Origin of the sequence: Microbacterium sp., assembly GCF_046295495.1 — a bacterium.
Classification (GTDB): domain Bacteria; phylum Actinomycetota; class Actinomycetes; order Actinomycetales; family Microbacteriaceae; genus Microbacterium.
In genome coordinates, this window is the sequence record NZ_JBKBNC010000003.1 from 52728 (window position 1) to 108161 (window position 55434).

Here is a 55434-nt window from a genome sequence, read left to right on the forward strand (position 1 = left end):
GATGCCGTCATGCGGCCGCATCCGGGGCCATCGGGGGAGTCGGCCCGCCGGTGCCCGCGTCGGCGACCGGGCAGCAGGTCTGCGTTCCCGTGCACGCGTCGCCGACGGCGCAGCGCATGCGCCGCAGGAACTCCGTCACGGCGACCGTCTCGCCCTCGCTCATCCCGCGCGTGGCCCGCATCATGCGGGCGTGCATCGACGTGAGGGTGTCGCGCATCTCGCCGTCTGCGTGCGTCGTCGCCGAGACGAGGACCTTCCGGCGATCCGAGGGGTGGGGGCGGCGAGACAGATGCCCTGACCGCTCCAAGCGGTCGAGGAGGGCGGTGACGGATGCCGTGGAGACACCCAGATGGCGGGCCAGGTCGATCGGGGTGACGTCGCGCTGCTCCGCCGCGGCACGCGTGAGGAAGCGCAGCACGAGGAGCTCGTTCTCGCCCATCGCCATGGACTCCTGGGTGCGTCGGCGCATCGCCATCTCCGCCGAGCGATAGGACCGCATCGCCTCCATGATGCGGGCGCCTCGTTCGTCGTCTTCGCTGTCGCTGTACCAGTAGGACGGAGGCGAGGAAATCTCGCGTGCCATCGGGCTCCTAATATCTCGCTTGCCTATTCGCTAGTCTAGCTAGTAAGTTCGATGACGAGCAACGAGCGAAGGAGAACATCATGGCGCAGCTTTTCTACGGCACGGCCACGGAGCCGATCCGCATCGACGACCGCATGCTGGCGCACGTGAAAGTGGTCGTCGCGACCAAGCTGCGTCGCGGCGAGAGCTTCACGCTGTCGTGGGTGCACGGACCCGACGAGCCGGTGGGCCGTTCCACGATCTGGCTCCAGCCGTCGATCCCGCTGCGCTTCGTCTTCGACTCCGAGCAGCCCGAGTCGCTCGACCAGAACCTGCTCAAGCGGATGGCGAACGACGCCAACTCCTCGCGTGGGCTGAGCCTCGACATCTTCGTCGATGAACCCGTTGCGGCGCCCGCGCGATCCACGTCGCAGCGAGCCGGAAGGGCGCGCTCCCTCGCTCGCGCGGCCTGATCCGCCTCTCTCCCGTTCCGCCGAGGTCCGTTCAGCCCCTTCGCCGGGGGCGGACGCGATCGGGTCGAACCTCACCACTCACGATCGAAAGTCGTCCATGGAACTCGTCGCCTCGTGGGATCTGCCCACCGAACCCCTGTCCATCATCACCGCAGACGAGCGGGCGGGCGTCGGGGCGGTCATTCGTCGCTGATGTCCTGGTCGCGCGTCGGCCGCCCGTCGATCGCCGCCGATTCCGCGCGCATCCTCACAACCGCCACGGAGAAGAGCACCGTTCCGAGCGCCAGGAGCATCAACTTCGGCTCCGTGGGCGAGTCGGCGGGGAAGACCATCGTCGGCGCGGCGGTGAGGAGGGCCGCGACGCCGCTGACGGCGGCACCGAGGGGGCGTCGCGAGGGGGACATGCGTCGCATCCTTCCGGTCGGAGGCTGACCACAGCCTAGACGAGGACGGCAACCCCATATCGTGCGCGCTCCCCGCCGTCCACCGCCCTCCCGCACCGGCCCGCGCTGATTAGCGTGGCGTCTCCGAGGAAGGATCACCGTGCCCCCCACGAGAACTCATCTGATCGCGTCGACGCTGCTCGCCGCAGTGCTCAGCGCTGCTCCGCTCAGCGCTGCTCCGCTCGCGGCGACCGCCGCGACCTCACCTCCTGCCTCCACGGTGGCCGGGGCCTCGATCTCGGCCGTCCCGACGACCGCGTCGGCGACAGAGGAGCCGACCACTGTCCCCGACTCCGAGGCCGAGGCGGGACGCCTCGTCTTCGTCCTCGTGCCCCTGATCGGCGCCGCGGTCGTGGTGGTGGGCGCGATCCTGGTCATCTCACGCGGTCGACGACGCCGTCGCGGGGATTGAACCCCGGGTACTGACCCCTCCGGAGGTCAGGGCACGATGTAGCCCGCGGCCCGCACGAGCGCATACCACTCGGCGCGCGAGAGCTCGAGGTCCGATCCGGCGGCGGCAGCGGTGACCCGCTCGGGCGTGGTCGTCCCCAGCACGACCTGCATGCCGGCGGGGTGACGTGTGATCCATGCCACGGCGATCGCCATCGGCGTGACGTGATGGCGCGTCGCCAGCTCGTCCAGGACGGCGTTGAGTTCGGCGTACTCCGGATTGTCGAGGAAGACACCGCTGCCTCCGCGCGTGCCCTGCAGCGGCGACCACGCCTGGACCGTGATGCCCTCGATGCGGCAGTACTCGATGAGGCCGCCACCGTCGAGGACGCTCGACTGCGGAGCGCTCTCCATGTTCGCCGCGAGCCCCTGGACGATCAGGGGAGCGTGCGCGATCGACAGCTGCACCTGGTTGGCGACGATCGGCTGGCGAACCGCCGAGCGCAACAGGTCGATCTGCCGGGGGGTGTGATTGGAGACGCCGAACGCGCGCACCTTGCCCGACGACTCGAGGTGGTCGAAGGCGCGCGCGACCTCGGACGGCTCGACGAGCGCGTCCGGCCGGTGGAGGAGGAGCACGTCGACGTAGTCGGTGCGGAGAGCGCGCAACGACTCCTCGACGGAGGAGACGAGGTGGTCGTAGGAGAAATCGAAGTACGGCCCTTCCCGCACGATCCCGGCCTTGGTCTGCAGACGGATCTCGGCCCGCTCCGCACTGCCGAGGTCGAGCGCTTCGGCGAACCGTTCCTCGGCGGAGTGCAGCGACCGGGCGTAGATGTCGGCGTGGTCGAAGAAGTCGATCCCGGCCTCCCGCGACGCGGAATACAGGGCCCGCACTTCGTCGTCGGTCTTGCCGTCGATCCGCATCATGCCGGCGACGACGTTGGGAACGGAGACACCGGTGGAGCCGAGGGGAACGTTGCGCATCCGTCCACGCTAGCGTTCGACGTCGAGATCGGGGCGGTGATCAGTCGGTCTGCTCGCGGGGCTGGTCGGCCCCGGCGCTGGCGGGGTGTTCGCCGTCGGGCGTCGGGTCTTCGTCGTCGGCTCCGGGGGTTGCCCCCTCGGTGCCGGAGTCGGTCGGCGTCCCCCGCGGTGCCGACCGCAACAGCTCGTTCATCTCCGCCATGAAGCTCCCGATCTGCTGCTGCTGCCACCGGAGATCGCGCGCGCGGTCCTCGGCATCGCGCAGCACGGAGGTCGCGTGCTGCGTGATGGTGCCGGCGATGCGCTGGGCCTTCTCGCGCGCGGAATCGAGGATCTCCCGCGCACGGAGCTGGGCGTCGGCCTCGAGCTGCTGGGCCTGCGCGCGCGCGAGGCGTTCGTAGTCGTCGGCACGCGTTCCGATGCGGCGTGCGTGTTCCAGCGCCGCGGCGACCTGCTCGCCGGCATCGGCGGTGATGCGCTCGGCGTGGGCGACCGCCTGGTCGTGGAGGACGAGGAACTCTTGCTGGGCCTCGTCTTGTCGTCGAGTGAGCGACTCCTCGAACTCGAGCACTCGAGCGGTCATCTCACGAACGTCGCGTTCCGCTTTGGCTCGGAGGCCGGCGGTCTCCCGAGAGACGAGGGAGCGGAGTGCGGCGGCCCCCTTCTCGGACTCGGTGCGGATCGCCACCGCCTCGCGCTCCGCCTGGGCCACGCGCTCGGCCGCGTGCGCCGCCTCACGCTCCAGCCGGGCCGTGTGGGCCGTCGCCTCCGTCTCGATGCGCAGCCGCACCTGATCGGCGTCGTGCTGGGCCTGCGCACGCAAGCGGTTCTGTTCGGCGATCGCGTCATCGCGGATCGCGGCCGCCTCGTCGTGCGCGCTCGCCAGCAACCGTTCCGCCTGGGTGACGGCGTTCTGCACCAGCACCGTCGCCTGCTCCTCGGCGACGCGCAGGATGGCGTCGAACTGCTGACGGCCGTGATCGGCATCTCCGTCGTCGCTGCGTCGTCCGGCGAACTCGTTCGACAGCGCCGACACCTGGGTCTCGGCCTCGGCCGCGCGGGCCGCCGCCTCCCGAAGCTGCTCGCGGAGACCGTTGGCCTCCTCGGCATGCCGTCGCGCTGCCTCCTCGAGCTGCCGGTCGTGGTCGGCGCGCTCGCGGGCGAGGGTGGCCTCGGCACGGAGGCCCGCGTCGTGCGCCTCACGGTCGACGCGGCGCAAGCGCTCGCTCATCTCTCGGATGGCCTCGTCGACCGCTTCGCGGTCGTACCCGCGGAAACCGACCGAGAAGATCGGACGGTCGTCTTCGTCGGTGACGGCGCGCAGCAGGTCGTCCAAGGGTGAGTCGGTCGCCGGAACGCCGATCGCACCCCCTGCCCGCCTGTCGTCGGGGGTCTCGGTGGCGCGATCGGTCACGGCTTTTCCTCGCCTTCGCGCCCCGCGGGGCGTCTTCCGCGTCGTCGCGTCGCAGATGGGCGCTCGCCCTCCGCGGGACGGTTCCTGAGGATGCGCGGCCCGCGGCCGGGTGCCGTGACCGGGGCCGCGCATCCGAGAGCGAGCGAACGCGCCGGAGAGTTGGGATTCTGGGGGAGAGCCACTCGGCGTCCGCTCGTCTTCGACTCTGACACGCGCCCGGACGGGACCGAGGTTGGTCGGGCGTTTTCTCACCCCGCGATTCGCCCCTGCTCCTCGGGCGCCGATCGGACGACGCCGCACGGGGGCGCCGCACGGAAGTGGCGACGGGAGGGCGCGGGCAGAGCGAGGGCGTCCAGCGGTGCGGCCCCCCGGCTCGCATCGCGATGCGATCGCTCTGCCCGCTGGGACAGCATCCGACGGCGGGGCGGCCTACCGGTGTCTCCACCGTCGAAGATCACCCGGCACGGCTGACACATCACCTCGGGCCCACGGGGCGCGCGACATCGAACCGGTAGTGTGGCGGAGCCTGATCGAGGAGGACCCGATGACCGAGACCGTCGACCGGCCCACCGGCATCCGTCCCCGTCCCGCCGGTGCCCACTCGTTCGCCGTCGGCGGCGCCGTGGCCGCCTTCGTCAGCGCCGGGCTCATCTGGATCTGCCGCCTGTGGGAACCCAGTGTCCACTACGTCAGTCAACTGGGCGCGACGGGGATGCCGACCGCGCCGGTGTTCAACCTGGCCTTGCTCCTCCTGGCGATCGCGGCCGTGCTGGTGGATCGCGCCATGCGGAGCGCCGGCGGAGATCTCCGCGTCGGGTGGTCGGTCGCGACGACGCTCCTCGTGTGCGGGTTGTGCTTCGGCGTCGCCTCGGCCGTCACCTGCTCACTCGGATGCCCCGTGCCCTTCACCCCCGGCGCCCTGCCCCAGGACCTCATCCACATCACCTTCGCCGTGCTCGGCTTCGTGCTCGCCATCGTGGCGATGGGGCAGGTCGCCGCCCTCCGGCGACGTCCGTGGATGCGCGCCGTGAGCGTGGTCACTCTGGTGGCCGTGGGAGCGACGTCGCTGACGGGCGCGATGATCGCGCTGTTCAAGGGCGACACGGGGCTCGGCGGCAACCTCGAGTTCACGGCGGCGACCCTCGCGATCGCCTGGTTCGGGGTCTTCGGTCTGCAGGTGGCGATCGACGCACACCGTGACCTTCCGGACGCGGGGCGCTGACTGGTGGGCGGCATGCGCGATCGTCGGTGGGGCCGCTTCCACCCGACCGGCCGACGGGTACGCCGGGCGGCGGGGTGGCTGCTCCCCGTGACCGCGGTGGTCGTGGTGATCGTGGTGCTGCGAAGCGCCGGCGTCCCGGTCACGGTGCCGGGGGTCGTCGTGACCGTCGTGGTGCTCTTCCTCGTGCGGGTGGTCATCGGGTGGTCGCGCCGGGGCCGGCGCGACCGCCCCATCACACCTCGCGATCGCTCTCGATGAGTCCCCACGCGTGGGCGGCGCGGATCGCACTGGCGCGATCGGAGACCTCGAGCTTGCGGTAGAGGCTCTGCAGCTGCGTCTTCACCGTGTTCGGTGAGACGACGAGCGCCCGTGCGATGTCGGCGATCGTCGATGTCGGCGTGAGATGCGCCAACACGATGTGCTCCCTCTTGGTGAGATGCGGAACGCTCACGGACGACGCGAAGAACGACTCCCGCTCGGCGATCTCGTCCCGCGCCGCGGGCGACAGCATCTTCAGCACGAGGGCCCGGTCCTCCGGGGCGACCGCGCTCCACGGACTCCACAAGCCATGCCGGATGCTGAGCGCTTCGGCTCGCTGCACCGCCGTGCGGTGAGCGGCGGCGCCGTTGAGGCGCACGTCCGCCACGACGCTCACGACGAGGCTTTCCAGAGCCGCGCGAGGAGACGGTTCGTGATGAAGGCCCCATTTCACACTCATCACGAACGCCTCGTGCGCGCGGCCGGCGTAGAGCTGCGAGAGGGCGATGGCCGGTGCCGTCGCCGGAGAGAGGGCGAACGGTCCCTCGAACAGCGCGAGCGCTTTCCTCGCCTGTCGGAGGGCGATGAGGACCTTCGCGCGCGCCGTCAGGATGTGCGTGGACTGGTAGTGCGACGGAGGCGTGCTCCGCGTCCGGGCCATCCAGGCGCGCAGGAGTCCGAGAGCATCGGATGCCGCGCCCGACAGCAGCAGCGACAGGGCGTGCACCGCGGCGGCGAAAGGCCAGAGTTCACGCGCCCCCGCGGTGGCGGGGAGATCGTCGAGGAGCGCACGAGCGCTCACCGCATCACCGGACTCCAGAACCGACCACGCCGCGGCGAGTCGCATCCCCTCGCCCCAGGGGGATGGCAGCCACGCGTCGTCTCGATCGGCCCGCACCATGGCTCGGGCCGCGTTCACGTCGCCCTCGAGCAGGGCGATCACGGCGAGTGCGCCGCGCACGCGGAGTCGGCGGGCGGGAGGCGCGGTGCGTTCCGACTGACCCAGCGCCAGGCTGGCGTCGCGCAGCTTGCCCATCGCGAAGGACGTCATCCCCACCTGATACCAGCCCTCGTGAACCGACCCGGGATCGCCCTCGTGGTGCCGGCGCAGCGCCTCGGTCAGCAGCGCGGCGGCCTCGGTGGCGAGCGCGAAGCGCCCCGCGGCGCGCAGCAGGCTGACGCGGAGGATCAGTGCCTCGAGGTTGCCTGCTGCGGCGGTCTTGGCATCCGGGAGTCGGCCGAGTGCCCCCACCACCTGACTCGGGGTCTCGGACGACACCGCCGTCTCGGTGTCGACCGCGAGGAGCGCGTCGATGACGCGCGGTTCTGCGGGCGCCTTCTCGCGCAGCGTCCGGACGAGGCGGGAGAAGCCGTCCTCGTCGCGCGCCCAGATCTCGGGGCCGGACGAGCGCAGCACCCCTGCCAGGGTGCTCCACTGGCCCGCGTCGGCGGCCGACTCGGCGGCGAGCACCGGCTCCCCACCCGCGACGAGGTGGTCGAGCAGCTTCAGCCGCGCGTCCGCCACCAGCTGGGGTTCGCGGCCGGTGATGTCGCGCAGCCAGTTCTCGCGGACAGGTTCGGCCAGCGTCAGCTTCGTGGTCCCGGGCCAGACGAGCCCCGCGTTCTGCAGATCGGAGAGGACGCCGCGCGTGGCTCCGGCGCTCGGATCGACGCCCATGGCCTCGGCGAGCGGCGCCGTGACGTACGGCGCGACGGCGAGCAGACGCATCTCGTCACCCACGGGGCTCGGCAGCCTCTGCTCCATGTCGGCGGTCAGGGCCGCTCCCGCGTACTCCGCCACGGCGATGGCGTCGTCACGGGTCCGCAGGCTCATCCCCTCGAGCCGCAGCCGTGCCGCGGCCAGTTGACCGAGCGCGGGCCAGCCGTGCGTGCGCTCGGCGAGGACGTCGACCGCGGCGTCTGTGCACTCCACGCCGTTCAGGGCGAGGATCGAGGCCAGCTCGTCGCGGGTCATCCGCAGCTGTTCGGCGGTGATCACCTGGACGTCGAACTCGAGCGCGACGAGCGGACTCTCCAGGCCCGTCGCCTGACGAGTCGCCACGACGATCCGCAGGTCGGAGTCGCTGCGCAGCAGGTGCAGAAGGTCTTCGGTCGAGAGCCCGACGCCCTCGGTCAGGTTGTCGACGAGCAGCACGTGGACGGCCGGTCCCTCGGCGAAGGCGTCGAGGACGCGAGGGAGGCTCTCGGCCGACAGGGCGCCGCCGTCGATGAATTGCACCCCCCTGTCGGGGTCGTCCTCGAGCGAGGCGGCGAACTGGCGCAGCAGCGACGTCTTGCCGACTCCGGCAGGACCCCGCACCAGCACCACATCGCTGCTGAGCGCCTCGTGCAGGCGCGAGAGCGGTCCGGTGCGTGGTGCCCAGAACCGGCTCGCACGGCGAGCGGCCCGTGCGCCGGTGGGCAGGGCGTCGACATCGATGAGCATCAGTACCTCCATGTGGCAAGCGGGTCGTCCGTTTCAGGAAGGGCGACCGTCCGCTCGGCGAGACACCGGCGGGATACAGATGATCCTGGGGGTGAGGAAGGGGCCGGGTCGGTCCCCGGAGGGCTCTTTCATCCTCTCCGTCATCCCCTTCTCACCCCTTCCGCATCACCCTTTTCCGGCCCGGCCGGGTCCTCTCGGAGGGGTCTCTCGCCCGTGGTGACAGTCGTCCGGAGCCGACGGGTGCGACGAATCGGTGTGCCTAAGCTTCGGGCGACCCGGCGGCGCCCTCCGTCGCGTCGTGCGAAAGGCGGACACGAGTGGACATGCAGCGAATGGTGCGCATCCTGCGCGCCTACTGGAAGGCGATCGTCGCGTTGACGGTCGCGGGGGGACTGGTCGGGCTGGCATGGAGCGCCACGCAACCCCGGGTGTACACAGCAGACGCGAGCGGATACGTCGCCGCCGTCGCCTCCGACGGATCAACCGGGGCCGCGCTCGCCGGGGATCAGCTCGCGCTGTCGAAGGTGAAGTCCTTCATCGACATGGGGTACTGGCGCAGCGTCGCGGAGACGGCGCGCGGGGACCTGGGCATCACGGACAGTCCGGAAGCCCTCGTGCAACGCGTGCGCGTCTCGAATCCGGTCGACACCGTCAATGTGCGGGTGGACGCCACCGGCCCCACCCCCGAGTCCGCGAGGGACCTCGCCGAGGCCTGGATCCGCGGTATGACCACCCAGGTGGACCAGCTCGAGACAGGCGGTTCCGGACAGGGGGCCGTGCGCCTGGTCGCGGGTGACTCCGCGCGCCTGCCGACAGCGCCGTCGTCGCCCAACGTCAAGCTCGACGTGGCCATCGGCGTCATCGTCGGAGCGGTGGCCGGCATCGTCTTCGCTCTGGTGCGCCGCGCCTTCGATCGGCGAGTGCGCACCGCGAGCGACATCACCGACACCGTCGACGCCTCCGTCGTCGGCATCCTGCCGGTCGACAAGGAGCTGGCGGCCGGGCGCGCCGTCTTCTCGTTCGACGACATCAAGGACGGCCGTGGATCGTTCGCCCACAAGGAGGCGATGCGCGAGCTGCGGACCAACCTGCAGTACGTCGACGTCGACAGACCCGCCCGTGTGATGGTCGTGACGAGTCCGCTCCCGGGAGACGGTAAATCGACGACCGCCGCCAACCTCGCGGTCAGCATCGCGGCCACCGGCCAGGCGGTCGTCCTCATCGACGGCGATCTGCGTCGCCCGGTGCTGGGTGGCATGTTCGGCTTCTCCAACGACGTGGGGCTCTCCGACGTGCTGGCCGGACGTGCCCAGATCGAGCAGGTCGCCCACCAGGTCGACGAGCATGGGCGCCTCTTCGTGGTGGCAGCCGGGCGCACCCCGCCGAACCCGAGCGAGATGGTCGGTTCGAAGCGGATGCAGGCCCTCTCCCGCAAGCTCGCCGAAGACCTGGTGGTCATCGTCGACTCCCCGCCGACGCTGGCGGTGGCGGACGCCGCCGTGATCGCGAGCTGGGCGGACGGCGCCGTGCTCGTGGTCACGGCCGGCCGGACGACGGATGACATGCTCGCCCGCGCCACCCAGAACATCGCCAAGACGCGGGGCCACGTGCTCGGGGTCGTCTTGAACCGCGTCCCGTTGCGCGGGGCGGACTCGAACTACTACGGCGGGCGGTACGGCGGGTACTACGGCTACGGCGCGCCGCGCACCAAGGCCGGATCCTGGTGGCGGCTCACGCGTCGGGGAGGGAAGGTCGACGAGGTGTCCGCCGAAGGCACGTCGAGCCCGCGTCGACGTTCCGCTGATCTCCCTCCGGAGAACGTCAGCGGCTTGCGGACCCTCTCGCATCGGAGGGTGGCGTCTCCCGCTGCGGGTGAGAGACCGAGTGAAAATGAGGCGGCGGGGGCCGCCACCGTCGGCACCGCCCCGGTCGGTGTCTCGCCTGTCGCTGCCGACGACGTCCGTTCACCGGCACCCCGTCGGCGGCAGCGGTCGTCATGATGTGACAGCGAACGGCGAGAGGCGCCGCCCCTTCGGGGTGGCGCCTCTGTGTTTCGGGCGTCAGTGGGCCGTATCGCCGGGGGCGACGACGGCCTTGAACGTTCGGGCGAGGATCACGATGTCACCCACCAGCGACCAGTTCTCCACGTAGAAGAGGTCGAGCCGGATGGCGTCGTCCCATGCCAAGGCGGACCGGCCGCTGACCTGCCAGAGGCCGCTCATGCCCGGCCGCACCATGAGACGCCGGTGGGCGTCGTCATCGTAGAACTCGACCTCGGCGTCTCGCTGCGGTCGTGGCCCCACCAGGCTCATCTGTCCGCCGAGCACGTTGAACAACTGGGGGAGCTCGTCGAGGGAGTATTTGCGAAGCCATCGTCCGGCTCGTGTGATGCGCGGGTCGTTGTCGATCTTGAACAGGGGCGTCCCGTCGCGTCCCTGCGCCGCGAGGAGCTCGTGCAGGCGCGAATCGGCGCCATCGACCATCGACCGGAACTTCAGCATGCCGAAGTGGGCGCCGCCCTGCCCGACCCGTTCCTGTCGGTACAGGATCGGCCCGGGGCCGGAAGCGCGTACGAGCAGGGCGAGGGCGGCGAGGAGTGGGGAGAGCGCCAGCACCAGAGCGCTCGCGGCGATCAGGTCGAAGGCCCGCTTCATGATCCGTTGGGGAGCCGAGAACTGCGGGGTCTCGATGTGAACGAGGGGGAGGCCCGCGACAGGGCGGGTGTGCAGACGCGGCCCGGCCACGTCTGTCAGATTCACGGCGACGATGAGATGTTGACGACCGGGGTCCAGGCTCCATCCGATTCTCCGGATGTCTTGAGCGGTGAGGAGGGCACCGCCGGAGATGAGCACGCTGTCCGCGTGCGACTCGGCCAGCTCCCGGTGCAGGACGCGTGCCCGCTCGGAATCCCATGACGCGCGGCCCGGGGTGCGCTCGAGCTCGTGCGCCCCCACGACGTGCAGGCCGGCGGCCGGCTGGCGTGCCAGCTCAGCGGCCACGCGCTCGTTCTCGACGGCGCTGCCGACGAGGAGCACGCGGGCGCTGAAGGTGCCCGACCGTCGCCGGTTCCGCAGCCACGCTCGGCACAGCGCGCGCCCCGCGAGGAGCGCGATCGTCCCGAGCGGCAGGCTGAGCAGGAAGTATCCGCGGGACACGTCGGCGCCGGTCAGGTAGGCCACGATGGCGAAGACGCCGAACAGCTGGAGCGAAGCGCCGAGTACGAGACGGTACTCGGTCACGCCGTAGCCGATGACCCGCGGCTGGCGCGTTCCCGCGATCGTGAGCGTCAGGAGCCACGCGCCGAACAGGACCAGGGAAAGCGTCGTGTAGTCGAGCGGCGACGAGCCGACGTCGACCGGGTGCGGACCGAGCCAGAACAGCTGCGACCCGAAGACGGCGATGGCCACGACCGTGCCGTCGACGGTTGCGACGAATCGCGCGTACCTCCGCTGCCACGCTGGGCGACGCAAGGGGAGGGGGGTGGTGGCATCCAACGACGACCGAGGCGACTCGACGTATGAGACGGAAGGATTCATCTGTGCTCCGCGGCCCGCGCCCGAGGGTCTTTTGGGAACCGTCGGCCGGGGGTGGACGTGACGGTGGGCGCGGGGACTCTCCCACCGCGGAGGTCGCGTTCGCGACGGTCCGCGATGCCCCGTCAGCGGGTGAAGCCGCCCCCGCCCGTTTGCGTCGCACCCCGGGGACCAGCGGGATCGGCGGGGTCGTTGCGATCGGGACGACCGTGACCGCCTGGGCGTTCACCCGCGGGTGCGGGGCTGATCATCCGGCCGGGACGTCGCCCGAGACGGTGATGCGCGGAGCCTGGGGAATGTTTACATGTTCATGTGGGAGTGGGTGCCCGAGCAAGCTGGGTGCATGAGCGATACGCCCGACCTCTGGACCGACTTCGCGAGAGAACTCGGACGACGCTTGTTGCGGGCGCGCGCGGAGCGAGGTCTGTCCCAGGAGCAGGTCGCACACGCCGCGGGGCTCGCGACCTTCACGTATCGGAAGCTGGAGAAGGGCGAGTCGAACCCCGGTACCGCGGCGAATCCACGGCTGAAGACGCTCGTTCTCCTCTCGGAGGTGCTCGGAGTGCCCGTGCCCGACCTCGTTCCGACCCCGCCGGAAGGCCTCGCGCCCGGGCGTTGAGGCCAGTGTCGGAGGTTCGCGGTTCACTTGCTTCGTGCCCACCCAAGTTCGGGTCGTCGATCTCGACGGCCCCGCGAGAAAGGTGTGTGGCATGAGCCGGAACGATCTCCCCGCCCCCGGAGCGATGAGGTGCGCGTTCGCGTGGTGCACCACACCGCACGGGCTGACGGTGCATCCCGCCGATGAAGACCATCGGAGCGCGGGGATCGCCCTTGCCCTGCGCGCGCGCGACGCCCGAGCAGGCGGACCTGGCGAGACGACCGAGTGGGAGGTCGGGCTGCTGCGTCGCTCGGGCGACGACGAGACGTGGATGGTGATCGAGGCCGGTCGTGCGCTCTCCCTGGCGCTGCCGGTCGACGCCGCGAGAGCGCTGGGGAAGGTCCTGCGTGACGACCCCGATCTGCGGGCGTGGCTCGCCGTCGACGGCTCAGACCGCTGATGCGGCTCTGCGAGCCGTTCGACGATCGTGGGCCCACGCCCAGGCGGCGGACGCGGCGTAGAGCACACACAGCGGCAGCGCGATGATGAGCATGCTCATCAGGTCGGACGGGGGCGTGACCGTCGCGGAGAAGATCACGATGACCACGAGTGCCACTCGCCAACCTCTGATGATCGTGCGGGCGCTCAGAACGCCGACGGCGTTGAGGGCGATGACCGCCAGGGGCGAAACGAACGAGAGGCCGACCCCGACGACGAGCTTGAGCAGGAAGTCGAAGTACTGCCCCGCGGTCAGGATCGTCGTCGAACCCTGTGGCGCGAAACCGGCGAGAAGACCGACGATCTGCGGCACGATCATCCAGCCGAAGCCCACGCCCCCGAGGAACAGGGGAACAGCGGCGCAGACGAAGGCGACGCCGATGCGACGTTCGCGCGAGGTCAGACCGGGGACGAGAAAGGCCCAGGCCTGCCAGATCCAGACGGGGGCCGCGATCACGATGCCGAGGGTCATCGCGATCTTGAAGCGCAGGTCGAACGCCTCGCCGAGGCGGGTGAAGTTCAAGCTGGTCATCGACGGGCCGTGCACCCGCGCCAGGGGGGCCGCGGCGGCCGCGATCACGGCGTCGGAGAGCGCGAAGCCCGCCACACCCGCCAGCGCGATCGCGATCGCGGCGATGACCAGCCGGCGCCGCAGCTCGGACAGATGGGAGAGGAGGGGCATGGCCCCGCCCCTCCCATCCGTTCGAGCGCGTTCACGCGCGAGGCGCGAACGGGCCGGACGCCTCACGTCGATGACGCAGAGGTGCCCGGCTGCGCCTCAGCGGGGCGCGCGTCGGGCGGTGGGGCGTTGACCACGGCGGTGTCGTCCGCGGCGCCGCCGGAATCCTTGCTCTCACTGCGGAGGATGCGGACCGACTCGCCCACGCTCTTGGCGAGGCCGGGGAGCTTCGCCGCCCCGAACAAGAGCAGGATCACCGCGAGGATCAGCAGGAGGTGCCACCCCGAGAATGCGTTGCCGAATACTCCCATGAGTAAACCCTTCGATAGACGATCGTCGTTGCCATCGTGGGTGCCCAGTCCGTCCACGCCCCGTCGGTCACGCGAGATTCGCCTCCCGCGAGGCGAACTTCACCCCCGGCGCGAAGACGCGTCTCGATTCGCGCGCGACCCGACGTGCGCGTCCTTCGCGCTTGACTGCTCAGCGGAACAGCCGTCGCGCGGCGAGTGAGAGCGTGGCGAGGGAGAGCGTGGAAAGGGAAAGCGTGGAGACGAGAGACGTCGATGATCGGTGATCGCATCCTGATCGTCTGCACCGCGAACATGATCCGTTCGCCGTTCGTCGCCGGACTGCTCTCCTCGAGGCTCCCCGCCGTCGGGCAGGGCGGACTCGTCGTAGAGAGTGCCGGGACCGCCGCGCGTCCCGGGGGAACAGCCGACGAGGGCGCCACCGCGCTCGGACGGACCTACGGGCTGGCGCTCGAGAATCATCGCTCGCGCCGCCTCGGCGACGGCATGCTGCGCACCGGGGACACGGTGCTCTGTGCGGAGAGGGCGCACCGGCGGGTCGTCCTCGACCTGCGTCCCGATCTCATCGCGTCGGTGTTCACGATCCGCGAGTTCGCGCGGTTGGTGGACGGTTCACGGCGGAGGGCCGCGGGGTGGCGGGATCTCGTGGAGGATGCCGCCCGGGGGCGCCTCGGTGCGCGGTACGCCCCCGAGGAAGACGAGGACATGGTGGATCCCGTGGGGGGATCGCCGACGATGTGGCTCGAATTCGAACGTCAGGCCACGCAGGCCGTGTCGACGATACTGGGCGCGGTCTCGGCCCTGCCGACGTCGGGCGGAGGTGCCTCGACACCCTCGCTCTTCGTCACGCGGCGAGAGTACCGGGAGCGCCGGGCGCTCGCCGTCGCCGACCGGCGGCCCGCGGGGAGAGGCTGAGGTGTTCGATATCGGGATCGACAAGCTCGTCGTCGTCGGCGTCCTCGTGGGGCTGATCGTGGGACCGGAGCGTCTGCGGGAGTGGCGTCGTGCCCTTCCCCGGCAGCTGGGCCGCCTGTATGCGCTGTACCAGCAGGGCCGATCGCAGGTCGTGAGCGAGCTCGATGATCTGGCACCGGATTGGCGCGAGTACGACCCCCGTCAACTCCACCCGCGAAGCGTTCTCCGCGACCTCGAGGAGACCGCGAAATCGGCGGCCATCGCCGCGTCGACCACCGTGGCGACCGCGGCGAGTGAGGTGGCGTCGGAGGTGAAGGTGGGGACGAGTCCGGGCGAGGCGGCGGGCCAACGAGAGGGAGAAGTCCCCCCGGCGGACCCGCTGTCGCGGGGGGACGAGAACCCTGACGTGCCCGGGCGCGCGTCGGTCACCGACGACGACGCGCCGCGGGCGTCCGCGGAGGACGCCGAGGCCTGACCCTGCCTGGCGGCTGCCGCCGACCCCGAACGGCGCGACCGGGAACCGACGCGCACGACCCCGGTGGACGCGCCGGAGAGGGACACGGAGACGTCCGGCCGGCGTGACCCGCGTGTGATCGCTCCGCCCGCGGCCGGCGTGCGCCCGGGGCCGATGGCCGGAGGTGCTCAGGGACGAGCCGCGCCCGCGAACTCCCGAACGGCGGGGAGGGGGGTGCGCTCCTCCTCGGAGTCCGCCCGGGCGATGACCCTCCCGAGGCCAATACCGGCTGCGAGGGCGGCGACCAGCCAGACGGTTGCGGCGATGACGACGACGGCGAGAGCGATCATGGGACTTCTCCTTCGGAGCCCGGCCACCGACTGGTGGATGCGCTCACGGTACTGCGGACGGTGCGTCCCGCGGGGCGACGCGCCGTGCTCTCAGGCGCGTCGGCCGAAAGTCCGGCGGACGATCCGCAGCAGCCCGAGGAAACCGAACAGACCGATCACCGCGCCCAGGACGCCGAACAGGGTGACGGCCCCGCCCAGGAGCGGCCCGCCGCCCGCGATGATCAGGACGACGGCGATGACCACGGCGGCGATCGAGACGAGTGTCATGGCCACCTCGGCGGTGACCCGCCCGAGGACGCCGCTGACGTCGTCGCCGTCCGCGCCGCGCAGCGTGACGCCGATCGACCCCTTCTCGATCCCGGTGAGCAACGCGTCGAGGCGACGCGGCATGCTCTCGATCCGCGCGAGCGAGATGACGGCCTGCGCCTGGAGGTCGGTGGCCATCCGCGTGAGCGAGACGGTGCGGCGCAACAGGGCCGGCATGAGCGGCAGAGCGCGACCGACCATGTCGAAGTCGTCGACGAGGACGCGCAGGCACCCCTCGAGGGTGGCGAAACTGCGGAACGCCGAGGCGAGTTCCCCCGGCAACGCGATGTGGTGTTGGCGGATCACGTCCACCATCCGCGTGAAGATCGACCCCTGTCCATCGGTGCGCAGGTGTTCGGTCGTCAGCACGATCCCGACGTCGTGGCGAAAGGCCTCCACGTCGAGGTCGGCGGGGGGATCGACGATCAGGAGCAGGGCATCCGTCGCCGCCACGTCGTTCTCGCTGAGTGCGGCGAGCAGGAGCGCCGTGAGCTGCTGGCGCCGGCTGCGCTCGATGATCCCCACGGCGCCGAAGTCGATGAGGCCGAGGCTGCCGTCGTCCTTCAACAGGACGTTGCCCGGGTGCAGATCGGCGTGGAAGACGCCGTACACGAGGATCTGCTCGATGACCGTCGACATCAGCGTCTGGGCGAGGCGATCCCGCTCGTCGGGCTGGAGTCGTCCGAGACGATCCGTGCTGTCGCTCAGCGCCGCACCGTCGACGAGGTCCATCGTGAGCACGCGCTGGCCCGAGGCGGCGTCGTAGACCCGGGGGACGGAGACCACACCGCGTCGGCGCGGCTCGGCGCGGTCGATGAGATCGAGCGTGGAGTGGATCATGCGGGTGTTGCGTGCCTCGATGCGGTAATCGAGCTCCTCCACGAGTGTGCTGGTGAATCCGCGCGCGACGGACTCGATGCGCAGGTCTCGGCCCACCCGGGTACGTGCTTCGGCGCGGTGGGCGAGGCGCCCGATGATGTCGGCATCCGCCTCGACCTGGGCTCGCGCCGCCGGACGCTGCACCTTCACGACGACCGTCGTTCCGTCGAGTAGTCGCGCACGGTGCACCTGGGCGACGGATGCCGCAGCCAGGGGGACGGGATCGACCTCGCTGTAGACCTCGGAGATGGGCGCACCGAGGTCGTCCTCGATGACCGCGCGCACGGTGTCCCAGGGCAGGGTCGTGGCGTTCGTCTGCAGGGAGGACAGTGCGCTCAGATAGGGCTCGGGAATGAGATCACGGCGCGTGGAGAGCACCTGGCCGAGCTTGACGAAGCTCACCCCGGCGTCGTTGATGGTGGCCACGATGGCATTGGCCCGCTCCTCCGACGTGCTCAGCTCCGCTTCGACGCGCGACCGGCCACCGTGGAAGAGCCAACCGACCCCGTGGCGCGAAGCGATGGTGAGGATCTCGAGGTATCGCCGGGTGCGCTTGCGCTGGCGCAGCGCGGCGCGCACGAGATCGACCGGGTTCGGCAGGGGGCGAGTCGGGAAGATGGCCTCGCTCGCGACGAGCGCGGCCACGCCGAGGGCGAAGACCCACGCGAGCGTGAGGGCGGTGAGTCCGATCCACAGCCAGGCCTCTGCTCCGGCCACCGGCGTCGTGGTGTCGGTCAGACCCGTCTGTCGAAGGGTCCACTGGGCGGAGGGGATGCTGAGGAAGAAGACGAGCAGACCGACCACGATGCTGCGTGGCCAGCCGACGGCCGTCCCCAGGATGCGGCGCGAGACGAACCCGACGAGCACCGCCGAGACGACGGCGGAGATCGAGATCAGGATGGTGGCCCCCACGGGCTCAGCGTAGCCGCCCGTCAGACGATGCGGGGGAGCGCGCACTCGCCGCACTCCCACCACGCGCGGGTGTCGGTGTGGCGGGGATGCAGTCGTCCCCAGCAGGCGGTGCAGCGGGGAGCGAACCCCACGAGGGTGTCGTCGTCGTCGGGAAGAACGTCGGGGGAACGACGGGCGGGGGCCGGCTCGATCATGGGTGCTCCTTCGTGCCGGAGCATTCTTGCATGCGCATGCCGCGCGCGGTGGGCGTCATCCACAGGGGTGTCAGAGCGACCCGCCGACCCGCCTCACGAGTTCGCCGATCACGGGTCCGACGTCGCCCACGCGCTCGGCGGAGCCGACGACGACCGCGATCACGGGGAAGGCGGTCACGAGGAGCGACACGACCATCGCGAGGACGACGAGTGCCCACGCTGCGGCCGGGCGGCGTTGTGCGGCCGCGGCGAGCAGCAGGGCCACGACGACGACGCCGCCGGTGAGGGCGACCAGGGTCACGCTCACCGCGGGGAAGGGGATGAGCCCGGCTGTGCTCGCGGTCGCGCCGGCCAGGAACCCGATCGTCGGCAGGAAAATCAGGAGCGTTCCCCCGGCGATGACGGCGGCGCCGATCACGGCGGCGATGAGGCTGTGGCGGGAACGCGGGAACGTCCCCGATCCGAAGATGCGGGTCACGGGGAATGGCTCCTTCCGGCCGAGTCGACGGGGTGGGCTCAGGAGTGCAGCGTGCGGAACGTCCGGCGGGCGCGCCCGCGTGCGGCGGCGGCGGCCTTCTTCGCGGCCTTGTGACGGCGGCGACGGGCCCGGGGGTCGTCCCACAGTCGGACGAGCTGGTGGCCGACCGATTCGCGCTTCTCGACCTGCACGCGAGGCGTGCGGGTACCGGCGACGTAGGCGAAGACGGCGAGAGCGCCGACCAGGATGATCTTGTTGCGCATGGTGATCTCCTCTGCACGGGGGTGCGGTGTCGCGCGAGCCGTCAGGCGGTGCACGCGACCTGTTCACAGAGGAGACGTCGCACGGAGACGATTCGTCACGCTGCCGGCGGATTCCGTGCGGGCTCGCCCGCGACGAGGCTGACCGGACGGCATCCGTCCGCCCCGAGGCCGAGCAAGCCGCGGGGCGTCGCGACCACGCACGACGCCCCGGCCGTGAGGGCCGGGGCGTCGCTGGTGGCGGAGGTCAGGGGCGACCCATCCCGTGGTACGTCCACCCCGCGGCGCGCCAGGCGACGGGGTCGAGGCAGTTGCGGCCGTCGACCACGACGCGTCCGCGTGCGAGCGAGGCGGCGTGCTCGGGGGAGAGGTTGCGGCGGTACTCGTCCCACTCGGTCACGACGATGACGGCGTCGGCGTCGCGGAGGGTCTCGTCGAGGTCGGTGTCGTAGGTCAGCTGCGGGTGGACGCGGCGGGCGTTGTCGATCGCGGCGGGGTCGGTCAGCGTCACGCGTGCACCGAGGCCGTGCAGGCGCACGGCGACGTCGAGAGCGGGAGAGTCGCGGATGTCATCGCTGTGGGGCTTGAACGCCGCCCCGAGGACGGCGATCTTCTTCTCGAAGACGCTGCCGCCCAGGGCCTGGGTGGTCAGTTCCACGGCGCGATCGCGACGGCGCAGGTTGATCGCGTCGATCTCGCGCAGGAAGGCGACCGACTCGCCGCGGCCGAGTTCTTCGGCGCGCGCGGAGAAGGCGCGGATGTCCTTCGGGAGGCACCCGCCGCCGAAGCCGATGCCGGCACCGAGGAAACGGCGACCGATGCGGGCGTCGTGTCCGATGGCGTCGGCGAGCGTGGTGACGTCGGCGCCGGTGACTTCGGCGATCTCGGCGATGGCGTTGATGAAGCTGATCTTCGTGGCCAAGAACGCGTTGGCAGACACCTTCACCAGCTCGGCGGTGGCGTAGTCGGTGACGATGAAGGGCGTGCCCTTCGCGATCGAGGGGTGGTAGACCTCGCGGAGGACCTGGGCGGCGCGCTCGCCGTCGGCGGTCGGGGCTCCGTCGGCGGAGGGGACGCCGGCCACGAGACGGTCGGGGTCGATGGTGTCCTGGACGGCCCACCCCTCGCGGAGGAATTCGGGGTTCCAGACCAGGACGGCACCGCGGTCGGCGACGCGGGGCGCGAGGCCCGCTGCCGTCCCCACCGGCACGGTGGACTTGCCGGCGACGATGTCGCCGTCGCTGAGGAAGGGGAGCAGGCCGTCGACCGCGGCGTTGACGTAGGTGAGGTCGGCGGCGTGTCCACCGGCCTGCTGAGGCGTGCCGACGCCGATGAAGTGCACCTGGGCGCCCCGCGCCGCCGACATGTCGGTGGTGAACGAGAGGCGTCCCGAGGCGATGCCCTCGGAGAGGATCTCCTGTAGGCCGGGCTCGAAGAAGGGCGCCTTGCCCTGGCTGAGCGCGTCGATCTTGCGCTCGTCGACGTCGATGCCGACGACCTCGTGTCCGATGGACGCCATCGCCGCGGCGTGCACGGCTCCCAGGTACCCGCAACCAATTACAGACAAACGCACGATGAGAGCCTTCCAGATTCATGTCGACGCGAGGCGGCCGTGGCCGCCCGCGGACCCGCGGAGCAGCGCGGCACTTTCACGCGGCGGTGTCGCCCGGCGCCAGGGTGGCGCGGGCGGTCTTACCGAGGATGACGAAATCGCCGAGCAGAGTCCAATTCTCCACGTAAGACAGGTCGAGTCGCACCGACTCCTCCCAGGACAGCGACGACCGTCCGCTGACCTGCCAGAGACCGGTGATCCCTGGTTTGGCGAGGAAGCGCCGGTGCACGTGGTCGGCGTAGAGCGCCACCTCGGACGGCAGCGGGGGGCGGGGGCCGACCAGCGACATCGAACCGCCGATCACGTTGAACAGCTGCGGCAGCTCGTCGAGGCTGAACTTGCGCATCACGCGTCCGATCGGGGTGACGCGTGGATCGTTCTTCATCTTGAAGAGCACTTCGTTGCCCGCGTCGCGCTCCTGGGCGGCGAGCTGCTGCAGCAGGTCTTCTGCATTGACGACCATCGAGCGGAACTTGATCATCGTGAATTCACGCCCGCGGAACCCGACCCGCGTCTGGCGGAAGAAGATCGGCCCGGCACTGGAGAGGCGGACGGCGACCATGAGGAAGACCAGCAGGGGACTGAGCAGGATGGCGCCCACCGTGGCGGCCACGAGGTCGACACTGCGCTTGAGGACGCTCTGGCCGCGCGAGAACTTCGGCGTCTCGACGTGGATCAGGGGGAGGCCGGCGACCGGACGCGTGTGCAGACGGGGACCGGCGATATCGATGATGCTCGGGGCGAGGACCAGATGCTGTCGTCCCGCCTCGAGCCCCCAGGAGATCTCCTTCACCTTGTCGGCGGGGAGCTCGTCGGCGCTGGTGATGGCGACGGTGTCGGCACCGGTGACGTGCAGAGCTCGGGCGACGTCTCCCACATGGCCCATCACGGGGATGCCCGTCCCCGGGATGACGTCGGCGATCTTGCCGTTCGGCACGCAGGCGCCGACGACGCGGTATCCCGCGCTGGGGGCGCGGGCGAACTCGCGCGCGAGCTGCGTGACCGACGGGAGGGAGCCGACCAGAAGGACACTCGCCGAATAGTGGCCCCGCGAGCGCTGCGCGACGAGCCATTGGCGCCACATCCACCGGGTGAAGATGAGCACCAGGATGCCGAGGGGGAGGCTGATCAGCAGGTAGCCGCGGGCCACGTCGATCTGAGTGAGGAAGGCGACGATCGCCACGGTGCCGAACAGGCGGAAGCTCGCATCGGCGATGCGCACGTACTCCTGGGACCCGGTTCCGACGACGCGATCGCTGCGGGAGTCGACCAGTGAGAGCGCCCACATCCAGGTGACGACGAGGATGGCGGAGAACACCCAGTAGGACAGGTCGCTGATGCGGCTGTCCTGGCCGGCGGCGAGCTGCGCGTTCCCGGACCCGAACCAGAGCAGTTGCGTGCCGTAGACGACCCATACGAGGGCGAACAGGTCGGTCAGAGCGAGGTTGCGTCGGTACTGCCGTCGCCACGGGTCGGGACGGGGGGACGGGAGGGGCGCGACGGTCTCGATCGCGGCATCCCGGCGTGCGGGTTCCTGCGCCGGTGGCTCCGGCATCGGGGCGAGGCCGCGTGGCTCCGCATCCGCGGGCACGGCGTCGGCTTGAAGGTCGGACGTCACGACACGCACCCCCTCCCCGGCAGCGAGTATCTCCGTTATTCGTGAACGATAACAGGGACAAGTCACCCGGTAATTCACACTTCGACGCTTGTCACGAGCCCGAAACACCTAGGTTGCCGACCGATAACTCACTCGTGCGGTGAGGTCTTGGTCTCGCGCCGCGGGTTCCCCTACACTCGGGCGACGGATCGGCCCTCTCGGCTGCCCCGAGATCACGCCCGGCCTCCGGGGTGCACACCCTCCCCGCCGCCGGAAGGAAACCGATGTCCCGCGCCTCTCTACCGACGAGCGCCCGGCGGCGCCGGGGCGTCTCCGCCGGCCTCATCGCGGCCATCGTCATCGCAGTCGTCCTGTTCACCGCGGTCGTGTCGGTCTTCGCCTTCGCCCTCCTCCGTCCCGACGGCGACGGGGCCGCGGCCTCGCCCGCGCCGAGTGCATCGCGGTCCTCGCCCTCGCCCTCGGCGACGCCCACGTCGGCGCCGGTCGAGACGCCGACGCCGGTTCCGACGGTCGCGCCGCCGACCTCCCCCGCCGCCCAGCTGTGCGGCACCGGCCCCACTCTGCTCAGTTTCTGGGCCCACCCCGACGACGACATCATCTTCGCCAACCCCACGATCTCCGACGCGATCGCCGCCGGCGAGTGCGTGCGCACGGTCTTCCTCACCGCGGGCGACGCGGGCAAGGGCCTCGATTACATGCAAGCGCGAGAGCTCGGCATCCTGCGCGCCTACAACGCCATGCGCGGTCAGGAGGGCCTGTGGCACGCCGACGAGATCACGCTCGACAGCGGACTCCACATCCGCCGCCTCACCCCGGACGCCGACCCGCGGATCTCGGTCGCCTACGTGAGACTGCCCGACGGGAACATCAGCGACGGGGGGTTCTCGGCGACGGGTTTCGCGACCCTCAGCAAGCTTTTCGACGGGTCCGTCGGGACGCTTTCCCCCGTCGGATCGGGTCCGGCCGTGAGCCGTGAGCAGCTCGTCGCGTCGCTGCGGGAAATCACGGATGCCGTCCGGCCCAGCCGTACGCTCACGCACATCCCGCGCGGGAGCGCGTTCGCCCCGGGGGACCACCCCGACCACTCCGTCGTCGGCAGCCTGGTGCGCGAAGCGCTCGGGTCCGACGCGGCGGTGGGACCCGGCATCCGTTATTTCGTCGGGTATCCGTCGCAGGACCTGCCCGCGAACGTCGGCGGCGCGATCCTGGACGCCAAGGTCGACACCTATCGGATCTACACCCAGCAGGACAGGGTGATCCGGTGCTCCGACCGAGACGGCTGTCTCAAGACGCGCAAGTTCGGAGAGTGGCTGCAGCGGTCCTACCCGAAGAGCGAGGCCGAACTGCAGTTCGGCTGACGCTCCCCGGAGCGATCACTCCTCCTCGGGCAATTGCTGCTCGACAGCGGCGCGGGCCTCGCGCTCGGCGATGATCTCGACGAAGTCCTTCACCGGGGCGTCGGCGTATCTGTCGACGGCGTCCGTCGCCTCGTCGTGGACGATGTCGGGGTCCGCCTCGGGGTAGCGGGCCGTGACCCGCGCCTCGATGTCGGCGATCGTCTCGTCGGCGTCGAAGCCGTCGCTGCGTTCGGTCATGGTCGGTCCTCAGTGCTGGTAGGTGCCGTGGAGGATGGCGCGCCCGAGCGTCTTGAACGCCAGGGTGAAGGACACGACGGCGGGTGAGGCGTCGGCGTCCACGCCGAGGGTGTCGTCACCGACCGCGTGCACCGCGAAGAAGTACCGGTGGGGCTGATCGCCCGACGGGGGAGCAGCGCCCATGAACCCGGCTTCACCGCCGTCGTTGCGCACGTGGAAGGCGCCGGCCGGTAGCTCGCCGGATGCGAAACCGGTCGGGAGCTCGGTGGTGTCGGCCGGGAGGTCGACGAGGACCCAGTGCCAGAACCCACTCGGGGTGGGGGCGTCGGGGTCGAAGCAGGTGACGACGAACGACTTCGTCCCCTGCGGGGCACCCGACCACCGCAGGTGCGGAGAGGTGTTGCCCTTGTCCGCGACCTGGTCGTCTTTCAACGACTGTCCGTCCGAGACGTCGTCGCTGGACACGTCGAACGCGGCCACGGCGGGCAGGAGCGGGTAAGGGTCGGGTGTCTGCGGGCGGGTGAGATCGGCCATGCACGGCACGATACGGCCGCCGGGCGTCACCGAGCAGGGGTTGCGCGCCGCGCGATCGGTGGTCCCGGATCGACGGCACGTGCGTGACGACCGTCGGTCAGCGCGGCAGAGCCAGGAGCGCTTGAGCCGCCTCGTGGCATCCGTCCGGCGCGGGCAGCCCGTAGTCGACCTCGATGACGGAGCGCAGTTCGGCCGCCAGTTCGTCGACCGTCGGCTCGACGTCGAGCGCCTCGAGGATGGGGAGGATCAGATCGTCGTACTCGTCGTCGGGCCAGCCCGGGCCGATGTGGTGCACACCGATCGGGTCCCACGCGTTGAGGACGTCGCGCACGCGGAGGGCGACGGGGGACAGCGACCGCGGCGGTGAGGACGTCTGCATACGGGCAGTGTCACGACTCTTCTTAGGCGCGGGCTGAGCATCGTCGATGTGCGCGGTGGAGGTGTGCGGCGGGGGCCGTCGCCTGCGGGATGATCGGATCGCCGGTCGGCTTCACCCGTCCGCCGCGCCCCCGCGTGCGGGGTTTCGCACCGGGGACCGTCGAAGAACGCGATAGCGTCGGAGGACGCCCGAGGGCGAGGGGAAACCCGAGAATCCGTCGCCGGGGGGCGAAGCACAGGACGGAGTCGCCGTGAGTGACATCGACGAGCCATCGAGAGGTCATGGCCCGATCGAGGGCGGGGTCGGCGACCCGGGCGCACCGCGACCCGGCGTGTCTCGACGGGCGCTCGTGTTCGGCGGGCTCGCGGTGGGCGGCCTCGCCGCGCTCGGCGGCGGAGCGCTGATCTACCGGAACATCCGGCGTTCCGCGGGCCCGGAGGGGACGTGGGTCAACCTCAATCCGATCGTCCCGGTGCCCAACGCGGTGCCGCGGGCGTCATCGCCGGCGGCGGAGGCCCCCGGTGACGACACGACGGTCGCGGTCTGGGCGCACGCCGACGACGACATCATCTTCGCGAACCCGCACCTGGCTGAGCTCATCGGGTCGGGGGCGACGCTGCGGACCGTGTTCGTCACGGCGGGCGACGCGGGCCGCGGCCTCGCCTACGCGCAGCAGCGGGAGGCCGGCATCCGTGCCGCCTACGACGCGATGCGCGGAAGCGCCGCGCCGTGGGACACGACCCGGATCACTCTGCGCAGTGGCGCGCGCGTCACCCGGTTCGTACCCAGCGACGACCCCCGCCTGTCGATCACCGTGCTGCGTCTTCCGGACGGCAATCTCAGTGCGAAGGGTTTCCCCAACACGGGGGACGCGGGACTCACCCAGCTCATCAACGGGACGGTTCCCACCCTGGCGCCCATCGACGACGGTCCGATCGTCGACGCGACGCGGCTCTCGGACACGATCGCGGAGCTCATCCACGCCGGTGGACCCGATCACATCACCACGAACATCCCGCACGAGAGCGCCTTCGCGCGTGGCGACCACCCCGATCATTCGTGCGTGGGGTCGCTCGTGCGGGCGGTCGCCCCGGTGGCGGGCGTCGCGCCGGAGGCGGTGACGTACTACATCGGCTACCCCTCCCAGCACGAGCCGGTGAACGTCGCGGGGGCGCCGCTGGACGGCAAGGTCGGCGTGTACGAGACGTATGCGGCCCACGATCCGGTCGTGACCTGCGAGGACGCCAGCGCGTGTCTTGCGCAACCGGGCTTCGGCCAGTGGCTGCGGCGGTCGTACGCCAAGACGGAAGCCGAGCTCCGGCTGGCCTGAGCCTCCCCGCGAGCGGAAATAGGGGTGCCGGGCATTTCCCCCTCTCGGACAGAGCGACGCCGCCCGCGCGAGGCGGACGGCGTCGTGTCCTGCGAGGGGGCAGGCCCGGGACGGGGCACGATACGTGGGGCTCAGCGCCCCGCCCCGGGAGGGGGGGGGTCAGTCTTCGGAGACCGTGACGGTGACCTCGATGTTTCCGCGCGTGGCGTTCGAGTACGGGCAGACCTGGTGCGCCTCGTCGGCGAGCTGCTGTGCCTGCTCGGGGTCGATCCCGGGCAGGACGACCTCGAGGAGGACGGCGAGCTGGTAGCCGCCCTGGCCGTTCGGTCCGATGTGCACGCGGCCACCGACCGAGGAGTCCTCGAGGGTGATCTTGTGGCCGCGCGCGACGGCGTGCAGCGCGCCGTGGAAGCAGGCGGCGTAGCCCGCGGCGAAGAGCTGCTCGGGGTTGGTGCCCGCGCCGGAGCCGCCCATCTCCTTGGGCGGGGCGACCTCGAGGTCGATGTAGTCGCCGGCGGTCACGTGACCGGTACGGCCGTGGCCGGTGGAGACGGCTTCAGCGGTGTAGAGAACGTCCATGGTGTTCCTTTCTGGGGACGGATGGGATGGCGGGCGCTCACACCGTGCGGGGTGGTGCGCCCACGGCGGCGAGCACCGTGTCGGGGTGGTCGCGGAGGTCTTTCATCGCCTCGGTGAGTTGATGCAGCGCGTCGATCAGTCCGCGTGCGCTGTCGGCGTCGGTGAGGCCCGCCCCCGCGGCGATGCAGCGGGGCACGTGGGTGAGCTCATCGCGGAGCGACGCTCCCCGCTCGGTCAGGACGACCGTGACCAGTCGCTCGTCGTCGGCTCCCCGCGAACGGGTGAGGAGACCGGCGGCTTCCATGCGCGACAGCATCGGGGAGAGGGTGCCCGAATCGAGCTGCAGGGCCTCGCCGAGGCTCTTGACGGTCTGGTCGCCGTCGGACCACAGCGTGACGAGAGCGATGTATTGGGGATAGGTGAGGTTCCACGGCTCGAGCAGCACCCGGTACGCCTGGGTGGTCGTGCGATTGGCGGCGTAGAGCGCGAAGCAGACGAGGGCGTCGACGGCGGGCATGAAGAAACCATTGCACACAATTCAATTGTGCGCAACAGATATGAGGGAGAGCGTCCGCGGCCGCCACGTCAAGCCCTGCCGTGCCGCGGACGTGCGGGCGAGCATGGTCGCATGATCAGCCGCAGCGACGCGAGCTTCACCTCGCCGGCGGGGTTCTTCCCCGATGGCGACCGTGACCTGCTCGCCATCAACGGGCATCACTTCGAGCTGGGTGACGGTGTCGCCCCGTTCGCGAGCGACCTCGCCTGACGATCGACCCCGCCGTCGCCGGTCACCGACCCGCGACGGAGTCCGCGGTCGCCCGCGCGACAGACGACGGTCAGGCGGTGGCGTCCTCGTCGTCGACGACGGGATGCCGGGTGACGAGCAACTCGGCCACACGGCGACGGTCCACCGCGCTGACCTGCAGCGTCGCGCCGTCGACCTCGACGGTGTCGCCCACGCGGGCCAGGCGGCCGAGCCGTTCGACGACGAACCCGGCGACGGTGTCCGATGCCCCGCGGGGCAGTGCGACGCCCGTCGCCTCCTCGAAGTCCTGCAGGTTGAGGCGGCCCTCGACCGTGCCGTGCTCGCCCTCGGCGAGCGGCTGCTCGGCATCCGTGTCGTACTCGTCGAAGATCTCGCCCACGACCTCTTCGACGAGGTCTTCCAGGGTGACGATGCCATCGGTACCGCCGTATTCGTCGACCACGACGGCGATGTGGCTTCCCTCCGCGCGCATGGCGGTCAGGGTGGGGAGGACCCGCGCGGTCGACGGGATGTAGCGGATGGGCCGGACGACGGCCGAGAGGGGCCGCTGGACGTCGTCGTACAGGTCGCGAACGTGCACGAAGCCGATCACATCGTCGATGGACTGTTCGGCGACCGGATAGCGGGAGTACGGCAGGTCGCGGACGAGGTCCGCCGCTTCGGCGATCGAGCCGCCGGCGTCGAGGGTCACGACCTCCGGGCGCGGGCGCATGACCTCGCTGATGTGACGGTCGCGGAGGGAGAGGACGTCATCGAGGATGCGGCGCTCGTCGGCGGGCAGACCCTCGTGGCTCGAGACGATGTCGCGCAGCTCCTCCTCGGTGAGCTCCTCGCCGGTCTTGTCCGGGTCGCCGCCGAGCAGGCGCACGAGGACGTTGGTGGAGATCGACAGCAGCCAGATGACGGGCCGCATGAGCGTCGCGAAGCCGTTGAGCACGGGCGCGACGCCGTAGGCGAACGCGGCGTTGCGCTGGATCGCCAGCCGCTTGGGCACGAGTTCGCCCAGCACCAGGGACAGATAGGCGATGACGAGGGTGAGGGCGATGGCGGCCACGGTCGCGGCGGCCGCCGGGTCGAGGCCGAGGGCCTCGAAGAGCGGGGCCACGGACGGGGCGATGGAGGAGGCGCCGTAGGCCGCGGAGGCGAAGCCGGCGACCGTGACACCGATCTGCACGGCGGACAGGAAAGTGTTCGGATTGCGCGCGAGGTCGGCGACCTTCTGCCCGCGCTTTCCCCGCGCGGCGAGGGCGTTGACCTGGCTCTCACGGAGCGTCACCAGAGCCATCTCGGTCGCCGCGAAGACGCCGCCGATGAGCACGAACGCCACGACGAGGACGATGTTGAGGACGAGATCGTTCACCGACGCCGCCCTCGCGTCCCCCGGGGAGAGGCGCCCGGGCTGACCCGGGCGCGCGGACTATGACCGTCGGCGTCGAGAGCGTGCGTCATGCGCCGAGTGTAATGAGCGAGACCGGCCCGAGCCCGGGTCGGAGTGGGGCTTGCGCGCGCGGGCGCTCTCTGCTGCGTTCAGCGCACGCTGCCGTCGGCGCCGGAGACGCTCACGTTCGCGCCCCCCTCGAGGTCGACCTGCCACACGGCGACGCCGTTGTCGCTCTCGAGCTGGGCCTCCTCGATGCGCGCCCCTCCGGGGTTCTGCGAGGCGGCGATACGGACGGCATCCGCCAGGGTCGTGGTCGCCGCGTCGAGGGCCGTCCGGTCGTCGGCATCCAGTCCGTCGGAGTCGTCGGATGCCAGCACCTGGCCCCCGTCGGCGCTCACCCGCACCTCGACCTCGCGATCACCGACGGCCACGTGGACCTGCCATTCGTCGTCCTCGCTCTCGAGCTCGAACGCCCGGCCGCCCGCGCTGGACTCGGCCGTCGTCACGGCGCGCACCGCCTCGCGGTCGGTCGCGGAGGCCGAAGCGTCTCCCGCGGGCGCCGACGTGCACCCTGCGAGCGCGAGGGCGGCGGCGAGGAGGACGGCGGCGGCGGGCGTGCGGATCGAAGCCATAGCGCGAGGCTAGTGAGACGTGCGACGGTCGAGGCAGCGGTTGCATCCGGGCGGCGCCTGTGTCTTGGCGCGACCCCAGCCCCTAGCAAGTCGCGCCGCGACCGTCAACCTCCGGTTACCGGTCAGGTCGCCCTTGGAGCATGACCGACATGAGCGAGATCACTGCCCACCACGGACTCCTGACCGACATCGACCTCCACGTCGACGACACCGGCGGCACCGGTCGCCCGGTCGTCCTCATCCACGGCTGGCCCCTCTCGGGCGAGTCCTGGGCCCACCAGGTCCCGGCGATCGAAGCGGCCGGTTACCGCGTCGTGACGTACGACCGCCGCGGCTTCGGGCGCAGCGACAAGCCGCGCTCCGGCTACGACTACGACACCTTCGCGAACGACCTCGACGCCGTGCTCGACGCACTCGACCTGCGCGACGTCACGCTCGTCGGCTTCTCGATGGGTGGCGGCGAGGTGGCGCGCTACCTGACCCGTCACGGGTCCGACCGCGTGCGGAGCGTCGTCTTCGCGTCGGCCGTGCCGCCGTACCTGGCCCAGACCGACGACAACCCCGAGGGTCCCCTCGACGACGCCACCGCGAACGGCATGAAGGAGGGGCTGGAAGGCGACGAGAAGGCTTTCTACCACCAGTTCACGACCGACTTCTTCTCGGTGGACGGCACCCTCGCCGTTTCGGAGGCCGACCGCGCCGAAGCCGAGCGCCTGGCCAACCAGGCCGACCACCACGCCGCGCTGAAGTCGATGGAGGCCTTCGCGACGACCGACTTCCGCGAGGACCTCCCGAACGTCGCGGTGCCGACGCTCGTCATCCACGGCGACAGCGACGCGACGGTCCCCTTCGAGGGCTCCGGCAAGCGCACCCACGAGGCCATCGCGGGCAGCGAGCTGCACGTCGTCTCGGGAGCCCCGCACGGCGTCAACGCCAGCCACGCCGACGAGTTCAACCGCGTGCTGATCGACTTCCTGCAGCGCTGACCGGTCGCGCGCGTCCTCACCCTCGCCCGCATCCGCGGAGGACACGCGCTCTGCGACACGACACCCCGCCGCTTTCCGCGGCGGGGTGTCGTCGTGCGCGGGGCCTCCGGGGGTGGCGGTCCGACGGGTGAGAAGCCGGGTGGAATGCGACGGCCGGGCGGTCTGAGCACAGGAGCGTGAGCCCGGGGGAGAGCGCGCCCCGGCCTAGCCTGACCCGCATGTCCGACGCTCCCGTCACCGCCGGCGACGCGGCCGCTGACGTCGCCGCCCCACCGCGTCGCCGCCGGCGGCGCAGACCGCGCCGGTGGCAAGAGGGCGGCTCCACCAGCCGCCGTTGGGACGTCGAGATGCTCGGCTGGGCCGTGTGCGCGCTCGGTGCGGGGGTGCTCGCCTCGAACGCGGCGTCGAGGTTCCTTCCCCCCGAGACCGCGGCCTCCGCGGCCCAGGCGGTGGTGTGGTCGGCCCTCGCGGCGCCCGTCGTCGTCGCGCTGTCGCGGTCGCGTCCGCGGGGGCTGCTGCGGCTGCGGCCGATCGACCTCGCGTCCGGCATCGTCTTCGGGGTGGCTCTGCGACTCGCCCAGGGCGCCGTGGCCGGTCTGGACGGGGGCCCGGCGGCCTGGCCCACCGTGCTGTCGACCGACGGGGCGCTGCCGGACTCCTTCGTCGTCGACGCGGTCGCGGTCGTGATCGTCTCGCCCGTGCTCGAGGAGTTCTGCTTCCGCGGGGTCGTGCTCGTCTGCGTCTACGTGTCGCTGCGTCGCCTCGGGGGACGTCTCGCGGCCGGGATGGCGGCGGTGGCCGTCTCGACCGCCCTGTTCGTCGCCGCTCATCAGGTGGGGGGCTCCGCGAGTGCCTCCGACGCGACCGCCCTCGCGCTCGTCGGCCTGCTCGCGGGGGCGTTCGTCGTCGTGACGGGGCGCATCTGGCCGGCGGTGATCCTGCACGTCGTGTTCAACGCGACCGGCGTCCTTCTGCTCGCGGTCGGCACCCTCCTGGCGTGAGGGGAAGCGACCGGCGTTTGGTCGTGGCATCCGGATGACGTAGTCTTGCTCTTTGGTGCCCGCCTCTCTGCGAGCGGGTCGCCCGAACGTGAGCCCTCCACCGGCCCTGTTCCCCGTCTTCGACGAAGGAACGGACCACCGGAGCGGGATTCACGAACTCCTCCGTTCGATCAAGAAAGCAGCACTACTGTGACGCGCACTTTCACCCCCAAGGCCGCTGAGGTCACGCGCGAGTGGGTCGTCATCGACGCCACCGACGTCGTTCTCGGCCGCCTGGCCTCGCACGCGGCGGTCCTCCTCCGCGGAAAGCACAAGGCGACCTTCGCCAACCACATCGACTCCGGCGACTTCGTCATCGTGATCAACGCCGAAAAGGTGGCGCTCACGGGTCAGAAGCTCCAGAAGAAGAAGGCTTACCGCCACTCGGGTTACCCGGGCGGCCTCAAGTCGGTCACCTACGAGGAACTCCTCGAGAAGAACCCCGTCCGCGCGGTCGAGAAGGCCATCCGCGGCATGCTGCCCAAGAACAGCCTCGGCGCGGCGCAGCTCAAGAAGCTCAAGGTCTACCGCGGCGCCGAGCACCCCCACGGTGCTCAGCAGCCCACGGCATACACCTTCGACCAGGTCGCCCAGTAAGCGCCGCCGGATAAGGACGAAACAGTGTCGAACATCGACCCCAGCAACTACAGCACCGAGACGCCGGCCGAGCAGTCCGTCGTCGCCGCCGAGCGCCCCGTGCTCTCGGTTCCCGGCGCAGCCGTCGGCCGTCGCAAGCAGGCCATCGCCCGCGTGCGCCTGATCCCCGGTTCGGGCACGATCACGGTCAACGGCCGCACGATCGAGGACTACTTCCCCAACAAGCTGCACCAGCAGCTGATCAACGACCCGTTCACGGTCCTCGAGCTCGCCGGCTCGTACGACGTGATCGCGCGCATCTCCGGCGGTGGCCCCTCGGGCCAGGCCGGTGCCCTGCGCCTGGGCATCGCTCGCGCGCTCAACGAGATCGACGCAGAGAACAACCGCCCGACCCTGAAGAAGGCCGGCTTCCTCTCCCGCGACGCCCGCGTCAAGGAGCGCAAGAAGGCCGGTCTCAAGAAGGCCCGCAAGGCGCCTCAGTACTCCAAGCGCTGAGTTCGACGCTCCGTATGCCTCTTTTCGGCACGGACGGGGTGCGGGGGCTGGCCAACGGCCTCCTCACCGCCGAACTCGCGCTGCACCTGGCCCAGGCGACTGCTGTCGTCCTGGGCCAGGGCCGTTCGGCGGAGGCGCGTAAGGCCGAAGGCCGCCGCCTCACCGCCGTCGTCGCCCGCGACCCCCGCGTCTCGGGCGAGTTCCTCGCGGCCGCCGTCTCGGCGGGGCTCGCGTCATCCGGTGTCGACGTGCTCGACGCCGGTGTCATCCCGACGCCCGCGACCGCCTTCCTCATCGCCGACCGCGACGCCGACTTCGGAGTGATGGTCTCGGCCTCGCACAACCCGGCGCCCGACAACGGCATCAAGATCTTCGCGCGGGGCGGCACCAAGCTCCCCGATGTCGTGGAGCAGCGCATCGAGAGCGCTCTCGAGGGCGAGCGGCTCCAGCCCACCGGGGCGGGCGTCGGGCGGATCCGTCGGTTCGCCGACGCCGAGGACCGCTACGTGCTGCACCTCCTCGGCTCGCTCCCGCACCGACTCGACGGCCTGCACGTCGTGCTCGACTGCGCCCATGGCGCCGCTGCCGGGGTGTCGCCCGAGACATTCCGGGATGCCGGAGCGCAGGTCACGGTGATCGGGGCCGAACCCGACGGCCTCAACATCAACGACGGCGTGGGCTCGACCCACCTCGACGTGCTCGCCGAAGCAGTCGTGCGCTTGGGGGCCGACGTCGGCATCGCCCACGACGGCGACGCCGACCGCTGCCTCGCGGTCGATGCGCAGGGCAACGTCGTCGACGGCGACCAGATCATGGCCGTCCTCGCCGTGGCGATGAAGGACCGGGGAGCACTCGTCGACGACACGCTCGTGGCGACGGTCATGAGCAACCTCGGCCTGCACCGCGCGATGCAGGCCCACGGCATCCGCGTCCTGCAGACCGCCGTCGGTGACAGGTACGTGCTCGAGGCGATGAACGCGGGCGGCTACTCCCTCGGCGGCGAGCAGTCGGGGCACGTCATCATGAGCGAGTTCGCCACGACGGGTGACGGGCTCTTGACCGGGCTCCACCTCGTGGCCGAGATGGCGCGGCAGGGCAAGACCCTCGCCGAGCTCGCGTCGATCATGACGGTGTACCCGCAGGTGCTGGTGAACGTGCGCGGCGTGGATCGCGACGGCGTGGCCGACGCCGGCGTGCAGGAGGCTGTCGCCGCTTCGACGGCCGAGCTCGGCGACTCGGGCCGCGTGCTGCTGCGCGCATCGGGCACCGAGCCGCTCGTGCGCGTGATGGTCGAGGCCGCCGACGAGGAGAGCGCGCGTGCCCACGCCGATCGCCTCGCCGAGGTCGTGCGGGAGCGTCTCGCCCTCTAGCGTGCGAGAGGTGCCGAGACTCCTCGCCTCGAGCTCCCGCTCGGCGATCCGTCTCGGCACCTCGCGCACGAGGGGCGCCCGCCGGGGGACGCCTGCGCGCACGGCTCAGTACTCGAGCGACTCGATGTAGCGCAGCAGCACGCCCTCGCGCAGCGCCCACGGCGACACCTCGAGCTCCTCCACGTCCATCGCCTTCATCGCGCGTTCGACGACCACGGCGGCCGCGACGATCTGGAAGGTGCGGTCGGCGGTGATGCCGGGCAGTGCCTCCCGGGCGTCGGCGGGGATGCGCGCCAGTCGCGGGATCCAGTCCTTGAGTTCGCGGCGGGGCAGCACCATGCGGTCGATGCCCGACCACCCCGGCACGGGATAGCCGGCGAGCTTGGCGAGCGAGCGGATGGCCTTGGACGAACCGATCACGTGGTCGGGGCGCGGCAGGGCCGCGAACCGTTGCGCGACGGGGGCGAGAACGGATGCCGCATGCTGCCGCAGGGCGTCGATCTCATCGACGCTCGGAGGGTCGTGGGGGAGGAACTGCACGGTCGAGCGTCCCGCGCCCAGCGGCACGGACTCGGCCAGGTCGGGGAGTTCGTCGGCGCCGCCGGCGATCTCGAGCGAGCCGCCGCCGATGTCGAACAGCAGGATCTGGCCCGCCGACCACCCGAACCACCGGCGCACCGCGAGGTAGGTGAAGCGCGCTTCCGTCTCGCCTCCGAGCACCTGCAGCGGCTGCCCGAGGGTCTCCTCGATCAGGGCGATGACCTCTTCGCCGTTCGTGGCGTCGCGCACCGCCGAGGTGGCGGTGGCGAGGAGTTCGTCGACCCCCTCGGCGCGGGCGTGGGCGCAGGCCGCGGCCACGGCATCCACGAGTCCCTTCACGCCCTCGGGGGAGATGGAGCCGTCGGGCTGCAGGTAGCGCATGAGGCGCAGGACCGACCGGTGCGAGGTGGTGGCCGTGGGGCGACCGCCGGCGCGCGCGTTGGCGACGAGCAGGTGGACGGTGTTGGAACCGATGTCGAGGACTCCCAGGCGCACGGTCCGAGCGTAGCGGTGCGCCCCGGTCGTGCCCGTCGCCCACCCGATTGCGGAGGCCGTGGGCACGGCATCCGCAAAGGTCGGGCCGGGTGCTCCGCGGCGACGCGGGGGAGCGCCGGTAGCATGAGCGGGTGTCCGCCCCCGAGACAGCCGCTCCCGCATCGTCGCTGAGCCCCTACCGCCAGATCGGTCGCGACGACTGGGCGCGTATGGCCGGAGGGCTGCCGCAGCCGCTGACCGAGCACGAGATCGTGCAGCTCCGGGGCATCGGGGACCTGCTCGACCCGCGCGAGGTCGCCGAGGTGTACCTGCCGCTCAGTCGTCTGTTGAGCCTCTACGCCCGCGCGACGCGTCGGCTGGGAGCCGACACGAGCGAGTTCCTGGGTGAGCCGGATGCCACGACGCCCTTCGTCATCGGGGTCGCCGGCTCGGTGGCGGTGGGCAAGTCGACCATCGCGCGTCTGCTCCGCGAGCTCATGAGCCGGTGGCCCGACACCCCCCGCGTCGAACTCGTCACGACCGACGGGTTCCTCTACCCGAACGCAGAACTCGAGCGGCGCGGTCTGATGGACCGCAAAGGCTTCCCCGAGTCGTACGACCGTCGGGCGCTCGTGGAGTTCCTGAGCACGGTGAAATCGGGTGCCGACGAAGCTCGGGCCCCGTTCTACTCGCACGTGCGGTACGACATCATGCCCGACGCGCACGTGAGCGTGCACCGTCCCGACGTCGTGATCGTCGAGGGGCTGAACGTGCTTCAGCCGCCGCCATCGCCGAACGAGGTGGCGGTGAGCGACCTGTTCGACTTCTCGATCTACGTGGACGCGGATGCCGCGCACATCGAGCGCTGGTACGTCGACCGCTTCCTCGCGTTGCGCGACAACGCCTTCACCAACCCCACGTCGTTCTTCCGCGTCTTCGCCGACATCAGCGACGAGGAGGCCGTCGAGCGGGCGCTGGGGTACTGGCGCGACATCAATCTGCCCAACCTGGAGGAGAACGTGCTCCCCACCCGGCACCGCGCGAAGCTCGTGCTGCAGAAGGGCGCCGACCACACCGTCGAATCGGTGCTGCTGCGCAAGCTCTGACGCCGATCCGTCGCACGGGCCGCGAGATGCCTCCCGGTAGTACCGGGAGCCGCACGGCCTCGCGCACCGATGGCGGATCGAGCCCGATCGCGCCGCTTCCGCGGCGATCGTCGCGCCCGCGCCCCCCGGTACTACTTATGCCTTCCTCAGTAGGGGCGGTTCGGTAGTCATCCCGGTACCCCGGCTCGTTCTCAGCCTTCTCATAGCCGTCTTGAATGTTCCCCACGGCTGTCGGACGGCCGCAGCGGGTGTTGCACGAGCGACCACCCGAGCACCGAGCACAGGAGCATCTCTATGGATCGCGCGGATTGGGGCACATCCGGGGCATCGCCCGGGCGGGCCGGTACGAGGAGACGGAGCGCTGTGTGGACGCGCTCCCGCATCGGGAGGGCCGCGGTCAAGACCGCTGCGGCCGTGGGGGCGGCCTCGCTCAGCCTGTTCGGTGGTGTCACCGCCGCGAACGCCGCGCCCGGAGACACGTCGAGCGCGACGGGGACCTTCCTCGGCGGATCGATCCTGAACCTCGTCGACCTGGACGCGATCGCGAACCTCGAGGGTGCGCGGGCCGCCAACGGCGGCACCGAGCCGACGGTGACGGACGCGAACACCCTCGACCTCACCGCGCTGGGAGTGGTGAACGTCACCGCTCCGGGTGGCGTGCAGATCCCGGTCGACCTCGGCTCCCTGGGTGTCGTCGGCCAGTACGCGGCCGCGGACCCCCAGGGTGGCTCCGTGGGTGCCTCGGGTGCCGTGGGCTCGGGCGGCGTGATCGGGACGGGTGCGCCCGCGACCGGTCCGCTGAGCATCGATCTCAGCGGTTCGGTGGACTCGCTGTCCGGATCGGTGGCGGCGGGTCTCGTCGACGAGATCGCCGACCTCGATCTGACCCTCGAAGCCGTCAGCGCGCGCGCCGCGCAGTCGGCCCCCGATGCACCCCAGAGCCAGTACTCCATCGCCGGCGGCCAGCTGGTGATCGGCAGCGCGACGCTGGCGGCGCTCACCTCGGAGCTGGACGACGTCGTGGCCGGTGTGCAGGCGGACGTCGACGGGGTCGACGCCGCGGTGAATGCATCGGTGCGCGGCCTGCTCGGCGTCCTCGGCGGAACCCTCACCACGAACCTCTCGGTGGGCACCACGAGCCTGACCGACGCGGTCGACGGTCTGCTCACGGGCGAGCTGACCTCCCCCGACTACCCCGGGGTGAGCATCGACCTGTCGACCGGGTCGATCATCGTCGACCTGGATGCCGTGCAACCGCTGAACGGCCTCGCGCCGGGCACGAACGTGCTCGGTGCGCCGACGGTCGACGCCATCGAAACGGCCGTTCTCGCCCTCGTGGACGGTCTGATCGACGACGTCGCCGACTCCCTGGTCACCGCTGTGCGCGGGCTGCCCGTGACGGGCAACGTCGCGGTGACCGTGTTCCCGCTGCCGACGACACCGATCCTCACGGTGAACACGACGGTCGGCGCCCTCCTGGACGGAGAGACCGTCGGCCTCACGCTGCTCGGTCTCGGCCTCACCCTGCCCGGGGGTCTCGCAGCGGTCGTGTCGGCTCTCACCGCCCCCGTGCAGACGCTCGTGACCGACATCGCGCCGGCGCTGGACGGCGTCCTCGAGCCGGTGAACGCCGTACTTTTCCCGGCCCTCGACGCGGTCGTACCGGCCGTGGCGACCGTGACGGTCAACAACCAGTCGACGAGTGGCGACGGCGCGTTCTCGGTCACGGGCGCGATCGTGAGCATCCTGCCGGGCTCTCTCGCGACCACGATCGCCCTCGCGAACGCCACGGTGGGACCCAACGCGCTCGACGACAACGCCGACGTGGGCATCACGACGCCGGAGGACGGCGCCGCGTTCGTCGTCGCCGGACCCGACGACGTCTCCGATGTGACGATCACCGGAACGGGCGAGCCGGGCGCGGAGATCACCGTGTCCATCCCCGGTCAGGATGACCAGGTCGTCACCGTCGGAGACGACGGCACCTGGACCGCGCCGTACACGGATCTTCCGGTCGGCTCCTACACCGCGACCGCGACGCAGGATGCCGACGGTACGACGGCGACCGTGACGTTCGACGTCGTCGAGGCGCCCGACGTCGCGATCACGGCTCCCGACCCCGACCGGATCTTCGTGGTCCCGGGGGCGGACGACACCGCCGACGTGACCGTCGAGGGGACCGGCCTCGCCGGTGGCGAAGTCGAGATCGAGGTCGGTGGCGAGACGCAGACCGTGACGGTCGAAGACGACGGCACATGGACGGCGACGTTCGAGGATCTGCTGATCGGCGACTACGCCGCCACCGCGACGCAGCCGTTCGACGGGTCGACCGCCTCGGTGGACTTCTCGGTCGCGGAGACGCCCGACGTCGTGATCGCCGAGCCGACGGCGGGCACTGAGGTCGCGGTCGGTCAGACCGATGACACGACCGCAGTGACCGTCTCGGGTACCGCTTCTCCGGGTGCGACGGTCACGGTCGTCCTCGACGACGGCGCGACCGAGACCGCCCTCGTCGCCGAGGACGGCGGGTGGAACGTCGTGTTCGCCGACCTGCCGATCGGCGACTACACCGCCACCGCGACGCAGGACGCCGACGACTCGAGCGACTCGACCTCGTTCGCCGTGGTGTTGGCCGATGCCGTCGCCATCACGGCGCCGGCCGACGGCACGGATTACGAAGTCGGCGAGCCCGACGCCACCCGGTCCGTCACCGTGTCGGGCACCGGCCAGACCGGTGCCGAGGTCGAGGTGACGATTCCGGGCGTGGGTTCGCAGACCGCGACCGTGGCTGCCGGGGGCACCTGGACGGTCGTCTTCGCCGAGGTGCCGGTCGGCGCGTTCACGGCCACGGCGGTGCAGGACATCGACGGGTCGAGCGACTCGTCGTCGTTCTCGATCGCGGCGAACGCGGCGGATGCCGACGCCGTCGACGCGGACGCGACGGACGCGGATGCCGCTGACGCTGATGCTGGTGACGCGGATGCGGTCGATGCGGATGCGACGGATGCGGATGCGCTGGATGTTCTCGACATCGATGCGACCGAGGTGTTGGACGCGCTGGATGTCGACGCGGATGCGGACGTGCTGGATGCGGACGCGGACGTGTTGGACATCGATGCGGATGCGGACGGGCTGGACGTTGACGTGATCGACGCGGACGCGCTGGATGTGGACGTGCTCGACGCCGATGCGGACGTGCTCGACATCGACGCCGACGGCGTGGACGCCGTCGACGCGGATGCGGTTGACGCTGACGCTGACGCTGACGCTGACGCTGACGCTGACGCTGACGCTGACGCTGACGCTGACGCTGACGCTGACGCTGACGCTGACGCTGACGCTGACGCTGACGCTGGTGACGCGGATGCGGTCGATGCGGATGCGACGGATGCGGATGCGCTGGATGTCCTCGACATCGATGCGACCGAGGTGTTGGACGCGCTGGATATCGACGCGGATGCGGACGTGCTGGATGCGGACGCCGACGTGTTGGACATCGATGCGGATGCGGACGGGCTGGACGTTGACGTGATCGACGCGGACGCGCTGGATGTCGACGTGCTCGATGCCGATGCGGACGTGCTCGACATCGACGCCGACGGCGTGGACGCCGTCGACGCGGATGCGGTTGACGCTGACGCTGACGCTGGTGACGCGGATGCGGTAGACGCTGACGTGGCGGACGCCGATGCGGCTGATGCCGACGCGGCCGATGTCCTCGACGCTGACGCCACCGACGTGGTCGATGCCGATGCGGACGCTGCTGACGCTGACGTGGCGGACGCTGACGCTGACGCGACGGACGCCGATGCGGCCGACGTGCTCGACGCCGACGTGGTCGATGCCGACGCCGATGCGGCCGACGCTGACGCGACGGACGCTGACGCGACGGATGCTGACGCCACCGACGCTGATGTAGCGGATGCTGACGCGACGGACGCCGATGCGGCCGACGTGCTCGACGCCGACGCCTCCGACGTGGTCGATGCCGATGCCGATGCCGATGCCGATGCCGATGCCGATGCCGATGCCGATGCGGACGCCGCTGACGCTGACGCGGTCGACGCTGACGTGGCTGACGCTGACGCGACGGACGCCGATGCGGCCGACGTGCTCGACGCCGACGCCTCCGACGTGGTCGATGCCGATGCCGACGCTGCCGACGCTGACGCGACGGATGCTGACGCCGTCGACGCTGATGCAGCGGATGCTGATGCGGCGGATGCTGACGCCACCGATGCTGATGCGGCGGATGCTGACGCGACGGATGCTGACGCCACCGACGCTGACGCGACGGATGCTGACGCCACCGACGCTGACGCGACGGATGCTGACGCCACCGACGCTGACGCGACCGATGGGGGCGCGGCCCTCCCGGCACGTGCCGATGTCGCACTGACGCAGATCGTGCGGGGCACCGGGGTCACTCAGACCGTCGTCCTCCGAGGCTTCGAGCCCGGGGAGACGATCTCGGCCACGGTGAACTCCACCCCGTTCGATCTGGCTCCGGCGATCGCCGACGCCTCGGGCTCGGTGCGCATGACCTTCGCGGTCGGCGCCGACTTCGAGCTCGGCGCTCACCGGGTGGATGTCCGCGGATCGGTCACGGGCGAGCTCCCGACCGAGCGGGAGAACACCGCCTTCACGGTCACGGCTCAGCCCGTCACCGCGGGTGGGGGCGGAACGGCTCTCCCGGCCACCGGCATGGACCTCGACGGTCCACTGGTCGGCGGCTTCGCGGCGGCGCTGATCCTCGCGGGAGCGGCTCTGTGGACCGTGCGTCGACGGAGCACCAGCGGAGAGCAGCGCTGACGATGACCACCACGGCAGAGGGCGCCCTCGAAGCGGGGGTGTCGGAGGGGCGTCCCTCCGCCCGGCGGTCGGGCGGGGTCATGGCGGCGGTCGCCGCCGCCATGACCCTCGCCATCGTCCTCGGATACGCGTTCGTGGCGGTGTCGTTCACGGTCCCGTCGAGTCCCACGCGACCGGCGGTGTCGGCGGCCTTCTCGCCGTACCTCGCACAGCGCTGGAACGTGTTCGCGCCGAACATCATGAAAGTGAACCGCTCGCTGCAGATCCAGGTGCAGTGGCGGGAGGCCGGCGAGCTGCAGCGCAGCGAGTGGGTGGATGTGACCGACATCGAGTTCACCTCGGCGCGCGGCATCCCGACCCCGTCACGGATCTCGAAGAACAGCTTCAACGCGGCGCAGGCCTACCTCACCCGCTATCAGGCGCTGAGCGAGGATCAGCGCGACCGGGTACGCGACACCTTCATCCGCGGTGTGAACGACGGTGCGTTCGCACCGATGGACCCCGAGGTGCTGCTCGAGGACATCGACGGCCTCGGCGGGAGCCGTGCGGCGCTCGTGCGCTACCTGCGCTACGACTACATGCTCGTGCGGTTCGCCGCGGCCTTCGGCGGCGCCTACTTCGATCGCGACATCGAACGGGTGCGGTGGCGCATCGAGCACGACCGCCCGAACGACTTCCTGCACCGTTTCGACGGACAGCGTCAGACGGAGCTGTCGTACACCACCTTCGGCTGGCGCCAGCCGGCCGTCGCCCCCTCGGACGAGGTGCGCGCCATCTACGACGAGGTCATCGAGAGGTACACGGGCAGATGAGTGCAGTGGCATCCGTCGACGCGGGGCGAACCGCCGAGAAGCCGAACCTGCGGGAGCGGCTCACCCCCGCGGCGCTCTGGAGCGGGCTGCAGAGGTGGCTCACCGAACGCAAGCATTCCACGATCGGCTTCTCGATCCTGCGCGTGCTGTTCGGGATCGCGATGCTCATCGTGCTGGTGCCCAGTTACGCCGACCGGCAGTACCTCTGGGGCGCGGGAGCCTGGTGGGTCGAGCCCGAGGCCGGTCGACGCGGGTGGTGGGAGCCGCTGCGTCTGCTGTTCCCGAAAGACAACGCGCTCGTTTTCGAGATCTCGTTCCACGTGCTGCTGGCGCTGGTGCTGCTGTTCCTCGTGGGCTTCCAGACCCGCTGGGTCACCCCGCTGACGCTGGTGTTCTGGGTGGGTCTCTCGACCAACAGCACGCTGCTGGGCAACGGGGGCGACACGCTCATGCGCATCGTGCTGCTGTTCGTGGTCTTCGCCGACCTCAGCCGGCACTTCTCGGTGGACGCGTGGGTACGGCGCCGTCGGGGCGAGCGCCGCTCCCGTCTCGCGTCCCGGATGCCGGGCTGGATACCGTCCTGGCTGGGCGCGTGGGCGCACAACACGGTGCTGATCCTCTGCGTGTTCCAGATCCTGCTCGTGTACGTCGTCTCGAGCGTGCTGAAGTTCCAGGGCGAGGAGTGGCTGGACGGGACCGCGATCTACTACGCGCTGAGCATCGACCAGTTCCATGTACTCCCCGCGCTGAGCCAGCTCGCATGGCAGTCCGCTCCGGTCGTGGCGATCGCGACGTGGGCCGCGCTGTGGGTCCAGATGCTGTTCCCCGTGCTCATCCTGTGGAAACCGACCCGGTACGCCGCCGTCGTGCTGATCACGGGCATGCACCTCGGCATCGCCGTGCTGCTCGGTCTGTGGCCGTTCTCGCTCGCGATGATCGCCCTGGACCTGCTCCTGGTGCGCGACGGCACGTGGCGGCGGTTGGCGGGGCGCGTCGTCCGCGTCCGTCGGGGGTTGCTCAGCCCCGCCACGTAGGATCGATGACCATGTGCGGAATCATCGGTTACGTGGGTCCTCGGCAGAGCCAGGACATTCTTCTCGCGGGCCTGTCGCGTCTGGAGTACCGGGGCTACGACTCCGCCGGTATCGCCGTGATCGACGGCGACGGGGAGCTCGGAATGCGCAAGCGCGCGGGCAAGCTCGCCGTGTTGCGCGACGACCTCGAGGCCTCGCCCCTGCCGAACGGCACCACAGGCATCGGCCACACGCGCTGGGCCACGCACGGCGGGCCCACCGACGCCAACGCGCACCCGCACCTGGCGGACGACGACAAGCTCGCCGTCATCCACAACGGGATCATCGAGAACTTCGCCGAGCTCAAGAGCGAGCTCGTGGGCGAGGGCTTCGCGTTCCGCAGCGAGACCGACACCGAGGTCGCCGCGGTCATGATCGGTCGCGAGTACGCGCGCACGGGCGATCTGGTCTCGGCCTTCCGCGCCGTGGTGTCGCGTCTCGAGGGCGCCTACACCCTGCTCGCCATGCACAAGGACCACCCGGGCCTGGTCGTCGGCGCGCGACGCAACTCCCCGCTCGTCATCGGCCTCGGCGAGGGCGAGAACTTCCTCGGCTCCGACGTCGCCGCGTTCGTCGAGCACACGCGCAACGCCCTCGCGATCGGCCAGGACGAGATCGTCGCGATCACGCCCGAGGGCGTCGAGGTCACCGACTTCTCCGGCGCCCCGGTCGAGGTCGAGGCCTTCGAGGTCACCTGGGACGCCTCGGCCGCCGAGAAGGGCGGCTGGTCGTCGTTCATGGCCAAGGAGGTCTCGGAGGAGCCCGAGGCCGTCGCCAACACCATCCGTGGTCGCATCCACGAGGGCCGCGTCGAGATCCCCGAGCTGGAGGGCCTCGACGGGTTCCTCGCCGACATCGATCGCATCCTCGTGATCGCCTGCGGCACCGCCGCATACGCCGGCATGGTCGGCAAGTACGCGCTCGAGACCTGGACCCGCGTCCCCGTCGACGTGGAGCTCGCGCACGAGTTCCGCTACCGCGACCCGGTGCTCTCGCCGCGCACGCTCGTGGTCTCGATCAGCCAGTCGGGCGAGACCATGGACACCCTCATGGCCGTGAAGTACGCCCGCTCGCGCGGGGCGAAGACGCTGTCGATCTGCAACACCCAGGGCGCCACCATCCCGCGCGAGTCGGATGCCATCGTCTACACGCACGCCGGACCCGAGGTCGCCGTGGCCTCGACGAAGGCGTTCGTCGCGCAGATCACCGCCCTGTACCTGCTGGCCCTGCACGTGGGCCGCGTGCGCGGCGCCATCGACCCGGTCGTCGCCGTCGAGGCGGTGACCGAGCTCGAGGCCGTACCGGGCAAGATCGCGCGTGTGCTCGAGACGGAGCAGTCGCGCATCGAGCAGCTGGCGCACTGGATGGCCGACACGCGGTCGGTGCTCTTCCTCGGGCGCAACGTCGGGTACCCGATCGCCCTCGAGGGAGCGCTCAAGCTCAAGGAGCTCGCCTACATCCACGCCGAGGGCTTCGCCGCCGGCGAGCTGAAGCACGGTCCCATCGCCCTGATCGAGCCCGGTCAGCCCGTGTTCGTCGTCGTGCCCTCCCCGCGCGGCTCGGGCGAGATGCACAAGAAGGTCGTCTCCAACATCGAGGAGATCCGCGCCCGCGGTGCCCGCGTGATCGCGATCGCCGAAGAGGGCGACGTGGCGGTGCTGCCGGCCGCCGACGAGGTGCTGCGCATCCCGCTCGCCGCACCCCTCTTCGAGCCGCTGCTCGCCGTCGTGCCGCTGCACATCTTCGCGATGGGGCTCGCCGAGGCGAAGGGTCTCGATGTCGATCAGCCGCGCAACCTCGCCAAGTCGGTCACGGTCGAGTGACGCATCCGCAGTGACGGGGCCGGATGCCGTGGCATCCGGCCCCGTCGCCGTCCCCGGGCGCGGTTCGCCTCGACCGGCGTGCCGGGCTCCGGAGAATCCGCGTGATCCAGGAGCGTGGGGCGTCTGACACGGCCGCGGAGGCGTTTTCTCCGGAGTCCGGCTCGCGCCGACGCGGACGGCGGCCGATGTCGGCGGGCACCGGCAGAATGGAGAGGATGCCGGGAGGGAGCCGCATGATCGTCGGAATCGGCGTCGACCTGGTCGACGTGCCCCGCTTCGAGCAGCACCTCGCGCGCACGCCGCGGCTGGTGCCCCGGCTCTTCGCCCCGGCGGAGCGCGTGCTCAAGCCCCGCTCCCTGGCCGCGCGCTACGCCGCGAAGGAAGCGCTCATCAAGGCGCTCGGGGGGTCGGACGGCGTGCACTGGACCGATATCGAGGTCGCTTCCGAGGCCTCGGGACGCCCCGTGTTCTCGCTGCGCGGCGAGACGGCCGACACCGTCGCCGCTCGCGGCATCACGGCCCTGCACCTGTCGATGTCGCACGACGCGGGGCTCGCCACGGCGTACGTCATCGCCGAGGCGGGGGAGCGGCCGGCGGCGTCCACGGTCGCCGAGGCCGTCGCTTCGGCCGGGTCGACGGCATCCACCCCCGTTCCCACCCGAGAGGACCCCGCATGAGAATGGCTCCCGGCGCGCTGCGCGAAGCGCTGGTCGACGTCGACGCGATCGCCGAGAACGTGCGGCACCTGCGCGCGCTCACCGCATCGGAGGTCATCGCCGTCGTGAAGGCCGACGGGTACGGGCACGGCGCACACCGTGCGGCCGTCGCGGCGCTGCGGGGAGGAGCGGCGCGGATCGGCGTGTCCGACATCGATGAGGCACTCGCGTTGCGTCGCGCCGGCATCCGCGCCCCGCTGTTCGCGTGGCTGCACGCGCCGGGTGCATCGTTCGACGAGGCCGTGCGCGAGGACGTCGAGCTCGGCGTCTCCGACCTGGACCAGCTCTTGCGCGCGGCGGGTGCCGCAGCGGGAGACCGTCCGGCGGCCGTCCACCTCAAGATCGACACCGGGCTCTCCCGCAACGGCGTCGCCCCGGCCGACTGGCGCACCGTGTTCTCCGAAGCCGCGCGCCTCGAGCGCATCGGGCGGCTGCGCGTGGTGGGTCTGTTCTCGCACTTGTCCAATTCCAGCCCCGCCGACGACCGCGCGGCCCTGGCCCGGTTCGAGGAGGGGGTGGTGATCGCCGCCTCGCTCGGCCTTCACCCGCCGCTTCGTCATATCGCCGCGACCAACGCGGCGATCGCGCTGCCCGAGGCCCGGCTGGGGTGCGTCCGCATCGGGATCGGTCTCTACGGCGTCTCGCCGTTCGACGACCGCACCCCCGCCGACCTCGGCCTGCGCCCCGCGATGACACTGCGCGGAGCCATCGCGGCGGTGCGACGCGTGCCGGCGGGCACCGGGGTGTCGTACGGCTACGACCACCGCACGCAGCGCGACACGACCCTCGCCCTCGTTCCGCTCGGCTACGCCGACGGCGTTCCCCGTCAGGCGTCCGGTCGCGGACCGGTGTCGATCGGCGGGCGCCGGTTCGCCGTGGCCGGGCGCATCGCGATGGACCAGTTCGTCGTCGACGTGGGGGACCACCCCGTCGCGGTGGGCGACGAGGTCGTGCTCTTCGGCGACCCGACGTTGGGCGTGCCCTCGGCACGCGAGTGGGCGGATGCCGCCGACACCATCGACTACGAGATCGTGACGCGCGTGGGTGCGCGCGTGCCGAGACGGGAGGTGCGCGCATGAGTGTCCCCGAGGCGCTGCGGGGGGAGCGGATCGTCGAGTCCCCCGCCGACATGGAGCAGCTGGGGCGCGAGATCGGCCGCGCCCTCGGACCCGGTGACGTCGTCGTGCTCACGGGCCCCCTCGGCGCCGGCAAGACGACCCTCACCCGCGGGATCGGGGAGGGCCTCGGCATCCGGGGTCCCGTGCAGAGTCCGACGTTCGTGATCGCTCGCACGCACCCCTCGCTGTCGGGCGGGACGCCGCTGGTGCATGTCGACGCGTACCGCCTGGGTGCGGCCGTCGAGCTCGACGACCTCGACATCGACGTGGCCCACAGTGCCGTGATCGTGGAGTGGGGTCGAGACGTCGCGGGGTTCCTCGCGGAGTCGTGGTGGGAGATCGAGATCGCGCGGCAGAGCGGCGGGCGCGGGGTCGACAACGCGTGCGGCGAGATCGCGGTGCACACGGTCGAGCTCGACGCCGACGCTCCGCGCACGGTGACCATCTCGAAGCGCCCCTGACCCGGGCGCGACCGCGACTCAGACGGTCGGCGCGGGTCGCCCACGTCTCTCGGCGCGCCCGCGGCGGGACCGCGGGGCGACGCGGTCGGCGGCCCACACCTCGCGCAGCGCGCGCAGTGTCTCGACCGGCTGCTCCACGTGAGCGAAATGGCCGCTGTCGTCGAGCACGCGGTCGTCGAAGTCGGGCATGAGGCGCGCCCACGCGGCGGAGTCGGCGGCCGCGACGAACACGTCGTGCGCGCCGCGCACCGAGCGCACGGGGCACGTGATGCGCCGCCACACCCCGTCGTCGTGCGTGCGCGACAGGCGCGCGGCCGCCAGGAAGGCGGTCGGCCGGATCTCGGTCGCGAGGGCGCCGGTGACGGCTCGTGCGACGCGATCCGGATGCCGGAAGAGCGGCCGCGCGAGGGAGTGCAACGCCCCCGTGCGCCGGAGCAGACGCAGCAGGGGAGGCGCGAGGGGGCCGAGCCCCCGCAGCACGCGCATGGCCACGACCATCCCCGCCAGCCACGGTAGGCGGACGGTCCCGACGAGGAGTCGACGCGTGACCGCGCGGGCGCCAGCGCCGCTGGGGGACACGACCCCCACCGCCACCGTCTCCCGCGGGAACCGCGCGGCGACGTCGAGAGCGATCACCCCGCCCAGCGAGTGCCCCACCACCCGCCATCGCGGATATCCCATCGCGCGGGCGGCCTCCGCCACCGCGACGGCCAGGTCGGCCGGCTGCGGGACCGGCCCCGGCGATTCGCCCCACCCGGGCAGGTCGATCGCGACGATGTCCGACAGGGGCAGCCCGATCCGGTCGGATGCCGCGATCAGCGGGCCCCAGGTCGTCCACGAGCCCGCGGCGCCGTGCAGGAGCACCGTCGCCACCGGGCTCCCCGAGGCGCGACCCGCGTGCACGACGACGGGGCCGACCCCCGTGGGGACGACCGTGCGGCGCAGGCCGAGGCCCGTGGCTTCCATGACGTCTGTTCGGAACGGGGCGCGGAACGGATGCCGCGACGAACGCGGTGGCGGAGGCGGCGGATACCCTGGAACGGTGATCCTCGGCATCGACACCTCGCTCGGCACGGCCGTCGCCGCGATCGCCCCCGACGGCGAGGTGCTCGCCGACGAGCAGAGCGCGAACCCCCTCGGCCACGCCGAGGTCATCGGCGACCTGCTGCGGCGTGCCGCATCGGCGGGTCCGGCCCCCACGCACGTCGCGATCGGCATGGGCCCCGGTCCCTTCACGGGGCTGCGCGTGGGCATCGCGACCGCGCGGGTCTACGCCCTCGGGCGGGGCATCCCGGTCGTTCCCGTCCCCAGCCATGACGGCGTCGCGCTCGGGGTGCTGCTGAGCGACGCGCTCTCCGGAGTCGAGACGGATCGCTTCGCGGTCGTCACCGACGCCCGTCGTCGCGAGTTCGCATACAGCGTCTACGACGGCCTCGACGACGACGGCCTTCCTCTCCGGGTGACCGAGGCCGCCCTGAGCCCGCGCGACGACCTCGACACCCGCCTCGACGAGCTCGGCGCGCGACGTTACGACGCCACGAGCGTCTCGGCCGCGATGATCGCCCTCGCCGCCGCTCGGGCCCTCGACGCCGGCCGCGACCTGGCCGGGTCGGAGCCTCTCTACCTGCGCAGCCCCGACGTGGTCGCCGCCCACGCGCCGAAGCGGGTCAGCGGATGACCACGCGCCCGGCCACGCCCGCCGACCTCGACGCGATCATGGTCCTCGAGCGCGCCTCGTTCCCCACCGACGCGTGGAGTGCGGCCATGATGCGCGAGGAGCTGGCGTCCGCGCACAGCTGGTATGTCGTGGTCGAGGAAGCCGGCCGTCTCGTGGGGTACGCGGGCCTGCGCGCGGTGCGCGGGGCACAGGATGCCGACATCCAGACCATCACCATCTCCGGCGCCGCGCGGGGTCGCGGTCGCGGGCGCGCGCTGTTGACGACGCTGCTCGACGAGGCGGTGCGCCGTGACGTGCGCGAGGTGTTCCTCGAGGTGCGCGCCGACAACCCCGTCGCTCAGAAGCTCTACCTGTCGGAGGGTTTCGCCGAGGTCGGGCGCCGTCCTCGCTACTACCAGCCCGACGACGTCGACGCGATCGTCATGCAGCTCGACCTGCGCGGGTGGGCCCATCTCCGCGGCGACGATGGGTCCTCGACGGACGCCGGGACTTCTGAGGCCGACGCGGCCGCCGGTGCCGACCCCTCTGCCGCCCCCGCCGACGGCACCGGCGCCCCGGCGGCCTCGCCCACCGGAAAGGGATGGTGCTGATGAACGCTCCCCTCGTGCTCGGCATCGAGACCAGCTGCGACGAGACCGGCATCGGGATCGTTCGCGGTCGCCGGCTGTTGAGCAACACGATCGCCTCGAGCATGGACGAGCACGCCCGCTACGGCGGGGTCGTCCCCGAGGTCGCCGCGCGCGCCCACCTCGAGGCGCTGCAACCCTCGATCGACGCCGCGCTCGCCGAGGCCGGAGTGTCGCTCGCCGAGATCGACGCGGTCGCCGTGACGAGCGGTCCGGGGCTCGCGGGGGCGCTCATGGTCGGCATCGGCGCGGCGAAGGGCTTGGCGGTCGCCCTCGACAAGCCGCTCTACGCGGTCAACCACCTCGTGGGTCACATCGCCGCCGACATCCTCGACGCCGACGCGGGCGAACTCGAGTACCCCACCGTCGCCCTGCTCGTGAGCGGCGGGCACACCTCGCTGCTTCTCGTGCGCGACCTCACCAGCGATGTCGAGCTCCTCGGCGAGACGATGGACGACGCCGCCGGCGAGGCGTTCGACAAGGTCGCGCGCCTGCTGAAACTGCCCTACCCCGGCGGCCCCGAGATCGACCGCGCCGCCGCCGAGGGCGACCCCACCGCGATCCGCTTCCCCCGGGGGCTCTCGCGGGCCTCCGACATGGCATCCCACCGCTACGACTTCTCGTTCTCCGGCCTCAAGACGGCCGTCGCGCGCTGGGTCGAGCAGCACGAGGCCGCGGGTGAGCCGGTACCGGTCGCCGACGTCGCGGCGTCGTTCCGGGAGGCCGTCGTCGACGTGCTCGTCACCAAGGCGCTCGACGCCTGCGCCCGCTACGGCGTCCCCCGGCTGCTGCTGGGGGGTGGGGTCATCGCCAACAAGCGCCTGCGCGACGTCGCCCTCGAGCGGGCCGCGGCCGCCGGCGTCGCCGTGCGCATCCCCCCGCTGCGCCTGTGCACCGACAACGGCGCGATGATCGCCGCCCTCGCGGCCGAGCTCATCGCGTCGGGCCGGCGTCCCTCGACGCTGGGCTTCGGCGCCGACTCCACCCTCCCGGTGACCGAGATCCAGGTGGCGGAGGATCCGGATGCCGAGCCCCCGACGCCGCGCTCGGGATCGGCATCGTGAGCGAGGCCTCTCCGCCCACGCGTCGCACGCGCAAAGACGAGCCCGGTCCCGCCGCGGCCCTGCCGCCGCTCCCGCCGACGTCGGCGATCGACGACGACGACCCCGAGCGGCTGCCGACGGCGCAGCTCGAGATGGCGGCCTTCGGCGACCATCTGATCCCGTACGTTCCGCCAGCGCCCCCGACGCCGCCGTCACTGGCTCCGTGGGCCCTCGCGCTGGCGGTCGTCGCGCTCGTCGGGTCGCTGATCACGGGGTGGTTGCTGCCCCTGGGCGTGATCGGGATGATCGTCGCGATCGTGTCGCTGCGTCGCCCCCACGACGGTCGCCGGCCTGCGATCTGGGCCCTCGCTCTCTCGTCGCTCGCGGTCACCTTCAGCGCGGGATGGCTGATCTGGGGTTTCTCGCAGCTGGCGGTCTGACGGCCGCCCGCGGGGCATGCACTCGGGGCCGACCTCACTGCTCGCGCCACGGTCCATGAGGGGCGGCGAGTCCGCCGCGTCGCCCCCTCGCGGTCGCGGGGGTGCGGCGGCACGCACGCGCCGAACGGACCGGCCCGTCGCCGAGCGCCTCAGACGCGGTCGGCGAGCAGCGCCAGCCGCTTCGAACCCACCCGGGTGAGCAGCAGCGTGGCCGCCCCGTCGCCGCGCAAAGCGAGCTTCTTACGCAGCACGGCGGGGTCGACGTCGACGCCGCGCTTCTTGATCTCGAGCGTGCCGATGCCGCGGGCGCGCAGCGCCTGGGCGAGCTTCTTGGGATCGGCGGGCAGCTCCTCGCGCACCCGGAACGACGACACGAAGGGGCTCGTGAGCGGACTGTCGGAGGTGAGGTACGCGATCCCGGGTGAGAGCATCCCCGCCTCGAGGGAGCGCGCGATCTCACCGATCAGGCGCGCGCGGATGACCGCTCCGTCGGGCTCGTGCACGAAGGCGCCGAGCTCGCGCTCCGGGGCGTCCGGGCTGTCCGCGGGGGCGGTGAGTTCCCACGCCTCGGAGCCGCGCACGACGAGCGCCGCGCGGCGCACCCCGTCTTGGGCCAGGCGCCCCGACCACAGCACGAGTTCGATCGTCGATCCGTCGGCGCTGATCCACTGCGCCTCGACGTCGTCCGGGATCCGCGTGCGATCGAAGCCCGGGCCGAGCTTGACCCCGCCCGGGATGTTCCGCAGAAGGGCGAAGACCCACTCCAGCGACGGCGACCACTCGGCCGACGACACCTGCCGCGTCTCGGCGTGACCCGCCGTGCGCCGCGCGGGGTCGAGCCATACGGCATCGGTCCCCGCGAGGTCGACGTCTTCGGCGCGTGCGTGCGCGACCGTCGCCGTCTCGCCGAAGGGGGCCAGGTTGTACGCGGCGATCGCCGCGGTCACCTCGTCGGCGTCGACCGCGTGCACCCGGATGCCGAGTCCCGCCAGCCCCAGGGCGTCGCCGCCGATGCCGCAGCCGAGGTCTGCCACGCTCGCGACTCCCGCCGCGCGGAAACGCCCGGCATGACGCGCTGCGATGGACAGGCGGGTCGCTTGCTCCAGCCCCGCGCGGGTGAACAGCATGCGATCGGCGAAGGCGCCGAACTTCGCCTCCGCCCGTACTCGCAGTCGCGCTTGCCCGACCACCGCCGAGACCAGCTCGGGGGGATGTCCCGCGGCCCGCAACCGCGAGACCGCGCGCGCCGCATCGTCGGTCGACGCGATCGGCCCGACCTCGTCGAGCAGGCGCAGGCCCGCGGGCGTGAGCAGGGCGGTCAGCTCGGTGGTGTCCACCGATTCAGCCTAGGCGGGCGATTGTGCTGGCACTCGCGTTGCGTGAGTGCCAGCCCTTCTCTACACTCGGATTAGCACTCTCCCCGCGTGAGTGCTGACAAGTCTTCTGTAACGAGAAAGAAGAGGTAGACCGTGTCGGTTTCCATCAAGCCGCTCGAGGACCGCATCGTCATCAAGCAGGTCGAGGCTGAGCAGACCACCGCGAGTGGTCTCGTCATCCCCGACACCGCCAAAGAGAAGCCGCAGGAGGGCGAAGTCGTCGCCGTCGGCCCCGGCCGCATCGACGACAACGGCAACCGTGTCCCCCTCGACGTCGCCGTCGGTGACCGCGTGCTCTACAGCAAGTACGGCGGCACCGAGGTCAAGTTCGGCGCCGACGAGTACCTCGTGCTCTCGGCTCGCGACGTCCTGGCGGTCGTCGTCCGCTGATCGCGTGACTCGCGCGAAGGCCCCGGATGCCACGGCATCCGGGGCCTTCGTCATGCCCGGAGCCCGCGCGCCCGAGCTCGGGCCGTCCCGGAAGTCGGGACCGCTTCGGGCGTCGGAACGGACTGGCAGGAATGCGCCGGTGTGCGGCGGCCCGGGGGAGGGCGGCGCGCGTAGGCTGGGTCGGTGACCCCCTCTCCTGCCGCTCCGACCGGCGGGGTCACCCGCGGTGCCCTGTACGCATTGGGCGCGTACCTGCTGTGGGGCGTGCTGCCCATCTACTTCCTGCAGCTCAAGCCGACCGGCCCGTTCGAGGTGGTCGCGTGGCGCATCATCCTCGCGTTCGTCTTCTGCCTGCTGCTGCTGAGCGTGTTGCGCATGTGGCGCCCGTTCCTGGCGATCGTGCGACAGCCCCGGCTGATGGCCCTCACCGCGCTCGCCGGCGTCCTGATCTACGTCAACTGGCAGACGTACCTGTTCGGTGCTCTGACCGGCCACGTCATCGAGACGAGCCTCGGCTACTTCATCAACCCGATCGTGACGGTCCTGCTCGGTGTCATCGTGCTGCGCGAGCGGCTGCGCCTGATCCCGTGGATCGCCGTGGGTATCGCGGTCGTGGCCGTCGTGGTGATCGTGCTCGGCTACGGCGCCTTCCCGTGGATCGCGCTGACACTCGCCTTCTCCTTCGGGTTCTACGGCCTGGTCAAGAAGCAGATCGGCCCGTCCGTGGATGCCGTGAGCGGACTCACGCTCGAATCTCTCTGGCTGCTGCCGGTCGCCGCGATCCAGCTGGTCCTCGTCGCGAACATCACCGGCATCACGCTCGGAACGGCGGGGGTGCTCCACACCGTGCTGCTCCTGCTCGCCGGGGCCGTGACCGCGGTGCCGTTGTTGCTGTTCGCCTCCGGCGCCCGTCGGGTGCCGCTCACGGTGATCGGGCTGCTGCAGTTCGTCGCCCCGATCATCCAGTTCGCGATCGGGGTGTGGGTGCTCCACGAGCCCATGACGCTGGAGCGTTGGATCGGTTTCGGGCTGGTGTGGCTGGCTCTGGTCATCCTCAGCGTCGACTCGATCGTGGCCTCTCGTCGGCACCGCCGCGTCGTCGACGACGTCGCCGCGCCCGTCTGAGGCCGGACGACCTTCCGGACCCCTTCCGGACGCGGGGTGGGCACGGCGGCCGGATGCTGCGTTTCGAGGACGTTCGCGGACGACCCCTAGTGCACCGCGTGATCGCACGTCCAGCGTCGTTATCGGGCCGTGATCGCGGTGACTCACATCGTTAACGAACGGCAACACGCGGAAAACCTGCACCCGATTAGGTTTAGGACACCAGGTGACCCGATGGGTCGCCCAACGTTCATTCACAGCAAGGAGCACTATGAACGTCTTCACGCGTACGCGCGCCGGCAAGGTCCTCGGCGGTATCGCCCTGGTCGGCGCCAGCGCGCTCGTCCTCGCCGGATGCACAGGCGGCGGCAGCGAAGCCGCGCCCAGCGCATCGTCCGGTGGTGGCGCCGTGTCCGAGGCCGACGGCACCTTCCACGTCGGCACGATCCTGCCCGCCACGGGTAACCTCGCCTTCCTCGGCCCGCCCGAGGTCGCGGGTGTCAAGCTGGCCGTCCAGGACATCGAAGCCACGGGTGACGCTTTCCCGTTCACGACCGAGCTGACCGAGCGCGACTCGGGTGACACCACGACCGACATCGCCACGCAGTCGGCCACCGAGCTCGTCGATGCCGGTGCAGACGTCGTCATCGGCGCCGCCTCCTCGGGCGTCTCGTTCACCTTCGTCGACCAGCTGGTCAACGCCGGTGTCGTGCAGATCTCGCCGGCCAACACCTCGCCCGACTTCACCACCTACGCCGACGACGGGTACTACTGGCGCACCGCGCCGTCCGACGTGCTGCAGGGCCGCGTGCTGGGCAACCTGATGGTCGGCGACGGCGCGGCCAACGTCGGCATCATCTACATCAACGACCCCTACGGCATCGGCCTGAAGGACAACGCCACCACGGCCATCGAGGCCGCCGGCGGCGAGGTCTCGGTCGCGGTTCCCTACAACCCGGGTGACACGGTCTTCACCTCGCAGGTCGACCAGGTGCTCGCCGCTCAGCCCGACGCGGTCGCCATCATCGCCTTCGAGGAGACCTCCTCGATCATCCCGCAGCTCGTCAGCACCCAGGGCTACGCGGCGTCGAAGGTGTACTTCGTCGACGGCAACCTGTCGAACTCGTACGAGTTCCCGGCCGGCACGCTCGAGGGCGCCAAGGGCACCCTGCCCGGCAACCCCGCCGACACCGACTTCCAGGCCCGCCTGAAGGAGGTCGACCCCGCGCTGACCGACTTCAGCTACGCGCCGGAGTCCTACGACGCCGTGATCGTCGCGGCCCTCGCCGCGGCTCAGGCCAAGGACGACTCGGGCACGGCCATCCGCGACAACATGCAGTCGGTCTCCGAAGGTGGCGAGAAGTGCACCACCTTCGCCGACTGCCTCGCGCTGATCAACGACGGCACCGATGTCGACTACGACGGTGTCTCCGGCCCGATCACCTTCGACGAGAACGGTGACCCGACCGAGGCGTACATCGGTATCTACCAGTACGGCGCCGACAACAAGTACACGCTGCTCAACACGGAGTTCGGCTCGCTCAACGAGTGACCTGACATCCACGGGAGGGGCCCGGATCCGCGAGGATCCGGGCCCCTTCGCGTTGCGAGCGGATGCCGGACCCGCGGGGATGCCGAACGTGCGACCCCGAGTGACGTCGCCGCCCCGGCGCGGGAGGCGCTAGGGCGTGAGACCGCAGGTCTTCGCGGTGAAGTCGAGCAGGGCCGCCGCCACCGCGTCCGAGCGCTCGAGGGGGACGACGATCTCCCGCCCCTCGACCACCGCGACGAGATCGAACCTCGTCCCCACCTTGTCCTCGGCGATGGCGTGTGCGTCGCAGCGGATGGGGGTGACCGGCACGGTGAGGGTCGAGGGCTCGTCCCGGCTTGCGACGAAGAGTCCGAGGGGCGCTTCCGGCCCCGCGGCGAAGCGCAGCAGGGGAGTGCCGCGCAGCGACGTGAGCTCGAGGCTGCCGGCCGCATCGCCCGCCGGCTCGATCGAGAGGACCAGGCCGGCGAAGCCGTCGACCGAGGGCGTCACCGCGGTCGCCGAGATGCGCGCCACGGCCGCGAGGGCCGCACGGTCGCACTGGCCCGCGCCCAGGCGTGCGAGCACGCCGAGTCGGTCGGCGACCGGCAGGGTGGCCTCGCGCGGACCCCGGCCGTCGTCCAGACGGAGCTCCGCTTCCGCACCGGCATCCGTGTCGGGAGCCGCGTCGATGCACCGCACCGGTGGCAGGGGCACCGGAAGATCGGTGGTGCGCCCCGGCCGGATGGTCACGGGGCGCGAGGTCGATCCGCTGCCCGGGCCGTGGAGGACCGGCGACGACAGGGTCGCGCTCGTCACGGTCACCGCGGCGTCCGAGGTG

General features: G+C 71.2%; 59 protein-coding genes (2 of these 59 running past the window's edge). 32 read left to right on the forward strand and 27 right to left on the reverse strand.

The annotated features are described in order from the left end of the window. Nucleotides 1-11, reverse strand: the beginning of a protein-coding gene (locus ACK4LS_RS02270; protein ID WP_409712661.1) for a transglutaminase-like domain-containing protein. The gene continues 784 nt to the left of window position 1, outside the view; only the first 11 of its 795 coding nucleotides appear in the window; its start codon is at nucleotides 9-11; its stop codon lies off the left edge, out of view. Then, nucleotides 8-583: a MarR family winged helix-turn-helix transcriptional regulator gene (locus ACK4LS_RS02275; protein ID WP_409712663.1), complete on the reverse strand. Its 576-nt coding sequence runs from the start codon at nucleotides 581-583 to the stop codon at nucleotides 8-10. Before ACK4LS_RS02275 ends, ACK4LS_RS02270 begins: the two co-directional genes overlap by 4 nt. Before the next feature lie 80 nt (nucleotides 584-663). Between ACK4LS_RS02275 and ACK4LS_RS02280 the strand changes: the two genes are divergently transcribed. Continuing rightward, nucleotides 664-1035, forward strand: a complete 372-nt coding sequence (locus ACK4LS_RS02280) for a hypothetical protein (RefSeq protein WP_409712665.1) — start codon at nucleotides 664-666, stop codon at nucleotides 1033-1035. Between the two features lie 179 nt (nucleotides 1036-1214). On the opposite strand, the gene ACK4LS_RS02285 is transcribed toward ACK4LS_RS02280, so the two are convergent. Continuing rightward, nucleotides 1215-1439 (reverse strand): hypothetical protein, encoded by a 225-nt coding sequence (locus tag ACK4LS_RS02285; protein WP_409712667.1) that lies wholly within the window; start codon nucleotides 1437-1439, stop codon nucleotides 1215-1217. Nucleotides 1440-1578: 139 nt separating this feature from the next. Here ACK4LS_RS02285 and ACK4LS_RS02290 point away from each other — a divergent pair, with 139 nt between their 5' ends. After that, nucleotides 1579-1890: a hypothetical protein gene (locus ACK4LS_RS02290; protein ID WP_409712669.1), complete on the forward strand. Its 312-nt coding sequence runs from the start codon at nucleotides 1579-1581 to the stop codon at nucleotides 1888-1890. Between the two features lie 26 nt (nucleotides 1891-1916). Here the strand turns inward: ACK4LS_RS02290 and ACK4LS_RS02295 are convergent, their stop codons facing one another. Together ACK4LS_RS02295 and ACK4LS_RS02300 are read right to left on the reverse strand one after the other, a co-directional pair. Further along, complete coding sequence (locus ACK4LS_RS02295; protein ID WP_409712671.1) at nucleotides 1917-2855, reverse strand: aldo/keto reductase family oxidoreductase; 939 nt, start codon at nucleotides 2853-2855, stop codon at nucleotides 1917-1919. A gap of 40 nt (nucleotides 2856-2895) precedes the next feature. Beyond that, entirely contained in the window at nucleotides 2896-4269 is a 1374-nt protein-coding gene (locus tag ACK4LS_RS02300) for a cell division initiation protein (protein ID WP_409712673.1), read from the reverse strand. A gap of 544 nt (nucleotides 4270-4813) precedes the next feature. Between ACK4LS_RS02300 and ACK4LS_RS02305 the strand changes: the two genes are divergently transcribed. Beyond that, complete coding sequence (locus ACK4LS_RS02305) at nucleotides 4814-5491, forward strand: DUF998 domain-containing protein (RefSeq protein ID WP_409712675.1); 678 nt, start codon at nucleotides 4814-4816, stop codon at nucleotides 5489-5491. A 12-nt stretch (nucleotides 5492-5503) separates the two neighbouring features. Next, on the forward strand, nucleotides 5504-5749 hold the full coding sequence (locus ACK4LS_RS02310; protein ID WP_409712677.1) for a hypothetical protein: 246 nt from the start codon (nucleotides 5504-5506) through the stop codon (nucleotides 5747-5749). On the opposite strand, the gene ACK4LS_RS02315 is transcribed toward ACK4LS_RS02310, so the two are convergent. After that, entirely contained in the window at nucleotides 5724-8207 is a 2484-nt protein-coding gene (locus tag ACK4LS_RS02315) for a LuxR C-terminal-related transcriptional regulator (protein ID WP_409712679.1), read from the reverse strand. The genes ACK4LS_RS02310 and ACK4LS_RS02315 overlap by 26 nt on opposite strands. 311 nt (nucleotides 8208-8518) lie before the next feature. Between ACK4LS_RS02315 and ACK4LS_RS02320 the strand changes: the two genes are divergently transcribed. Further along, entirely contained in the window at nucleotides 8519-10195 is a 1677-nt protein-coding gene (locus ACK4LS_RS02320; protein ID WP_409712796.1) for a polysaccharide biosynthesis tyrosine autokinase, read from the forward strand. 60 nt (nucleotides 10196-10255) lie between these two features. On the opposite strand, the gene ACK4LS_RS02325 is transcribed toward ACK4LS_RS02320, so the two are convergent. After that, on the reverse strand, nucleotides 10256-11602 hold the full coding sequence (locus ACK4LS_RS02325; protein WP_409712681.1) for a sugar transferase: 1347 nt from the start codon (nucleotides 11600-11602) through the stop codon (nucleotides 10256-10258). 469 nt (nucleotides 11603-12071) lie between these two features. On the opposite strand from ACK4LS_RS02325, the gene ACK4LS_RS02330 reads away from it, so the two are divergent. Together ACK4LS_RS02330 and ACK4LS_RS02335 are read left to right on the forward strand one after the other, a co-directional pair. Then, on the forward strand, nucleotides 12072-12347 hold the full coding sequence (locus ACK4LS_RS02330) for a helix-turn-helix domain-containing protein (protein WP_409712683.1): 276 nt from the start codon (nucleotides 12072-12074) through the stop codon (nucleotides 12345-12347). A 91-nt stretch (nucleotides 12348-12438) separates the two neighbouring features. Then, nucleotides 12439-12786: a hypothetical protein gene (locus ACK4LS_RS02335; protein ID WP_409712685.1), complete on the forward strand. Its 348-nt coding sequence runs from the start codon at nucleotides 12439-12441 to the stop codon at nucleotides 12784-12786. On the opposite strand, the gene tatC is transcribed toward ACK4LS_RS02335, so the two are convergent. Both tatC and ACK4LS_RS02345 read right to left on the reverse strand, forming a co-directional pair. Next, nucleotides 12775-13506, reverse strand: coding sequence for a twin-arginine translocase subunit TatC (tatC, locus tag ACK4LS_RS02340; protein WP_409712687.1), 732 nt, complete (start codon nucleotides 13504-13506; stop codon nucleotides 12775-12777). The genes ACK4LS_RS02335 and tatC overlap by 12 nt on opposite strands. A gap of 62 nt (nucleotides 13507-13568) precedes the next feature. Then, nucleotides 13569-13814, reverse strand: coding sequence for a twin-arginine translocase TatA/TatE family subunit (locus tag ACK4LS_RS02345; RefSeq protein WP_409712689.1), 246 nt, complete (start codon nucleotides 13812-13814; stop codon nucleotides 13569-13571). Nucleotides 13815-14066: 252 nt separating this feature from the next. Here ACK4LS_RS02345 and ACK4LS_RS02350 point away from each other — a divergent pair, with 252 nt between their 5' ends. Together ACK4LS_RS02350 and ACK4LS_RS02355 are read left to right on the forward strand one after the other, a co-directional pair. Continuing rightward, a complete protein-coding gene (locus tag ACK4LS_RS02350) occupies nucleotides 14067-14726 on the forward strand; it encodes a hypothetical protein (RefSeq protein ID WP_409712691.1) in 660 nt (219 codons plus the stop codon). Nucleotide 14727: 1 nt separating this feature from the next. Then, entirely contained in the window at nucleotides 14728-15201 is a 474-nt protein-coding gene (locus ACK4LS_RS02355; protein ID WP_409712693.1) for a hypothetical protein, read from the forward strand. 167 nt (nucleotides 15202-15368) lie between these two features. Here ACK4LS_RS02355 and ACK4LS_RS02360 read toward each other — a convergent pair whose 3' ends face one another. The 7 genes from ACK4LS_RS02360 to ACK4LS_RS02390 form a co-directional block, all read right to left on the reverse strand. Then, nucleotides 15369-15530: a hypothetical protein gene (locus tag ACK4LS_RS02360; protein WP_409712695.1), complete on the reverse strand. Its 162-nt coding sequence runs from the start codon at nucleotides 15528-15530 to the stop codon at nucleotides 15369-15371. 90 nt (nucleotides 15531-15620) lie between these two features. After that, a complete protein-coding gene (locus ACK4LS_RS02365; RefSeq protein WP_409712697.1) occupies nucleotides 15621-17627 on the reverse strand; it encodes an ABC1 kinase family protein in 2007 nt (668 codons plus the stop codon). A 20-nt stretch (nucleotides 17628-17647) separates the two neighbouring features. Next, nucleotides 17648-17821 carry a hypothetical protein gene (locus tag ACK4LS_RS02370; protein ID WP_409712699.1) on the reverse strand — a complete coding sequence of 58 codons (174 nt, stop codon included), beginning with the start codon at nucleotides 17819-17821 and terminating at the stop codon, nucleotides 17648-17650. Nucleotides 17822-17891: 70 nt separating this feature from the next. Further along, a complete protein-coding gene (locus ACK4LS_RS02375) occupies nucleotides 17892-18299 on the reverse strand; it encodes an MFS transporter permease (protein ID WP_409712701.1) in 408 nt (135 codons plus the stop codon). A gap of 38 nt (nucleotides 18300-18337) precedes the next feature. Then, complete coding sequence (locus tag ACK4LS_RS02380; RefSeq protein WP_409712703.1) at nucleotides 18338-18562, reverse strand: hypothetical protein; 225 nt, start codon at nucleotides 18560-18562, stop codon at nucleotides 18338-18340. A gap of 244 nt (nucleotides 18563-18806) precedes the next feature. Beyond that, nucleotides 18807-20132 (reverse strand): UDP-glucose dehydrogenase family protein, encoded by a 1326-nt coding sequence (locus ACK4LS_RS02385; RefSeq protein WP_409712705.1) that lies wholly within the window; start codon nucleotides 20130-20132, stop codon nucleotides 18807-18809. Nucleotides 20133-20208: 76 nt separating this feature from the next. Continuing rightward, entirely contained in the window at nucleotides 20209-21789 is a 1581-nt protein-coding gene (locus tag ACK4LS_RS02390; RefSeq protein ID WP_409712707.1) for a sugar transferase, read from the reverse strand. A gap of 263 nt (nucleotides 21790-22052) precedes the next feature. On the opposite strand from ACK4LS_RS02390, the gene ACK4LS_RS02395 reads away from it, so the two are divergent. Then, complete coding sequence (locus ACK4LS_RS02395) at nucleotides 22053-23147, forward strand: PIG-L family deacetylase (protein WP_409712709.1); 1095 nt, start codon at nucleotides 22053-22055, stop codon at nucleotides 23145-23147. A 15-nt stretch (nucleotides 23148-23162) separates the two neighbouring features. On the opposite strand, the gene ACK4LS_RS02400 is transcribed toward ACK4LS_RS02395, so the two are convergent. From ACK4LS_RS02400 to ACK4LS_RS02410, 3 genes are all read right to left on the reverse strand, one after another. Next, nucleotides 23163-23384, reverse strand: coding sequence for a three-helix bundle dimerization domain-containing protein (locus tag ACK4LS_RS02400; RefSeq protein ID WP_409712711.1), 222 nt, complete (start codon nucleotides 23382-23384; stop codon nucleotides 23163-23165). A gap of 9 nt (nucleotides 23385-23393) precedes the next feature. Beyond that, nucleotides 23394-23918, reverse strand: a complete 525-nt coding sequence (locus ACK4LS_RS02405) for a YbhB/YbcL family Raf kinase inhibitor-like protein (protein ID WP_409712713.1) — start codon at nucleotides 23916-23918, stop codon at nucleotides 23394-23396. 97 nt (nucleotides 23919-24015) lie between these two features. Next, nucleotides 24016-24297 carry a hypothetical protein gene (locus ACK4LS_RS02410; RefSeq protein WP_409712715.1) on the reverse strand — a complete coding sequence of 94 codons (282 nt, stop codon included), beginning with the start codon at nucleotides 24295-24297 and terminating at the stop codon, nucleotides 24016-24018. A 250-nt stretch (nucleotides 24298-24547) separates the two neighbouring features. Here ACK4LS_RS02410 and ACK4LS_RS02415 point away from each other — a divergent pair, with 250 nt between their 5' ends. After that, nucleotides 24548-25627 (forward strand): PIG-L family deacetylase, encoded by a 1080-nt coding sequence (locus tag ACK4LS_RS02415; protein ID WP_409712717.1) that lies wholly within the window; start codon nucleotides 24548-24550, stop codon nucleotides 25625-25627. A gap of 159 nt (nucleotides 25628-25786) precedes the next feature. Here ACK4LS_RS02415 and ACK4LS_RS02420 read toward each other — a convergent pair whose 3' ends face one another. Beyond that, nucleotides 25787-26206, reverse strand: a complete 420-nt coding sequence (locus ACK4LS_RS02420; RefSeq protein ID WP_409712719.1) for an organic hydroperoxide resistance protein — start codon at nucleotides 26204-26206, stop codon at nucleotides 25787-25789. A 37-nt stretch (nucleotides 26207-26243) separates the two neighbouring features. Further along, nucleotides 26244-26723 (reverse strand): MarR family winged helix-turn-helix transcriptional regulator, encoded by a 480-nt coding sequence (locus ACK4LS_RS02425; RefSeq protein WP_409712721.1) that lies wholly within the window; start codon nucleotides 26721-26723, stop codon nucleotides 26244-26246. A 111-nt stretch (nucleotides 26724-26834) separates the two neighbouring features. On the opposite strand from ACK4LS_RS02425, the gene ACK4LS_RS02430 reads away from it, so the two are divergent. Beyond that, nucleotides 26835-26972, forward strand: a complete 138-nt coding sequence (locus ACK4LS_RS02430; protein ID WP_409712723.1) for a hypothetical protein — start codon at nucleotides 26835-26837, stop codon at nucleotides 26970-26972. A gap of 70 nt (nucleotides 26973-27042) precedes the next feature. Here ACK4LS_RS02430 and ACK4LS_RS02435 read toward each other — a convergent pair whose 3' ends face one another. Both ACK4LS_RS02435 and ACK4LS_RS02440 read right to left on the reverse strand, forming a co-directional pair. Next, nucleotides 27043-28332: a hemolysin family protein gene (locus ACK4LS_RS02435; RefSeq protein ID WP_409712725.1), complete on the reverse strand. Its 1290-nt coding sequence runs from the start codon at nucleotides 28330-28332 to the stop codon at nucleotides 27043-27045. 167 nt (nucleotides 28333-28499) lie between these two features. After that, nucleotides 28500-28985: a PepSY domain-containing protein gene (locus ACK4LS_RS02440; protein ID WP_409712727.1), complete on the reverse strand. Its 486-nt coding sequence runs from the start codon at nucleotides 28983-28985 to the stop codon at nucleotides 28500-28502. A gap of 149 nt (nucleotides 28986-29134) precedes the next feature. Between ACK4LS_RS02440 and ACK4LS_RS02445 the strand changes: the two genes are divergently transcribed. From ACK4LS_RS02445 to glmM, 5 genes are all read left to right on the forward strand, one after another. Beyond that, on the forward strand, nucleotides 29135-29971 hold the full coding sequence (locus ACK4LS_RS02445; protein WP_409712729.1) for an alpha/beta fold hydrolase: 837 nt from the start codon (nucleotides 29135-29137) through the stop codon (nucleotides 29969-29971). Between the two features lie 218 nt (nucleotides 29972-30189). Beyond that, nucleotides 30190-30972: a CPBP family intramembrane glutamic endopeptidase gene (locus ACK4LS_RS02450; protein ID WP_409712731.1), complete on the forward strand. Its 783-nt coding sequence runs from the start codon at nucleotides 30190-30192 to the stop codon at nucleotides 30970-30972. A gap of 189 nt (nucleotides 30973-31161) precedes the next feature. After that, on the forward strand, nucleotides 31162-31608 hold the full coding sequence (gene rplM, locus ACK4LS_RS02455; RefSeq protein WP_409712733.1) for a 50S ribosomal protein L13: 447 nt from the start codon (nucleotides 31162-31164) through the stop codon (nucleotides 31606-31608). Nucleotides 31609-31632: 24 nt separating this feature from the next. Beyond that, on the forward strand, nucleotides 31633-32103 hold the full coding sequence (gene rpsI / locus ACK4LS_RS02460) for a 30S ribosomal protein S9 (RefSeq protein WP_409712735.1): 471 nt from the start codon (nucleotides 31633-31635) through the stop codon (nucleotides 32101-32103). Between the two features lie 14 nt (nucleotides 32104-32117). Then, a complete protein-coding gene (gene glmM / locus ACK4LS_RS02465; protein WP_409712737.1) occupies nucleotides 32118-33473 on the forward strand; it encodes a phosphoglucosamine mutase in 1356 nt (451 codons plus the stop codon). A gap of 105 nt (nucleotides 33474-33578) precedes the next feature. On the opposite strand, the gene ACK4LS_RS02470 is transcribed toward glmM, so the two are convergent. Beyond that, complete coding sequence (locus ACK4LS_RS02470) at nucleotides 33579-34508, reverse strand: Ppx/GppA phosphatase family protein (protein ID WP_409712739.1); 930 nt, start codon at nucleotides 34506-34508, stop codon at nucleotides 33579-33581. Between the two features lie 131 nt (nucleotides 34509-34639). Between ACK4LS_RS02470 and coaA the strand changes: the two genes are divergently transcribed. From coaA to tsaE, 8 genes are all read left to right on the forward strand, one after another. Then, nucleotides 34640-35593: a type I pantothenate kinase gene (gene coaA, locus ACK4LS_RS02475; RefSeq protein WP_409712741.1), complete on the forward strand. Its 954-nt coding sequence runs from the start codon at nucleotides 34640-34642 to the stop codon at nucleotides 35591-35593. 363 nt (nucleotides 35594-35956) lie between these two features. Beyond that, entirely contained in the window at nucleotides 35957-40405 is a 4449-nt protein-coding gene (locus ACK4LS_RS02480; RefSeq protein ID WP_409712743.1) for a choice-of-anchor G family protein, read from the forward strand. A gap of 2 nt (nucleotides 40406-40407) precedes the next feature. After that, nucleotides 40408-41217, forward strand: a complete 810-nt coding sequence (locus ACK4LS_RS02485) for a DUF5819 family protein (protein WP_409712745.1) — start codon at nucleotides 40408-40410, stop codon at nucleotides 41215-41217. Nucleotides 41218-41222: 5 nt separating this feature from the next. After that, complete coding sequence (locus ACK4LS_RS02490) at nucleotides 41223-42251, forward strand: HTTM domain-containing protein (protein ID WP_409712747.1); 1029 nt, start codon at nucleotides 41223-41225, stop codon at nucleotides 42249-42251. 11 nt (nucleotides 42252-42262) lie between these two features. Next, nucleotides 42263-44113, forward strand: a complete 1851-nt coding sequence (gene glmS, locus ACK4LS_RS02495; protein ID WP_409712798.1) for a glutamine--fructose-6-phosphate transaminase (isomerizing) — start codon at nucleotides 42263-42265, stop codon at nucleotides 44111-44113. Between the two features lie 233 nt (nucleotides 44114-44346). Further along, nucleotides 44347-44790, forward strand: coding sequence for a holo-ACP synthase (locus tag ACK4LS_RS02500; RefSeq protein ID WP_409712749.1), 444 nt, complete (start codon nucleotides 44347-44349; stop codon nucleotides 44788-44790). Then, nucleotides 44787-45908, forward strand: a complete 1122-nt coding sequence (gene alr / locus ACK4LS_RS02505) for an alanine racemase (RefSeq protein WP_409712751.1) — start codon at nucleotides 44787-44789, stop codon at nucleotides 45906-45908. The genes ACK4LS_RS02500 and alr overlap by 4 nt, the downstream gene beginning before the upstream one ends. Next, entirely contained in the window at nucleotides 45905-46408 is a 504-nt protein-coding gene (gene tsaE, locus ACK4LS_RS02510; protein WP_409712753.1) for a tRNA (adenosine(37)-N6)-threonylcarbamoyltransferase complex ATPase subunit type 1 TsaE, read from the forward strand. Before alr ends, tsaE begins: the two co-directional genes overlap by 4 nt. A gap of 18 nt (nucleotides 46409-46426) precedes the next feature. On the opposite strand, the gene ACK4LS_RS02515 is transcribed toward tsaE, so the two are convergent. Beyond that, nucleotides 46427-47374, reverse strand: coding sequence for an alpha/beta fold hydrolase (locus ACK4LS_RS02515; RefSeq protein WP_409712755.1), 948 nt, complete (start codon nucleotides 47372-47374; stop codon nucleotides 46427-46429). A 76-nt stretch (nucleotides 47375-47450) separates the two neighbouring features. On the opposite strand from ACK4LS_RS02515, the gene tsaB reads away from it, so the two are divergent. The 4 genes from tsaB to ACK4LS_RS02535 are packed head-to-tail and all read left to right on the forward strand — an operon-like array spanning nucleotide 47451 to nucleotide 50195. Beyond that, nucleotides 47451-48086, forward strand: coding sequence for a tRNA (adenosine(37)-N6)-threonylcarbamoyltransferase complex dimerization subunit type 1 TsaB (gene tsaB, locus ACK4LS_RS02520; protein ID WP_409712757.1), 636 nt, complete (start codon nucleotides 47451-47453; stop codon nucleotides 48084-48086). Continuing rightward, complete coding sequence (rimI, locus tag ACK4LS_RS02525) at nucleotides 48083-48676, forward strand: ribosomal protein S18-alanine N-acetyltransferase (protein ID WP_409712759.1); 594 nt, start codon at nucleotides 48083-48085, stop codon at nucleotides 48674-48676. Before tsaB ends, rimI begins: the two co-directional genes overlap by 4 nt. Then, nucleotides 48676-49776 carry a tRNA (adenosine(37)-N6)-threonylcarbamoyltransferase complex transferase subunit TsaD gene (gene tsaD, locus ACK4LS_RS02530; RefSeq protein WP_409712761.1) on the forward strand — a complete coding sequence of 367 codons (1101 nt, stop codon included), beginning with the start codon at nucleotides 48676-48678 and terminating at the stop codon, nucleotides 49774-49776. The genes rimI and tsaD overlap by 1 nt, the downstream gene beginning before the upstream one ends. After that, complete coding sequence (locus tag ACK4LS_RS02535; protein WP_409712763.1) at nucleotides 49773-50195, forward strand: hypothetical protein; 423 nt, start codon at nucleotides 49773-49775, stop codon at nucleotides 50193-50195. The genes tsaD and ACK4LS_RS02535 overlap by 4 nt, the downstream gene beginning before the upstream one ends. A 149-nt stretch (nucleotides 50196-50344) precedes the next feature. On the opposite strand, the gene ACK4LS_RS02540 is transcribed toward ACK4LS_RS02535, so the two are convergent. After that, entirely contained in the window at nucleotides 50345-51532 is a 1188-nt protein-coding gene (locus ACK4LS_RS02540; RefSeq protein ID WP_409712765.1) for a THUMP-like domain-containing protein, read from the reverse strand. 132 nt (nucleotides 51533-51664) lie between these two features. Here ACK4LS_RS02540 and groES point away from each other — a divergent pair, with 132 nt between their 5' ends. The 3 genes from groES (at nucleotide 51665) to ACK4LS_RS02555 (ending at nucleotide 54617) form a co-directional block, all read left to right on the forward strand. Continuing rightward, the gene (gene groES, locus ACK4LS_RS02545; protein ID WP_039394204.1) at nucleotides 51665-51961 is read left to right on the forward strand and encodes a co-chaperone GroES; all 297 of its coding nucleotides are present in this window, start codon (nucleotides 51665-51667) and stop codon (nucleotides 51959-51961) included. Nucleotides 51962-52144: 183 nt separating this feature from the next. Further along, nucleotides 52145-53086, forward strand: coding sequence for an EamA family transporter RarD (gene rarD / locus ACK4LS_RS02550; protein WP_409712768.1), 942 nt, complete (start codon nucleotides 52145-52147; stop codon nucleotides 53084-53086). A 250-nt stretch (nucleotides 53087-53336) separates the two neighbouring features. Next, nucleotides 53337-54617: an ABC transporter substrate-binding protein gene (locus tag ACK4LS_RS02555; RefSeq protein WP_409712770.1), complete on the forward strand. Its 1281-nt coding sequence runs from the start codon at nucleotides 53337-53339 to the stop codon at nucleotides 54615-54617. 129 nt (nucleotides 54618-54746) lie between these two features. On the opposite strand, the gene ACK4LS_RS02560 is transcribed toward ACK4LS_RS02555, so the two are convergent. Then, a protein-coding gene (locus ACK4LS_RS02560) for a hypothetical protein (RefSeq protein ID WP_409712772.1) crosses the window boundary here: on the reverse strand, nucleotides 54747-55434 show its 3' portion. It continues 119 nt past the right edge of the window; 688 of the gene's 807 nt are visible here — the last part of the coding sequence; its start codon lies off the right edge, out of view; the stop codon is at nucleotides 54747-54749.

Coding starts and splice junctions, on each gene's coding strand:
- ACK4LS_RS02305 (WP_409712675.1), top strand. CDS start 4,814: ATGACCGAGACCGTCGACCGGCCCACCGGCATCCGTCCCCGTCCCGCC.
- ACK4LS_RS02430 (WP_409712723.1), top strand. CDS start 26,835: ATGATCAGCCGCAGCGACGCGAGCTTCACCTCGCCGGCGGGGTTCTTC.
- ACK4LS_RS02370 (WP_409712699.1), bottom strand. CDS start 17,821: ATGATCGAGCCGGCCCCCGCCCGTCGTTCCCCCGACGTTCTTCCCGAC.
- ACK4LS_RS02335 (WP_409712685.1), top strand. CDS start 12,439: ATGAGCCGGAACGATCTCCCCGCCCCCGGAGCGATGAGGTGCGCGTTC.
- ACK4LS_RS02285 (WP_409712667.1), bottom strand. CDS start 1,439: ATGTCCCCCTCGCGACGCCCCCTCGGTGCCGCCGTCAGCGGCGTCGCG.
- ACK4LS_RS02350 (WP_409712691.1), top strand. CDS start 14,067: ATGATCGGTGATCGCATCCTGATCGTCTGCACCGCGAACATGATCCGT.
- ACK4LS_RS02310 (WP_409712677.1), top strand. CDS start 5,504: ATGCGCGATCGTCGGTGGGGCCGCTTCCACCCGACCGGCCGACGGGTA.
- ACK4LS_RS02400 (WP_409712711.1), bottom strand. CDS start 23,384: ATGACCGAACGCAGCGACGGCTTCGACGCCGACGAGACGATCGCCGAC.
- ACK4LS_RS02450 (WP_409712731.1), top strand. CDS start 30,190: ATGTCCGACGCTCCCGTCACCGCCGGCGACGCGGCCGCTGACGTCGCC.
- tsaE (WP_409712753.1), top strand. CDS start 45,905: ATGAGTGTCCCCGAGGCGCTGCGGGGGGAGCGGATCGTCGAGTCCCCC.
- ACK4LS_RS02445 (WP_409712729.1), top strand. CDS start 29,135: ATGAGCGAGATCACTGCCCACCACGGACTCCTGACCGACATCGACCTC.
- ACK4LS_RS02420 (WP_409712719.1), bottom strand. CDS start 26,206: ATGGACGTTCTCTACACCGCTGAAGCCGTCTCCACCGGCCACGGCCGT.
- ACK4LS_RS02380 (WP_409712703.1), bottom strand. CDS start 18,562: ATGCGCAACAAGATCATCCTGGTCGGCGCTCTCGCCGTCTTCGCCTAC.
- ACK4LS_RS02555 (WP_409712770.1), top strand. CDS start 53,337: ATGAACGTCTTCACGCGTACGCGCGCCGGCAAGGTCCTCGGCGGTATC.
- ACK4LS_RS02395 (WP_409712709.1), top strand. CDS start 22,053: ATGTCCCGCGCCTCTCTACCGACGAGCGCCCGGCGGCGCCGGGGCGTC.
- rimI (WP_409712759.1), top strand. CDS start 48,083: ATGACCACGCGCCCGGCCACGCCCGCCGACCTCGACGCGATCATGGTC.
- ACK4LS_RS02330 (WP_409712683.1), top strand. CDS start 12,072: ATGAGCGATACGCCCGACCTCTGGACCGACTTCGCGAGAGAACTCGGA.
- ACK4LS_RS02345 (WP_409712689.1), bottom strand. CDS start 13,814: ATGGGAGTATTCGGCAACGCATTCTCGGGGTGGCACCTCCTGCTGATC.
- ACK4LS_RS02280 (WP_409712665.1), top strand. CDS start 664: ATGGCGCAGCTTTTCTACGGCACGGCCACGGAGCCGATCCGCATCGAC.
- glmS (WP_409712798.1), top strand. CDS start 42,263: ATGTGCGGAATCATCGGTTACGTGGGTCCTCGGCAGAGCCAGGACATT.
- ACK4LS_RS02440 (WP_409712727.1), bottom strand. CDS start 28,985: ATGGCTTCGATCCGCACGCCCGCCGCCGCCGTCCTCCTCGCCGCCGCC.
- tsaD (WP_409712761.1), top strand. CDS start 48,676: ATGAACGCTCCCCTCGTGCTCGGCATCGAGACCAGCTGCGACGAGACC.
- ACK4LS_RS02360 (WP_409712695.1), bottom strand. CDS start 15,530: ATGATCGCTCTCGCCGTCGTCGTCATCGCCGCAACCGTCTGGCTGGTC.
- ACK4LS_RS02295 (WP_409712671.1), bottom strand. CDS start 2,855: ATGCGCAACGTTCCCCTCGGCTCCACCGGTGTCTCCGTTCCCAACGTC.
- ACK4LS_RS02405 (WP_409712713.1), bottom strand. CDS start 23,918: ATGGCCGATCTCACCCGCCCGCAGACACCCGACCCTTACCCGCTCCTG.
- ACK4LS_RS02485 (WP_409712745.1), top strand. CDS start 40,408: ATGACCACCACGGCAGAGGGCGCCCTCGAAGCGGGGGTGTCGGAGGGG.
- glmM (WP_409712737.1), top strand. CDS start 32,118: ATGCCTCTTTTCGGCACGGACGGGGTGCGGGGGCTGGCCAACGGCCTC.
- ACK4LS_RS02425 (WP_409712721.1), bottom strand. CDS start 26,723: ATGCCCGCCGTCGACGCCCTCGTCTGCTTCGCGCTCTACGCCGCCAAT.
- ACK4LS_RS02410 (WP_409712715.1), bottom strand. CDS start 24,297: ATGCAGACGTCCTCACCGCCGCGGTCGCTGTCCCCCGTCGCCCTCCGC.
- ACK4LS_RS02320 (WP_409712796.1), top strand. CDS start 8,519: ATGCAGCGAATGGTGCGCATCCTGCGCGCCTACTGGAAGGCGATCGTC.
- ACK4LS_RS02315 (WP_409712679.1), bottom strand. CDS start 8,207: ATGGAGGTACTGATGCTCATCGATGTCGACGCCCTGCCCACCGGCGCA.
- ACK4LS_RS02515 (WP_409712755.1), bottom strand. CDS start 47,374: ATGGAAGCCACGGGCCTCGGCCTGCGCCGCACGGTCGTCCCCACGGGG.
- ACK4LS_RS02275 (WP_409712663.1), bottom strand. CDS start 583: ATGGCACGCGAGATTTCCTCGCCTCCGTCCTACTGGTACAGCGACAGC.
- alr (WP_409712751.1), top strand. CDS start 44,787: ATGAGAATGGCTCCCGGCGCGCTGCGCGAAGCGCTGGTCGACGTCGAC.
- tatC (WP_409712687.1), bottom strand. CDS start 13,506: ATGCCCCTCCTCTCCCATCTGTCCGAGCTGCGGCGCCGGCTGGTCATC.
- ACK4LS_RS02500 (WP_409712749.1), top strand. CDS start 44,347: ATGATCGTCGGAATCGGCGTCGACCTGGTCGACGTGCCCCGCTTCGAG.